Here is a 57,671-nt window from a genome sequence, read left to right on the forward strand (position 1 = left end):
CGGTCGCGGCCGTAGGTGGCCAGGATGGCCTGGGCCTCGATCGGGTCGCCGAGCGTGGTGCCGGTGCCGTGGGCCTCGACGGCGTCGACGTCGTCGAAGGTCAGCCGGGCGTTGGCCACGGCCTGGCGGATCACCTGCTGCTGGGCGGGGCCGTTGGGGGCGGTGAGGCCGTTGGAGGCGCCGTCCTGGTTGACCGCCGAGCCGCGGATCACCGCGAGGACCTCGTGGCCGTTGCGCTGGGCGTCGGCGAGCCGTTCGACCAGCACGACGCCGACGCCCTCGGCCATGCCCATGCCGTCGGCGTCGTCGGAGAAGGCCTTGCAGCGGCCGTCGGCGGCGAGCGCGCGCTGCCTGCTGAACGCGACGAACGACGCCGGGGTCGACATCAGCGCCACCCCGCCGGCCAGCGCCATCGTGCACTCGCCGTTGCGCAGCGACTGGCAGGCCAGGTGCAGCGCGACCAGCGACGACGAGCAGGCCGTGTCGACGGTGACCGCCGGGCCGGTGAGCCCGAAGGTGTAGGAGATCCGGCCGGAGACGACGCTGGCCGCGCCGCCGGTGAGCAGGTGTCCGGCCGAGCTGTCGGGCTGGGCGAGCCCGATGCCGTAGTCGGCGTAGTTGGTGCCGACGAACACGCCGGTCGCGCTCCCCCGCAGGCTCTCCGGGTCGACGCCGGCGCGTTCCATCGCCTCCCACGTCGTCTCCAGCAGGAGCCGCTGCTGGGGGTCCATGGTGAGCGCCTCGCGCGGCGAAATGCCGAAGAAGCCCGGGTCGAAGTCGCCCGCGTCGTGCAGGAACCCGCCGTGGCGGGTGGTGCTGGTGCCCTCGCGGTCGGGATCGGGGTCGAACAGCGCGTCGGTGTCCCAGCCGCGGTTGACCGGGAATCCGGTGATGGCGTCGCCGCCCGCGGTGATCAGCTCCCAGAGGTCCTCGGGGCTGGTGATGCCGCCGGGGTAGCGGCAGCTCATCGCGACGATCGCGATCGGCTGGTCGTCGGCCACCGCGACGACGGTCTCGGTGACCGCGGTCGTGGCGCCGAAGAGGCCGTCGAGCAGGAACGCCGTGATCCGCTCGGCGTTCGGGTGGTCGAAGGCGAGGGTCGCGGGGAGGCTCTGGCCGGTCTCGGCGGCCAAGCGGTTGCGCAGCTCGACCGCGGTGAGCGAGTCGAAGCCGAGTTCCCGCAGGGCCACGCCCGGGGCGACGGCGTCCGGGCCGTCGTGGCCGAGGACCGCCGCCGCGGTGGCGCGGACCAGCTCCAGGACGGTCCGGGTGCGGTCGGCCGGGGACAGGCCGGCCAGGCGTTCGCGCAGGCCACCGGTGGCGGCCGGGGCCTGGGTCTCGACGGCCAGTGCGCGGCTGACCTCGGGCAGCTCGTCCAGCAGGGGGCGGGGCCGCAGTGCGGTGAACACCGGCGCGAACCGCGCCCAGTCGACGTCGGCGAGCGCGAGGAACGTCTCGTCGTCGGCCAGCACCTGCCGGAGCCCGGCGAAGGCGAGGTCGGGGTCGAGGAACGGCAGGCCCTGGCGCAGCAGGCGGCTCGCGTCGAAGTCCTGGTTCTCCTTGGCGTTGTCCCAGGGGTTGACGGCGTTCCAGACGCCCCACGCCAGCGACGTGGCCCGGAGGCCGCGGGCACGACGGCGCTCGGCCAGGGCGTCGAGGTGGGCGTTGGCCGCCGCGTAGGCCGCGTGGTCGCCGCTGCCCCAGACGCCGGCGATCGAGGAGAACAGCACGAAGGCGTCGAGGTCGCGGTCGAAGACGGCGTCGAGGTTCTCGGCACCGAGGACCTTCGCGCGCGCGACGGCGGCGAACTCCGCGACGTCGGTGGCGTCGATCGAGGCCAGCTCGATCAGCGCGGCGGCGTGGATCACCGCGCTGAAGTCGTGGCGCTCGGCGAGGGCCTGGACCTCGGCGCGGTCGGCGATGTCGCAGGCCTCGAAGGTGACGGGGACGTCCAGCGCGGCGGCGAGTTCCGCGGCGCCGGGGGCCTGGTCGCCGCGGCGGCTGGCGAGGACGACGTGCTCGGCGCCGGTGTCCTGGAGCCAGCGGGCGATCCGCGGGCCGAGCGCGCCGGTGCCGCCGGTGACGAGCACGGTGCCGCGCAGCGACCACTTCCCGCTCTTCGACGCGGGCGCGCGGACCAGGCGGCGGACGAGGACTCCGGAGTCGCGGACGGCGAACTGGTCTTCGTCGCCGGCGGTGGCCAGGATCGCGGCGAGCCGTCCCGCGGCGCGGTCGTCGAGGTCGGCGGGCAGGTCGACCAGGCCGCCCCAGCGGTTCGGGTGCTCGAGGCCGATGACGCGGCCGAGTCCCCAGATCTGGGCCTGGGCGGGCGACGGCGAGTCCGTCGCGACGGCGCCGGACGTAAGCAGCCACAGCGGCGCGGTGATCTCCGCGTCGCCGAGGGCTTGGGCGAGCAGGAGCGTGCCCGCGACGCCGGACGGCAGCTCGGGGAACTCAGGGTGCGGCCGTTCGTCGAAGCCCAGCAAGGAAAGCACGCCTACCGGGTTCGGCTCGGCTTCGCGCAGGCGGGCGGCCAGGCTCTCGCGGTCCCCGGTCACCTCGACCGGCACGACCTCGACCCCGAGGGCGTCCAAGACGGCCGCATCCTGCCCCGGCGCGACCACGACGACCCAGCGCCCAGGCGGCACTTTCACGTGAAAGTGACGTGGAGATCCCCCCTCCGGATCACTTTCACGTGAAAGTGCGGGGCTTGGGCGCCAGCGGATGTCGTAGCGCCAGGAGTTCACCGTGGACTTGTCGTGGGCGGCGCGGCGCCAGTCGCTCAGCGCGGGCAGCAGCTCGCTCAGCGGGATCTCGGTGTCGACGCCGAGGGTGTCGGCGAGGGCCTGGAGGTCGTTGCTGTCGACGACCTCCCAGAAGCCGTTGTCCGCCGGAGCGGCCGCTACGGGCGTGCCGGGCTTCAGCCAGTAGTGGCGGTGCTGGAACGCGTAGGTGGGCAGGTCGACGCGGCTCGCGCCGGCGAAGTACGGCGTCCAGTCGACCTTGACGCCGCGTACGTGCGCTTCGGCGACTGAAAGCGCGAAGCGCGCGAAGCCGCCTTCGCCGCGACGCAGCGAGCCGAGCGCGACGACGTCTTCGCCGATCGCCATCGTGAGCACCGGGTGCGGCGAGGCCTCCACGAACGTGCCGAAGCCCTGGCTCTTCAGCTGCTCGACGGCGATGTCCAGCCGGACGGTGCTGCGCAGGTTCGTGTACCAGTACTCGGCGTCGAGCGCGCTGCCGTCGATCCACTCGCCGGTCACCGTCGAGAAGAACGCCGTCTCCCCCGCTCGCGGCTCGATCGGGCCGAGCACCTCCAGGAGTTCTTCGCGCAGCTGCTCCACCTGGACGGAGTGGGACGCGTAGTCCACCGGGATGCGCCGGGTCCGGACCTCTTCGCAGGCGGCCATGAACTCGTCGAGCGCTTCCGGCTCACCCGAGACGACGGTCGCGGCGGGACCGTTCACCGCGGCGATCGAGATCCGCTCGCCCCACGGCCGGGCGAGTTCTTCGGTCCGTTCGCGCGAAGCGGCCACGGACACCATCCCGCCCGCCCCTGCCAGCGCGAGGATCGCCTTGCTGCGCAGCGCGACCACCCGCGCACCGTCCTCAAGGGACAGCGCACCCGAGACGACGGCGGCGGCGATCTCCCCCTGCGAGTGCCCGATCACGGCGTCCGGGCGCACGCCGTGGGCAGCCCACAGCGCGGCCAGCGACACCATCATCGCGAACAACGCGGGCTGCACGACGTCGACGCGGTCCAGGTCGATGTCTTCGTCCAGCAGCGAAAAGCCGGTGTGCGGTTCGAGTGCCCGGGCGCATTCGGTGAAGCGCGCGGCGAAGACCTCGGACGTCGCCAGCAGCTCCGTCGCCATTCCGGCCCACTGGGCACCCTGGCCCGGGAAGACCATGGCGACCTTGCCGCTGCTCCCGGCGGTGCCGGTGACGACGTTCGGCGCGGGAACGCCGTCGGCCAGCGCGCGGACCCCGGCGAGCAGGCGCTCCCGGTCCTCGCCGACGACGACGGCGCGGTGCGCGAAGGTGGACCGGGTTGTCGCCAGCGAGAACGCGACTCCGGCCGGGTCGGCGTCGATTGTGGACAGCCGTGCGGCCTGCTCTCGAAGCGCCTCTGGCGACTTCGCCGAGAGCACCCACGGCAGCACCGCACCAGCGGCCGAGGCGACCGGCGATTCCTCTTCGGACTCTTCCAGGATGATGTGCGCGTTGGTGCCGGAGATCCCGAACGACGACACCGCGCCCCGGCGCGGCCGGTCGGCGGTCCAGTCCCGGCCTTCCTGCAGCAGCTCGACCGCGCCCTCGGCCCAATCGATCTTCGTCGACGGCGTCCCGGCGTGCAGGGTCGGCGGCATCCGGCGGTTCCGCAGCGCCATGACGAGCTTGATGATGCCGCTGACCCCGGCCGCCGCCTGGGTGTGGCCGATGTTCGACTTGACCGAACCGAGCCACAACGGCTCCGGCCGGTCCTGGCCGTAAGTCGCCAGCAGGGCCTGCGCTTCGATCGGGTCGCCCAGCGCGGTGCCCGTGCCGTGCGCCTCCACCAGGTCGACGTCCACAGTGGACAGCCGGGCGTCGGCGAGCGCGTCGCGGATCACGCGCTGCTGCGACGGGCCGTTCGGCGCGGACAGGCCGCTGCTCGCGCCGTCCTGGTTGACGGCCGAGCCGCGCACGACCGCCAGCACCGGGTGGCCGAGGCGCCGCGCGTCGGACAACCGCTCGACCAGCAGCATGCCGACGCCTTCGCCCCAGCCGGTGCCGTCGGCGCCCTCGGCGAACGCCTTGCACCGGCCGTTGCCGGACAGGCCGCCCTGGCGCTGCATCTCGGTGAACATGCCCGGGTTGACCATCACCGCGGCGCCGCCGGCGAGCGCGAGGTCGGATTCCCCGCGCCGCAGCGACTGCACGGCCAGGTGCAGCGCGACCAGCGACGACGAACACGCGGTGTCGACGGTGACGGACGGGCCTTCGAGGCCGAGGACGTAGGAGATGCGGCCGGACAGGACGCTGGTCGCGGTCCCGGTCATCAGGTGCCCGGCGACGGCTTCGGCGTCCTCCCCCGCCCCGGTGGCGTACCCCTGGTGCGCGGCGCCGACGAACACCGCGGCCCGGCTGCCGCGCACCGTCTCCGGGACGATTCCCGCGCGCTCCAACGCTTCCCACGAGGTCTCCAGGAGCAGCCGCTGCTGCGGGTCCATCGCGAGCGCTTCCCGCGGCGAGATGCCGAAGAACCCGGCGTCGAAGAGGCCCGCGTCGTGCACGAACCCGCCCTCGGCGGCGAACCCGGCGTCACGGGTGTCGGGCCAGCCGCGGTCGGCCGGGAACCCGGACATCGCGTCGCGGCCGCCGTCCACCAGCTGCCACAGGTCCTCGGGCGAACGGACGCCGCCCGGGAACCGGCAGGCCATCCCGACGATCGCGATCGGCTCGTACCCGGCGTCCTCCACCTCCTGGATGCGCTTGCGGGCGCGCCGGAGGTCCGCGGTCACCTTCTTCAGGTATTCCCGGAGCTTCGCGTCGTTGTCCATCAGGCCCCATCCCGTCGGTGCGTGGCGTCCATTCAGGACAGCCCGAGCTCGTTGTCGATCAGGTCGAAGATTTCGTCGTCGGTGGCGGCGTCGAGCCCGTCGCCGGACTCCTCCGCCGTCTGGGTGGCGCGCCGCCGAGCCAGCAGGGTCTCCAGGCGCGCGGTGATCCGCCTGCTGTCGCCGGCGCCTTCGAGCACGCGCTCGAGCCGGTCCAGCTCGGCCAGCACCGCCGCGTCCGCGTCCACCTCTTCGGGCGCGAGCCCGGCCAGCAGGTGCGCCGCCAGGTCGGCGGGCGACGGGTGGTCGAAGATCAGCGTGGCCGGCAGCCGCAGCCCGGTCTCGGCGGTGAGCCGGTTGCGCAGCTCCACCGCGGTCAGCGAGTCGAAGCCGAGGTCGAGGAAGCCGCGGCCGCCCTCGATGTCGGCCGCCGAACCGTGGCCCAGCACCGTGGCGACGTGCCCGCGCACGACGTCGAGCAGGAACTCGCCGCGGTCGGCTGCGGGCACCGCGCCGAGCCGCTGGGCGAACGGCGGGCCGGCGGGCTCTTCCGACGCGGTTTCGGCGGTCCGGCGGGCCGGGGCCCGCACCAACGATGCGAACAGCGGCGGCAAGCCGGCCTGTGCGCCCAGCGCGGCGGTGTCGAGCTGCAGCGGCAGCAGCACCGGTTCGGGCCGCGCGGCGGCGACGTCGAACAGGTCCAGACCGCTTTCGGCGGTGAACGGGACGAACGCGGACCGCTCCAGCTTGGCCCGTCCGGCGTCGCCGAACATGCCGTCGGTGGCCCACGGACCCCACGCCAGCGAACCGGCGGGCAGGCCGCGGGCCGCGCGGTACTGCGCGAGCGCGTCGAGGAACGCGTTGGCCGCGGCGTAGTTGCCCTGCCCGGGGCTGCCCAGCGTGGCCGCCGCCGAGGAGAACAGCACGAATGCCGAGAGACCGAGGTCCCGGGTGAACTCGTGCAGGTTCAGCGCGGCGTCCACCTTGGGCCGCAGGACCGCGTTGAGCCGCTCGGGCGTCAGCGACGCGACGACGCCGTCGTCGAGCACGCCTGCCGCGTGCACCACGCCGGTGAGCGGGCGGTCCGCGGGGATCGCGGCGAGCACCGCGGCCAGCTCCCGGCGGTCGGCGGCGTCGCCTGCGACGATCCGGACGTTCGCGCCGAGTTCCCGCAGGTCGGCGGCCAGTTCGGCGGCGCCCGGCGCGTCGGGACCACGTCGGCTCAGCAAGACTAGGTCGCGGACGCCGTGCCCGGTGACCAGCCGCCGGGCGAGCAGGCCGCCCAGCGCGCCGGTGCCGCCGGTGATCAGCACCGTGCCGGGGCCGAAGCACGACGGCATGGTGAGCACGACCTTGCCGACGTGCTTGGCCTGGCTGACGAACCGGAACGCCTCGGGCGCGCGCCGCACGTCCCAGGTCCGCACCGGCAACGGCGTCAGCGCCCCGGCTTCGAACAGCGCGATGACCTCGGTGAACAGCTCGCGGATCCGGTCCGGCCCGGCTTCGACGAGGTCGAACGCCTGGTAGGCCACGCCCGGGTGGGCGGCGGCGACCTCGCCCGCGTCGCGGACGTCCGCCTTGCCCATCTCCAGGAACCGCCCGCCGCGCGGCATCAGCGCGAAGGAGGCGTCGACGAATTCCTGCGTCAGCGCGTTGAGCACGACGTCGACGCCGCGGCCGCCGCTGGCCTCGCGGAACAGCTCCGCGAACCCGGTGGTGCGCGAGGACGCCAGGTGGGCGTCGTCGAGCCCGGACGCGCGCAGGACGTCCCACTTGCCGGGGCTCGCGGTGGCGTAGACCTCGGCGCCGAGGTGGCGGGCCAGCTGGATGGCGGCCATGCCGACGCCGCCCGCGCCGGCGTGGATCAGCACGGACTCCCCGGCCCGCAGCCCGGCGAGGTCGACGAGACCGTAGTACGCGGTGAGGAACACGATGGGCACCGAAGCCGCTTCGCTGAACGACCAGCCTTCGGGCATCTTCGCGAGCATCCGCTGGTCCGCGACCGAGCGCGGGCCGAACGAGCCGGGGAAGAAGCCCAGCACCTTGTCGCCGGGCTTGAGGCCGGTGACGCCTTCGCCGCATTCCAGCACGACGCCGGCGCCTTCGATGCCCATGATCGGCTCGCCCGGGTACATCCCGAGTCCGATGAGGACGTCGCGGAAGTTCATGCCCGCGGCGCGGATGGCCACCCGGACGTGGCCTGGTTCGAGCGTCTCGGGCAGCGGATTCGGGAGCAGCGCGAGGTTTTCCAGCGTGCCCGGTCCGGTCGTGTCGAGCCGCCAGTTGCCCTCGGCGGGCACCCGCAGCAGCTCACCGGAACCCGCGCGCACCAGCCGCGCGGCCAGTGCCCGGCCGTCCCGCAGCGCGAGCTGCGGCTCGCCGGAAGCGACCGCGCCCAGCAACGCCGCCGAGCGCGGATCGTCGTCGTCGAGGTCGACCAGCACGAGCCGGCCCGGGTTCTCGAACTGCGCCGACCGCAGCAGGCCCCACACCGGCGCCGCGGTGAGGTCGGGGACGCGGTCGCCGTCGACCGCGCCGACCGCGCCGCGGGTGACCAGCACCAGCCGCGCGGTGCTGAACCGCTCGTCGGCCAGCCAGGCGCGGACCAGGTCCAGCGCGAAGCCCGCGCGGTCCTTCGGCTGCGGCGAGTGCCGGATCGCGGAGAACACGAACTGCGGCTCTTCGCCGGTCTCTTCCGTGCTGCGGGCGAGGTCCGCGAGGTCCACATAGGACTCGACGGTGCCCGCCGAGCCGAGCCCGGCGACCAGGCCGAGCGGGTCGGGCCCGATGACGGCGTACCGGCCGCCGGTCGTTTCGGGCACCGGGATCGGCGTCCACTCGACGTGGAACAGCGAGTCGCCGCCGTCCGGGCCGCGCAGCTGCTCGGCCGAAACCGGGCGCAGCACCAGTCCGGCCACCGACGCGACCGGCGCCCCGGTGGCGTCCGCAACGTCGACCGCGACGGCGTCCCCGGTGCCGGGCCGCAGCCGGACCCGCAGCGCGGCGGCCCCGGTGGCGTGCAGGGTGACGCCGGTCCAGGCGAACGGCAGCCGCGGTCCCGTCTCGCCGTCTCGCAGGCCGAGCGCGTGGAGGGCGGCGTCGAGCAGCGCCGGGTGGAGGCCGAACGCGCCGGCCTGCTGCTGCTCCGGCAGCGCGACTTCGGCGTAGATCTCTTCCCCGGAACGCCAAGCCGCGCGCAGGCCGCGGAACGCCGGTCCGTAGCCGAAGCCCGACGCCGCGAGGGTGTCGTAGAAGCCCGTGACGTCAACGGGTTCCGCGGCCGGCGGCCACTCCTTCAGCGCGACGGGCTCCGCCGCGGTGGCCGGGGCGAGCACGCCCGCCGCGTGCGCGGTCCACTCGTCGCGGCCTTCCGGTCGCGAGTGGACGGTCAGTTCGCGACGGCCTTCGTCGTCCGGCCCGCCCACCGCGACCTGGATCGCGACGGCGTCCTGCTCGCGCAGCACGAGCGGGGCGGAGAGGGTCAGTTCTTCGAGCGCGGGACAGCCGGCCTGGTCGCCCGCGCGCACCGCCAGCTCGACGAACGCGGTGCCGGGGACCAGGACCGTGCCTAGTACGGCGTGGTCGGCCAGCCACGGTTGCGTCGCGAGCGACAGCCGTCCGGTGAGGACGACGCCGTCGCCACCGGCCAGCGGCAGGCTCGCGGCCAGCAACGGGTGCCCCGCGTCGGTCAGCCCGGCCGCGCCGACGTCCCCGGCCACCGCCGGGACCTCGGGCCAGAAGCGCCGGTGCTGGAAGGCGTACGTCGGCAGCGGGACGCGGCGGGCGCCGGTGACCGCGGCCGAGAGGTCGGCCGGGACCCCGCGGACCCACAGCCCGGCGAGCGCGGTGGCGAACGTGCGTTCCTCCGGCCGGTCGCGGCGCAGCAGCGGCACGGCCACGACGTCCTCGCCGAGGCAGTCCGCGGCCATGGCGCTGAGCACGGCGTCCGGGCCCGCTTCGAGGAACGTCCGGACACCCTGGCCGGCCAGGGTGGCGACGGCGTCGGCGAACCGCACCGACGCGCGCACCTGGTGCACCCAGTAGTCCGGAGTGGACAGTTCGGGACCGGCGAGCCCGCCGGTCACCGTGGACACGACGGTCCGCTGGGCCGGGTGGTAGGTCAGCCGGTTCGCGACCGCGGCGAAGTCGTCGAGCATCGCGTCCATCCGCGGGGAGTGGAACGCGTGGCTCACCTTGAGCCGCTTGGTCCGCACGCCCGCCGCCGCGAACCCGGCGGCCAGTTCCAGCACGACGTCCTCGTCGCCGGAGACGACGACCGACCCCGGCCCGTTGACGGCGGCGATGCCCGCGCGACCACCGGTCTTGGCCACCTCGGCGGCCACGGCGTCTTCGCCGGCCCGCAGGGAAACCATCGCCCCGCCGTCCGGCAGCGCGTCCATCAGGCGGCCGCGGGCGGCGACCAGTTCGGCAGCGTCGGCGAGCGACAGCACCCCGGCGACGTGCGCGGCGACCAGCTCGCCGATCGAGTGGCCGGCGAGGTAGTCCGCGTGCACGCCCCAGCTCTCGGCCAGCCGGTGCAGCGCCAGCTCCACCGCGAACAACGCGGTCTGGGTGTAGGCGGTCCGGTCGAGCAACGCGGCCTGTTCGGTGCCCGGCTCGGCGAAGACGAGGTCCCGGATCGAGTGCTCCAGGTGCGGGTCGAGGTGCGCGCAGGCCTCGTCGAACGCGTCGGCGTAGACACTGAACCGCGCGTAGAGTTCGCGGCCCATCCCGGCGCGTTGCGCGCCCTGCCCGGTGAACAGGACCGCGAGCGGACCGGTGGCCGCCTCACCCGAGATCACCTCGGGTGCGGGCGTGCCCTGGGCGAGCGCGGCGAGTCCGGCCCGGAAGTCCGCGGCCGTGGTGCCGAGCACGACGGCCCGGTGGTCCAGCGCGGCGCGTCCGGTGGCCAGGGAGAACCCGATGTCGGCAGGCGTCCCGTCCACTTCGGACAGCCTCGCGGCCTGCGCGCGCAGTGCGGCCACCGAGCGGCCGGAGACCGGCCACGGCACCAGCCGGTCGGTCACCTCTGGGGTTTCCGCCACTGGCGCGGGCTCGGCCTGCTCGATGATGGTGTGCGCGTTGGTCCCGGAGATGCCGAACGACGAGACCCCGGCCCGGCGCGGCCGGTCGGCGGGCCACTCGTGGGCTTCGGTGAGCAGCTCGACCGCACCGGCGGACCAGTCCACATGGGACGAAGGCGCGTCGACGTGCAACGACTTCGGGAGCACGCCGTGCCGCATCGCCATGACCACCTTGATGACCCCGGCGGCCCCCGCGGCGGCTTGCGTGTGGCCGATGTTCGACTTGATCGAGCCGAGCCACAGCGGTGTTTCCCGGTCCTGGCCGTAGGTCGCGAGGACCGCCTGCGCCTCGATCGGGTCGCCCAGCGTCGTACCGGTGCCGTGCGCCTCGACGACGTCCACCTCGGACGGCGCCAGGCCCGCGTTCGCCAGCGCCGCGCGGATCACGCGTTGCTGCGACGGCCCGTTCGGCGCGGTCAGGCCGTTCGACGCGCCGTCGGAGTTGACCGCCGATCCCCTTACGAGGGCGAGGACTTCGTGACCGTTGCGGCGGGCGTCGGAAAGCCGTTCCAGCAGCAGCAATCCCGCGCCTTCGGCCCAGCCGGTGCCGTCGGCGGCTTCGGCGAACGGCTTGCACCGGCCGTCCGGCGCGAGCCCGCGCTGCCGGCTGAACTCGACGAACGCGCCCGGCGTCGACATGACAGTGACCCCGCCCGCAACGGCCATTGTGGACTCACCCTGACGCAGCGACTGGCAGGCCAGGTGCAACGCGACCAGCGACGACGAGCACGCGGTGTCGACCGCGACCGAAGGTCCTTCCAGGCCGAAGGTGTAGGAGACTCGCCCGGCGATGACGCTCGTGGTGTTCCCGGTCAGCAGGTGGCCTTCGACGCCGGACGCCGAGCCGAGCATGGTGACGTAGTCCTGGCCGTTCGTGCCCGCGAACACGCCGGTCTTGGTGCCACGCAGCGAATGCGGGTCGATTCCCGCCCGCTCGAACAGCTCCCACGCCGTCTCGAGCAGCAGCCGCTGCTGCGGGTCCATGGCGAGCGCCTCGCGCGGCGAGATCCCGAAGAACGCGGCGTCGAACTGGCCCACGCCGTCGAGGAACCCGCCGTCGCGGGCGTAGCTGCGGCCGCTCTTGCCCGGGTCCGGGTCGTAGAGCGCGCCGAGGTCCCAGCCACGGTCGTCGGGGAAGCCGGAAATGCCGTCGCGACCTTCGCCGACCAGCCGCCAGAGGTCCTCGGGCGAGCGGACGCCGCCCGGGTAGCGGCAGCTCATCGCGACGATCGCGATCGGGTCGTCGGCGACCTCGGCCACGGTCGCGGGCGTGCCCGGTTCCGAGGTGTCGGCGCCGAAGATCTCGCCGAGCAGGCGGTCGGTCAGGTCGGCCGGGGTCGGGTGGTCGAACACCAGCGTCGAGGGCAGCGCGAGGCCGGTGTCGGCGGCCAGGCCGTTGCGCAGCTCGACCGCGGTGAGCGAGTCGAAACCCAGGTCCTTGAAGGGCCGGACCGGCTCGATCGCCTCGGCCCCGTCGTGCCCGAGGACCGCCGCGGCGCGGGCACGCACGACGTCCAGCAGCACGCGACGTCGTTCGGGCGCGGGCAGCGCGGCCAGCCGGGTGGCCAGCTCGGCCGTGCCGCGGGCCGCGGTTTCGCCTGCGGTGACGGCGAACTCGGGCAGCTCGGCCATCAGCGGCCGGGTACGGGCGGCCGCGTACGAGGGCGCGAAGCGGGCCCAGTCGACGTCGGCGACGACCACGGTGGTCTCGTTCAGCTCGACGGCCTGCAGGAGCGCGCGCAGCCCCAGCTCCGGGTCCAGCGGGAGGAGCCCGCGGCGGCGGAGCAGCTCGTCGCCTTCCTCGGACGCGCCCATACCCGCGCCCGCCCACGGACCCCAGGCGATCGACGTCCCGGCGAGCCCCGCGGCGCGACGGCGTTCGGCCAGCGCGTCGAGGTGGGCGTTGGCGGCCGCGTAGGCACCCTGGTGGCCACTGCCCCAGACACCCGCGATGGAGGAGAACAGGACGAAGGCGTCGAGGTCGTCGCCGAGCAGCTCGTCGAGGTGGACGGCGCCGTCGACCTTGGCGCTGACGACCTCGGCGAAGTCCTCAGTGGACGATTCGCCGATCGGCGTGAAGCGGCCGTAACCCGCGGCGTGGAAGACCGACGTTACCGATCGTCCTTCGAGGACTCCCGCCAGCGCGGCACGGTCGGCGACGTCGCACGCGATGATCTCGGCTTCCGCGCCGAGGTCACGCAGCTGCGTCACGAGTTCTTCCGCACCGGGGGCGTCCGGTCCGCGGCGGCTGAGCAGCAGGAGGTGGCGAGCGCCGTCCGCGGCGAGCTTGCGGGCGAGGGCGCTGCCGAGCGCGCCGGTGCCACCGGTGATCAGGACGGTGCCGCGCGGGGTCCAGCCGCCGGGTTCGGCGCCGGCCGGGGCGCGGACGAGCCGCGGCACGAACGCGCCGGAAGCGCGGAGTGCCACCTGGTCCTCTGCGGTGCCCGCGGCGAGGAGGCCCGCGAGCCGGGCGTGGCCGCGGTCGTCGAGGGTGGCCGGGAGGTCCAGGAGGCCGATGTCGCGACCGGTCAGTTCGAGCGCGGCGACCCGGCCGAGGCCCCAGACCTGCGCCAGCGCGGGGTCGGGTGCAGCGTCGGAGCGGGCGGTGCGCACGGCTTCGGTGGTGACGCACCAGAGCGGGCCGGGCACGCCGGCTTGCAGCACGGTGAGGGCTTCGCCGAGGTTCGCCGGGAACGCGAGGGCACCGGCGACGTCTTCCGCTTCGCCGAGACGGTCGAGCGGTAGGCAGCGGACGTCGGCGCCGTGCTCGGCCAGGCTTTCGGCGATCCCGGCGGGCGCGGTGCCGAGGACGAGCCAGGTGCCGGAAAGCCGTTCGGCGGCGATCGGGTGCGGCCGCCAGGTGACGCGGTAACGCCACGATTCGAGGGTGCTCGCCTCGCGGTGACGGGTGCGCCAGGCCTGGAGCGCCGGCTGGATGGCGTCGGCGAGGCTTTCGTCGACGGCGAGGTCCCGGGCCAGGTCGCCGTTCTCGACGGCCGCCCAGAACTCAGCATCGGCTTCGGTGGCGGCCGGGGGCTGGGCCGGTTCGAGCCAGTACCGCTGGTGCTCGAAGGGGTACGTCGGCAGCGCCACGGCCCGGCCCGCGGAGCCCGCGTAGAGGCTCTCCCAGTCCAGGTCGACGCCGTTGACGTGCAGCCGGGCCAGCGCGGCGAAGAACGTTCGCTCCTCGTCGCGGTCCCGCCGCAGCGCGGGGATCGCGGTGCCCGGGACCATCGCGCTGAGCACCCCATCCGGCCCCAGCTCGAGAAAGACCCCGACCCCCGCGGCCTCCAACGTCGAGACGCCATCCGCGAACCGGACCGCTTCCCGCACGTGCCGCACCCAGTAGTCCGCCGTGAACGGCTCTGCGAGAGCACCGCTCACATTCGAGATCACCGGAATCGTCGCGGAGCGGTGCTCCAGAGACTCCGCGACCGCGCGGAACTCCTCCAGCATCGGGTCCATCAACGGCGAATGGAAGGCGTGGCTGACAGTCAGGCGCTTGATCTTCGGGAACTGAGCCGCGATCGCGAGGACCTCGGCTTCGTCGCCGGAGATGACGACCGACTCGGGGCCGTTGACGGCGGCGATGGAGACACCCTCGGTCAGGGTGATCGCGGACTCCGGGGCCGCGATCGAGACCATGGCCCCGCCCGCGGGGAGAGCCTGCATCAGGGAAGCTCGGGCGGCCACCAGACGGCAGGCGTCCTCCAGGGACAGGACACCGGCAACGTGAGCTGCCGAGATCTCGCCGATTGAATGGCCCGCTACGAAATCCGGCCGGATGCCGAAGGACTCGATCAGGCGGTAGAGGGCGACCTCGAGCGCGAAGAGCGCGGGTTGGGTGAACTCGGTGCGATCCAGGAGATCCTGGGTGGCGAAGGCCTCGCGGAGTGCGGGATCGAAGTGGGCCAGGACCGCGTCGAAAGCCTCGGCGTAGACGGGGAAGCGGGCGTAGAGGGACATCCCCATATCGACCCGCTGCGCGCCCTGGCCGGTGAACAGCACCGCCAGCAGGGCGTCCCGATCGGCCGTGCCGGTCACCACGGCGGCGTCGGAACCACCGTCGGCAAGGACGCCGAGCGCGTCGTCGATCTCCTCGCCGGACGCGACGAGCACCGCGCGGTGGTCGTGCGTGGCACGCGTGAACGCCAACGAATACGCGAGGTCCTGCGGCGCCACGTCCGTACCGCGGAGCCGGGCGGCCTGGGTCCGCAACGCCGTCGCACTCCGGGCCGACAGCGGGACGAGCGGCGGTGTCGCGTCCGGGCCCGCCGGCGGCAGCACCACCGCGTCGGCCTGCTCCAGGACGACGTGCGCGTTGGTGCCGCTCACCCCGAACGCCGAGACCGCGGCCCGGCGCGGGCCGTCGGACTCCCACGGGCGTTCCTCGGTGAGCAGCTCGACCGAGCCGGCCGTCCAGTCCACTTGGGACGACGGGGTGTCGACGTGCAGCGTCCGGGGCAGGACGCCGTGCCGCATGGCGAGGACCATCTTGATCACGCCTGCCACGCCGGACGCCGACTGGGTGTGGCCGATGTTCGACTTCAGCGAGCCGAGCCACAGTGGACGGTCCCGGTCGCGGCCGTACGTCGCCAGCAGGGCCTGTGCCTCGATCGGGTCGCCCAGGCGGGTACCCGTGCCGTGCGCCTCGACCGCGTCGACGTCCGAAGTGGACAGACCGGCGCTGGCCAGCGCCGCGCGGATCACCCGCTGCTGCGACGGACCGTTCGGGGCGCTCAAGCCGTTCGAGGCGCCGTCCTGGTTGACGGCCGAACCGCGGACCACGGCCAGCACCGGGTGGCCGTTGCGCCGGGCGTCCGACAGCCGCTCCAGCAGGACCAGGCCGACGCCTTCACCCCAGCCGGTGCCGTCGGCCGCGTCCGCGAAGGACTTGCAGCGGCCGTCTTCGGCGAGGCCGCGCTGACGGCTGAACTCGACGAACGCCGCCGGGTGCGCCATCACCGTGACGCCGCCGGCCAGCGCCATCGAGCATTCGCCCTGCCGCAGCGACTGGCACGCCAGGTGCAGGGCCACCAGCGACGACGAACACGCCGTGTCGACGGTGACCGCCGGGCCCTCCAGGCCGAACGTGTACGACAGCCGGCCCGACACGACCGCCGGGGCGCTGCCGGTCAGCAGGTAGCCCTCGGAGCCGCCGGACTCGTCGCGCGCGCCGACGCCGTAGCCGGACGACGTCGCGCCGACGAACACGCCGGTTCCGCTGCCGCGCAACGCATCCGGGTCGATGCCCGCCCGCTCGAACACCTCCCACGACGTCTCCAGCAGGACGCGCTGCTGCGGGTCCATGGCGAGCGCCTCGCGCGGCGAGATGCCGAAGAAGCCGGCGTCGAACGCCGCCGCCGTGCTCATGAACCCGCCCTCGCGGGTGTAGCTGGTGCCGAGCTTCGCCGGGTCCGGGTCGTACAGCGCCGCCAGGTCCCAGCCGCGGTCGGCCGGGAACGGCCCGACGCCGTCGGCGCCCTCGGCGATCAGGCGCCACAGGTCCTCGGGCGACTGGACGTCCCCCGGGTAGCGGCAGCCCATGGCCACGATCGCGATCGGCTCGTCGGACGCGGCGGCCGTGGCCGGGCCCGCGGTGGCCGTCTCGGTCCCGGACACCTCGCCGAGGAGGTGCTCGGCCAGCGCGCGCGGGTGCGGGTGGTCGAAAACGACGGTGGCCGGGAGGCGGACACCGGTCACCGCCGTCAGCCGGTTGCGGAGCTCGACCGCCGTCAAGGAGTCGAAACCCAGCTCGCGGAACGCGCGGTCGGCGGCGACGGCGGCGCCCGAGTCGTGCCCGAGCACGGCGGCCGCCTGAGCCCGCACCAGCTCGAGGATGTGGTGCGCGGCTTCGCGCGGGCCGAGCCCCCGCACCGCTTCGGCGAGCCCGCCACCGACGTCGGTGACGACCTCCTCGGCGGCGAGGTGCTCGCGGACTTCCGGGAGGTCTTCGATCAGCGGACGGCGGCGGGCGGCGGTGAACCCGTCGGCGAACCGCGGCCAGTCCATGTCGGCGACGGCGACGAAGGTGTCGTCGTTGTCGAGGGCGTACTGGAGCGCGGCGATCGCCAGCTTCGGGTTCATCTCGCGCAAACCGCGGCGGCGCAGGTGTTCCTTCGCCTCGGCGCTGCCCGCCATGCCGTCGCCGGCCCAGGAACCCCAGGCCACCGAGGTGGCGGTCCGCCCTGCCGCGCGACGGCGGGCGGCGAGGGCGTCGAGGTGGGCGTTGGCGGCGGCGTAGGCGCCCTGGCCCGCGCTGCCCCAGACGCCCGCGTTGGACGAGAAGAGGACGAAGGCGTCGAGGTCGTCGCCGAGCAGTTCGTCCAGGTGATCGGCGCCGTCGGCCTTGGCCGCGAGCACCTCGGCGAACTCTTCGACGCTGGTGTCGGCGACGGTGCCCGCCTGCGGCAGGCCGGCGGTGTGCACGACGGCCCGCACCTCGAGCCCGCCGACCAGGGTGGCCACGGCGTCGCGGTCGGCGAGGTCGCAGGCCGCGAAGGTGACTTCGGCGCCGAGAGCGGTTAGCTCCACATCGAGCGCTTCGGCGCCCGGAGCGTCTTCGCCGCGACGGCTGACCAGCACCAGGTGGTCCGCGCCGGCGCCGGCCAGCCAGCGGGCGACGTGCCCGCCGAGCGCGCCGGTTCCGCCGGTGACGAGCACGGTGCCTTCGGGACGCCACTTCCGCGCCGGCTCGCCGCCCGGCGCGTGCGCGAGCCGGCGCGCGAAGACGCCGGAAGCACGTACGGCGACCTGGTCCTCGTGGTCGAGCCCGGCGAGGACGGCGGTCAGCCGGCGCGCGGCCCGGCGGTCGAGGGTGGCGGGCAGGTCGACGAGCCCGCCCCAGCGTTCGGGGTGTTCGAGCCCGATGACCCGGCCCAGCGCCCAGACCTGCGCGGGGTCCGCGGCGGGGGCGCCGTCGCCCGGGAGTGCGGCGACGGCGTCGCGGGTCAGCAGCCACAGTGGCGCGGTGCTCCCGGCCAGGGCCTGCGCGAGCAGAAGGGTGCTGGGCGCGTCCGGCAGCAGGGATACCACCCCGGCGACGTCGACGAGGTCGCCCGTCGACTCGACCACCTCCGGCTCGGCACCGGCGGCCGCGAGGGCGTTCGTCACCTCGGCGGTGTCCGTCCCGGGCGCGGCGACCACGAGCCAGCGGCCGCACAGGGTCGCGGCTTCCGGCTCCGGCAGCGGCTTCCACTCGACGCGGTAGCGCCAGGAATCCACTGTGGACTTTTCCTGCCGGAGCCGCCGCCACCGGGCGAGGGCGGGCAGCAGCTCGGCGAACGACGTCTCGGAACCGACGCCGATCAGGTCGGCCACCGCACCGAGGTCTTCCCCCTCGACGGCGGTCCAGAACCGGGCGTCCGCGGGATCACCCGCGATGGGCTTCACCGGCGCGTCGAGCCAATACCGCTTGCGCTGGAACGCGTACGTCGGGAGGTCCACGATCCGCGCGCCGGGGAACGCGGGCGTCCAGTCGACGGCGACCCCGTTGACGTGCGCTTCGGCCAGCGCGGTGTGGAACCGGGTGAGCCCGCCGTCGTCGCGCCGCAGCGAGCCCAGCGCGACGACGTCGTCGCCGATGGCCATGGTCAGGACCGGGTGCGGGGACGCCTCGATGAACGACGTGAACCCCTCGCGCTTCAGCCGCTCGACGGCCGAGTCCAGCCGCACCGCGCTGCGCAGGTTCGTGTACCAGTACTCGGCGTCGACCGTTTCGTTCCACTCGCCGGTGACCGTCGAGATGAAGGCGATCTCCCCGGCGCGAGGCGTGATCGGCGCGAGGACGTCCAGGAGTTCGTCGCGCAGCTGCTCGACCTGCGCCGAGTGCGACGCGTAATCCACCGGCACCCGCTTCGCGCGGACACCGTCGGCCTCGCAGGACGCGATCAGCGCGTCGAGGGCGTCCGGCTCCCCCGAGACCACCACGGCGGCGGGGCCGTTCACCGCGGCGATCGACAGCCCGTCCGTCAGCCGCGCCTCCACCTCGGCGAGGGGCGCCGCGACCGAGACCATCCCGCCCCGGCCGGCCAGCGCGAGGATCGCCTTGCTGCGCAACGTCACCACGCGCGCACCATCCTCAAGGGACAGTGCACCGGACACCACCGCGGCCGCGATCTCACCCTGCGAGTGCCCCACCACCGCGTCCGGGACCACGCCGTACGACCGCCACAGCTCCGCCAGCGACACCATGACGGCCCACAGTGCGGGCTGCACGACATCGACCCGTGCCAGCGCCGAAGCATCGGCCAGCACTTCGCGGAGCGACCAGTCCACAAAGGACGACAAAGCGACCGCGCACTCGTCCAAGCGCGTCGCGAACACCGGCGACGAAGAAGCCAGCTCCAGAGCCATCCCGGCCCACTGCGAACCCTGCCCCGGGAACACCAGGGCCACCTTGCCGCGGGCGGACGCCTCGCCGGTGACGAGGCCGGGGTCCGGCTCACCGGCCGCCAGCGCGGCGAGCCCGCCCTCCCCGGTGACCACCGCGCGGTGGCCGAGCAGCGCCCGCGCCTTCACCAGCGAATACCCGATGTCGGCCGGGTCGCCGGGGTGCTCCAGCAACCCGGACGCCTGAGCCCGCAACGCTTCCGCCGAACTCGCCGACAGCACCCACGGCACCGGGCCGGACGCGGCTCGCGACGGCAGCTCCGGTTCCTCCGGCGCCTGCTCCAGGATGACGTGCGCGTTGGTCCCGCTGACGCCGAACGACGACACGCCGATCCGGCGCGGCTGCCCGGTCTCCGGCCACGGCGTCGCCTCGGTGAGCAGCCGGACCTCGCCCGCGCTCCAGTCCACTTGGGACGACGGCGCGTCGATGTGCAGCGACTGCGGCAGGACGCCGTTGCGCATGGCCTGGACGGATTTGATGATCCCGGCGACGCCGGCGGCGGCCTGCGTGTGCCCGAGGTTGGACTTCACCGAGCCGAGCAGCAGCGGGCGGTCGGCGGCGCGGCCACGGCCGTAGGTGGCCAGCAGCGCCTGCGCTTCGATCGGGTCGCCCAGCGTGGTGCCGGTGCCGTGCGCCTCGACGGCGTCGACCTGCTCGGCCGACAGCTGGGCGCGGTCGAGCGCGGCCCGGATCACCCGCTGCTGCGACGGCCCGTTCGGCGCGGTCAGGCCGCTGCTGGCACCGTCCTGGTTGACCGCGGAGCCGCGGACGACGGCGAGCACCGGGTGCCCGTTGCGGCGCGCGTCGGAAAGCCGTTCGACCAGCAGCATGCCGACGCCCTCACCCCAGCCGGTGCCGTCGGCGGCGTCGGCGAAGGGCTTGCAGCGGCCGTCTGCGGCGAGGCCGCGCTGGCGGCTGAACGCGGTGAACGTGCCCGGCGTCGCCATCACCGTGACGCCGCCGGCCAGTGCCAGTGAGCAGTCACCGAGCCGGACCGCCTGGCAGGCCAGGTGCAGCGCGACGAGCGACGACGAACACGCCGTGTCGATGGTGACCGCGGGCCCTTCCAGGCCGAGGGTGTAGGCGATCCGGCCGGAGGCGACGCTGCCCGCGCTGCCGTTGCCGAGGTAGGCCTCGAACTCCGCGAAGACGTCGGGGGCGAGCAGCAGCCGGGCCGCGTAGTCCTGGTACATCACGCCCGCGTAGACGCCGACCTTCTCGCCGCGCACCGACGTCGGGTCGATGCCTGCCCGCTCCAGCACCTCCCACGACACTTCGAGGAGCAGCCGCTGCTGCGGGTCCATGGCGAGCGCTTCCCGCGGGGAAATGCCGAAGAAGCCCGCGTCGAAGTCGGCCGCGTCGGCGAGGAAGGCGCCTTCCCGGGTATAGCTGGTGCCCGCGCTGCCGGGGTCTTCGTCGTAGAGCGCTTCGAGGTCCCAGCCGCGGTCGGCCGGGAACGCGCCGACCGCGTCCTCACCCGCGGCCAGCAGGTCCCACAGCTGTTCGGGGGTGCGGACGCCGCCGGGGAAGCGGCAGCTCATGCCGACGATGGCGACCGGCTCCTGCGCGCGGTCCTCGTTCTCCTTCAGCCGCCGCCGCGCCTCGCGCAGATCGGCCGTGGCGCGCTTGAGGTAGTCCAGGAGCTTCTGTTCGTTCGACATCAGGACATCCCCAGTTCGTCGTCGAGGAGGTCGAAGATCTCCTCGGCGGTGGCGTCGGCCAGTTCCGTGCCGGGTTCGTCCCGGCGGTCGTCGGTCGCGGTCCAGCGGGCCAGCAGCCCGCGCAGGCGCTCGGTGATCAGGTCGCGCTCGCCCGCGCCGGGCTCGGTCGCGGCGAGCACCGCGGCCAGCCGGTCCAGTTCCGCGTGGACGGGCAACGCGGCCTTCGCGCCGTCCGCGGGCAGTTCGGCGCACAGGTGCTTGGTGAGCGCGTCCGGGTTCGGGTAGTCGAAGATCAGCGTGGCGGGCAGCCGCAGCCCGGTCACCGCGTTGAGCCGGTTGCGCAGTTCCAACGCGGTCAGCGAGTCGAACCCGAGGTCGAGGAAGCCGCGGCCGGCTTCGACGGCGTTGCCCGACGCGTAGCCGAGCACGGCCGCCACCTGCGCGCGCACCACGTCGTCGACGACGCGGAGCTGCTCGGCTTCCGGCAGGCCCGCCAGCCGTTCGGCCAGCCCCGGCCCGGCCGGGACGCCGTCGCGCACGGCCCGCCGTGAGGAGGTCCGGACCAGTCCGCGCAGCAGCGCCGGGACCTCGGCACGGGCCCGCCACGCGGCGAGGTCCAGCGCGACCGGCATCAGCAGCGGCTCGCCCGTGCTCACCGCGAGGTCGAACAGCCGCAGCGCGCGGTCGGTCGGCAAGGCGCGGACGCCGGACCGGCCCAGGCGCGACACGTCGTCGTCGCCGAGGTGCGCGGTCAGGCCGCTGCGGGCTTCCCACAGCCCCCACGCGAGCGACGTCGCGGGCAGCCCGTGGCCGCGGCGGTGCTGGGCGAGGGCGTCGAGGTAGGCGTTGGCCGCGGAGTAGCCGGCCTGGCCGGCGCCGCCCATCGTCGTGGCGAAGGAGGAGAACAGGACGAACGCGTCGAGGTCCAAGTGCGCGGTCAGTTCGTGCAAGTGCTTGGCTGCCAGGGCTTTGGGACGCAACACGGTGTCCAGCCGCTCGGGCGTCAGTCCTTCGAGGACACCGTCGTCGAGCGCGCCCGCGGCGTGGACCACGGCCGTCAGCGGGTGCTCGGCGGGGATGGCCGCCAGCGCGCTTTCGAGGGCCGCCTTGTCGGCGACGTCGCAGGAAAGCACGGTCACCGATGCGCCGGCCAGCTCCTCGGCGGGCGGTGCGCTGCGGCTGAGCAACAGCAGGTGCCGGACGCCGTGGACGCTCACCAGGTGCCGCGCGAGCAGGCCGCCGAGCACGCCGCTCGCGCCGGTGATCAGCACGGTCCCGTCCGGGTTCCAGGCGTGCTCCTGCTGCGGCGGGGTCGCGCGCGCCAGCCGTGGCACCTGGAATTCGCCGCCGCGCAAGGCCAGTTGCGGCTCCCCGGACGCGGCGGCCGCGCCCGCCCAGGTCGCCAGGTTTTCGGTGGTGTCGACGTCGAGGAGGACGAACCGGCCCGGGTGCTCCGACTGCGCGGACCGCACCAGACCCCAGACGGCGGCCGCTTCGGGGTCGGCGGGCGCCTCCCCCACGGCCGACTCGGTGACGAGCACCAGCTTCCCGTCGTGCTCCCCGGCCAGGAACTCCTGCACGATCCCGAGCGCCTCGACGGTCGCGTCGCCGCGGAATTCCGCGTACGCCACCGGGCCGGGTTCCCCGAGCGGGACCGCCGGGACGGCGGGCTCGGTGTCGATGTGCTGCCAGTTCAGGGTGAACAGGGAGTCGGTGCCGTGGTCCGCGGCGGCGGCCAGCTGCCCGGCCGAGATCGGGCGCATGACCAGGGAATCCGCCTCGGCGACCGGAGCGCCGCTCTCGTCGGCGACGGCGACCGAGACGCCGTCCGCGCCGAGTCCCCCGAGCCGGACGCGCAGGGTCGTCGCCCCGGTCGCGTACAGCCGGACGCCGGTCCACGCGAACGGCAGCCGGGCGCCGGCCTGGGCGCTGGTCAGGCCGATCGGGTGCAGGGCCGCGTCGAGCAGCGCCGGGTGCAGGCCGTAGCGCGCGGCGTCGGCGCGCTGGTCGTCGGGCAGGACGACCTCGGCGTAGAGGTCGTCGCCGTGCCGCCAGGCCGCGCGCAGGCCCTGGAACGCCGGGCCGTAGCGGTAGCCGTGACCGGCGAGGGTGTCGTAGTGCCCGTCGACCGGCAGGGGTTCCGCGCCGGACGGCGGCCACGCGGTCAGGCTCGTCCCCGGCTCGGCGCCGGTCGCCAGGATCCCTTCGGCGTGCTGGGTCCAGTCGACGTCGTCGTTCGGTCGCGAGTGGACGGTCACCGTGCGACGGCCGTCCTCGTCGGCGGCTTCGACGCGGGCCTGGACGGCGACGCCGCCGCGACGGGGCAGGACGAGCGGTGCCTGCAGGGTCAGCTCCTCGACGGTGGCGCAGCCGACCTGGTCGCCGGCCCGCACGGCCAGCTCGACGAACGCGGTGCCGGGCAGCAGCACGGTGTCGCCGACGGCGTGGTCGGCGAGCCACGGGTGGGTGCTCAGCGAGATACGTCCGGTGAGGAGGGTGGCGCCGGTGCCCGCGACGGTCACGGCGGCCCCGAGCAGCGGGTGCCCGGCGTCGGTGAGCCCGAGCCCGCCGGCGTCGCCCGCGGTCGTGGCCGTCCACTGTGGCCAGTACCGGTCCTGCTGGAAGGGGTAGGTGGGCAGGTCGGTGAGGCGGGCGCCGGGGAACGCCGGGGTCCAGTCGACCCGGACGCCGTTGACGTGCGCTTCGGCGAGCGCGGTGTAGAAGCGGGTCAATCCCCCGTCGTCGCGGCGCAAGCTTCCCAGCGCGAGGACGTCGTCGCCGAGTGCCATGGTGAGCACGGGGTGCGGCGAGGCTTCGATGAACGTGCCGAAGCCCTCGCTCTTGAGTCGCTCGACGGCCGTGTCCAGGCGGACGGTGCTGCGGAGGTTCGTGTACCAGTACTCCGCGTCGAGGGTTTCATTCCACTCACCCGTCACCGTGGAGATGAAGGCGATCTCGCCTTGACGTGGGGTGATCGGGGCCAGTACCTCGCGTAGCTCGTCACGGAGCTGCTCGACCTGCGCCGAGTGCGAGGCGTAGTCGACCGGGACCCGCTTGGCGCGGATGCCGTCGGCTTCGCAGGACGCGATCAGCTCGTCGAGCGCCTGCGGCGTACCGGAGACCACGACCGCGGCCGGGCCGTTGACCGCCGCGATGGAGATTCCGTCGGTCAGCCGTTCCTCGACGGCTTCGCGAGAGGCGGCCACCGAGACCATGCCACCTTGCCCGGCCAACGCCAGAATCGCCTTGCTACGCAGGGTGACCACACGAGCACCATCCTCAAGGGACAGCGCACCGGACACCACCGCGGCCGCGATCTCACCCTGCGAATGCCCGACGACCGCGTCCGGCACCACACCGAACGAACGCCACAGCTCCGCCAGGGAAACCATCACCGCCCACAACGCGGGCTGCACGACGTCGACCCGATCGAGAGCCACGGCGTCGTCGAGCACCGCTCGCAGGTCCCAGTCCACAAAGGAACCCAGCGCAGCCGCGCATTCGTCGAGCCGGGCGCCGAACACAGGCGCGGAGTCCGCCAGTTCGAGAGCCATCCCCGCCCACTGCGAACCCTGACCCGGGAAGACCAAGGCCACCTTGCCGGGCGTCCCGGCGATTCCGGTGACCGCGTTCGCCGACGGTGTCCCCTCGGCGACGGCGGTCAGCGCGTCGGCACCGAGCACGACCGCGCGGTACGGGAACCTCGAACGGGCGGTGGCCAGCGAGAACCCGATGTCCGCCGGATCGCCGTCGACCGCGGCGAGGGCGGCGGCCTGGTCGCGCAACGCGGCTTCGGTACGACCGGCCAGCACCCACGGCACCGGCCTGGAGACCGGCTCGCGCTCCTCGGCGACGACGTCCGGCGCCTGCTCCAGGATCGTGTGCGCGTTGGTGCCCGAGATGCCGAACGACGAGACGCCCGCGCGTCGCGGTCGGTCGGAAGTCCAGTCGCGGGCCTCGGTGAGCAGCTCGACCGCGCCCGACGTCCAGTCCACATGGGACGACGGCGCGTCGACGTGCAGGGTCTGCGGCAGGACGCCGTGGCGCATCGCCATGACCATCTTGATGATCCCGGCGGCCCCCGCCGCGGCCTGCGTGTGCCCGAGGTTCGACTTCACCGAGCCGAGCCACAGCGGCTCGTCGCGGTCCTGACCGTAGGTCGCCAGCAGGGCCTGTGCCTCGATCGGGTCGCCCAGGGTCGTGCCGGTGCCGTGCGCTTCCACGGCGTCCACTTCGGACGGCTTCAGCCCGGCGTCCGCGAGCGCGGCACGGATGACCCGCTGCTGCGACGGGCCGTTCGGGGCGGTCAGGCCGTTCGACGCGCCGTCGGAGTTCACCGCCGAACCCCGCACCACGGCGAGCACCCGGCGGCCTTCGCGCTGAGCGTCCGAAAGCCGTTGCACCAGCAGCATGCCCGCGCCCTCGGAGAACCCGGCGCCGTCGGCCGCTTCGGCGAACGCCTTGCTCCGGCCGTCGGCGGCGAGGCCGCGCTGGAGGCTGAAGTCGACGAACATGCCCGGGGTCGCCATCACCGTCGCACCACCGGCCAGCGCCATCGAGCACTCGCCGCGCCGCAGCGCCTGCACGGCCAGGTGCAACGCCACCAGCGACGACGAACACGCCGTGTCCACCGTCAGCGACGGGCCTTCCAGCCCGAACACGTACGACAGGCGCCCGGAGACGACGCTGGCCGCGTTCCCGACTCCGGCGTGGCCTTCCAGCTGCTCGGTCGAGCGTTCCAGCAGTGCCGGGTAGTCCTGGCCGTTGGTACCGGCGAACACGCCGATCCGTTCGCCCCGAACGGAAAGCGGGTCGAGCCCGGCGCGTTCGAAGGCTTCCCACGACGTCTGCAGCAGCAGGCGCTGCTGCGGGTCCATGGCGAGGGCTTCCCGCGGTGAGATGCCGAAGAAACCGGGGTCGAACTTCGTGGTGTCGGCGAGGAAACCGCCCTCGCGGGCGTAGCTCTTGCCGCTGGCGCCGGGTTCGGGGTCGTAGATCTCCTCGAGGTCCCAGCCTCGGTCGTCGGGGAACGGCGTGATGCCGTCGCCGCCCGCCGCGACCAGCCGCCAGAGGTCCTCGGGCGAGCGGACGCCGCCCGGGAACCGGCAGCCGATACCGACGATGGCGATCGGCTCGTCGGCGGCGACCCGGGCCGGCGCGTCGGTTTCGGCCGCGGCACCGCCGAGCAGTTCGCCGAGGTAGCCGGCGAGCACGGTGACGGTCGGGTGGTCGAACACGAGGGTCGCGGGCAGCCGCAGGCCGGTCGCGGTGGCGAGCCGGGTGCGCAGCTCGACCGCTGTCAGCGAGTCGAAGCCGAGTTCGGAGAAGGCGCGTTCGACGTCGACCCCGGCCGGGGAGGCGTGCCCGAGCACGGCCGCGGCCTGCGCGCGGACCAGGTCGGTCAGCACGCGGTGGGCGTCGGCCGCGCTCAGCCCGGCCAGCTGCGCGGCGAACCCCGTGGTCTGGACCGGGATTTCCTCGGCGGCTTCGGGGATCTCGGCGAGCAGCGGCCGCGGCCGGGCGGCGGCGAACGCCGGGGCGAACCGCGCCCAGTCGACGTCGGCGACCACCACGGTCGTGTCGTCGTGGTCGAGGGCCCGGCCGAGCGCGGTCAGCGCCAGCTCGGGGTCGAGCGGCGGCACGCCCTCGGCGACCAGCCGGTCGCGGTCGACGCCTTCGTCGGCATCCCAGACGCCCCAGGCGATCGAGGTCGCCGTCGCACCACGCGCCCGGCGCCGCTCGGCGAGCGCGTCGAGGTGCGCGTTGGCCGCCGCGTAGGCACCGTGGGCGCCGCTGCCGACGACCGCGGCGATGGACGAGAACAGCACGAACGCGTCGAGGTCGTCGGGCAGGAGCGCGTCGAGGTGGTCGGCCGCGCCGGCCTTCACGCGGCAGGCGCGCTCGAGGAGTTCCGGCCCGGTCTCGGCGAGCGGGGCCAGGTCGGTGACGGCGGCGGCGTGGAACACCGACCGGACCGGACCGTGTGCTTCGAGCACCGCGGCCAGCTGGTCACGGTCCGCGACATCGCAGTACGCCTCGACGATTTCGGCGTCGCGCAAGGTTTCCACGCCGGGCAGTGCGGCCGCGGCGAGCACGATCCGGGTGGCGCCCCGCGTGATCAGCCAGCGCGCGAGCCGGACGGCCGCGTGGCCGTCGGCGTCGGTGACGAGCACCGTGCCCTCGGGCCGCCAGCGCCTCGCGGGTTCGCCGGTCTCGGCGTGGACGAGCCGCCGGGCGAACACGCCGGAAGCACGCACGGCCACCTGGTCTTCGCCGGTGGTCCCGCTCAGAACGGCGGCCAGGCGGGCACCGGCGGTCTCGTCGAGGGACGGCGGCAGGTCGACCAGGCCACCCCAGCGGGTGGGGTGTTCGAGCCCGGCGATCCGGCCGAGACCCCACACCTGGGCCTGCGCGGGATCCGGGACGTCGTCGGGCCCGGCGGCCACCGCACCCTCGGTGAGGAGCCAGAGCGGGGCGTCGACGCGGGTCAGTTCGAGAGCGGTCGCGGCGTCCGGCCGGACGGCCACCACGCCGGTCAGGTTCTCGTCGTCCTCGACGATCTCGGCACCGTGCGCGGCGAGGACCTCGCGGACGTCGTCGCCGTCGCCGACGACTCGCCAGCGGCCGGTGAGCCGGGACGGCGACGTCGTGACGGGACGCCAGGCGACGCGGTAGCGCCAGGAGTCCGTTGTGGACTCGGCGTGGCGTCGGCTGCGCCACTTCGCGAGCGCGGGCAGAACGGCGTCGAGCGGGGCGTCCTCGGCGAGGTCGAGGACACCCGCGAAAGCCGGGACGTCCTGGTCGCCGACGACCTCCCAGAACCGCTGGTCCGCGGGGTCGGCGTGGGCCGGCGCGGCTTCGGGGACGTCGAGCCAGTACCGCTCGCGCTGGAAGGCGTAGGTGGGCAGGTCGGCGGGGACCACGTCGGGGAAGGCCGGGGTCCAGTCGACGGCGACGCCATTGACGTGCGCTTCGGCGAGCGCGGTGTGGAATCGGGTCAGCCCGCCGTCGTCCCTGCGGAGACTTCCCAGCGCGATGACGTCGTCTCCGAGCGCCATGGTCAGCACCGGGTGCGGGGATGCCTCGATGAACGTGCCGAAACCCTCGCTCTTGAGCCGCTCGATCGCAGTGTCGAGACGGACCGTGCTGCGGAGATTTGTGTACCAGTACTCGGCGTCGACCGTCTCGTTCCACTCGCCGGTCACGGTGGAGATGAAGGCGATTTCGCCGGTGCGCGGAGTGATCGGGGCCAGCACCTCGCCCAGCTCGTCACGGAGCTGCTCGACCTGCGGCGAATGCGACGCGTAGTCCACCGGGACCCGCTTCACGCGGATGTCGTCCGCACGGCAGGCCGCCATGAACTCGTCCAGGGCCTCGGGCACGCCCGAAACCACGACCGCCGTGGGACCGTTCACCGCCGCGACCGAAACCCCGTCGATCAGCCGTTCCTGCACGGTTTCGTGGGAAGCGGCGACTGAGACCATTCCCCCGCCACCGGCCAACGCGAGGATCGCCCTGCTGCGCAGCGCCACGACCCGAGCACCGTCCTCGAGGGACAGCGCGCCGGACACCACGGCGGCCGCGATCTCGCCCTGCGAGTGCCCCACCACCGCGTCCGGCACCACCCCGAACGACCGCCACAACTCGGCCAGGGACACCATGACGGCCCACAGCGCGGGCTGGACGACGTCCACGCGGCTCAGCGCGTCCGCGTCGGCCAGAACCTCGCGCAAGGACCAATCCACAAAGGACGCGAGTGCGGCACCGCAGTCGTCCAGCCGGGCCGCGAAGACCGGCGAGGACTCCGCGAGGTCCAGTGCCATCCCGGCCCACTGCGCGCCCTGCCCCGGGAAGACCAGCGCGACCTTGCCCGGCGCACCGGCTTCCCCGGTGACCACGTTCGCCGCCGGAGTGCCCTCCGCCAGCGCCGTGAGGCCGCCCGTGAGATCGCCGACCACGACCGCCCGGTGCCGGAACAGCGATCGCGCGGACACCAGCGCCGCCCCGACCGACGCGGCGGGCAGCTCGCCCCGGCCGAGCAGCGCGGCGGCCTGCGCCCGCAGCGCCTCCGGCGTCCGCCCCGAAAGCACCCACGGGACCGGCCCGGAGCGCCCCAATGTGGCCTTCGGTGCGTCAGACGCACCCAAGGCGGCCTTCGGTGCGTCAGACGCAACCACGGCCACATTGGGGCGCTCTGGCGACTCGAGAATCGCGTGCGCGTTGGTACCGCTCACCCCGAACGACGACACCGCCGCGCGCAGCGGCCGGTCGGACGTCCACTCGCGGGACTCCGTCAGCAGCTCCACCGACCCGGCCGTCCAGTCCACATGGGACGAAGGCGCGTCCACGTGCAACGTCTTCGGCAGTACTCCGTGCCGCATCGCCATCACCATCTTGATGACGCCGCCGACACCCGCCGCGGCTTGCGTGTGGCCGATGTTGGACTTCAGCGACCCCAGCCACAGCGGCGCCGAACGGTCCTGACCGTACGTCTCCAGCAGCGCCTGCGCCTCGATCGGGTCGCCGAGGGTGGTGCCGGTGCCGTGCGCCTCGACCGCGTCCACTTCGGACGTCGTCAGGCCCGCGTTCGCCAGTGCCTGGCGGATCACCCGCTGCTGGGCCGGGCCGTTGGGCGCGGTGAGGCCGTTGGAGGCGCCGTCCTGGTTGACGGCCGAGCCGCGGACGACCGCGAGCACCGGGTGGCCGTTGCGCTTCGCGTCGGACAGCCGTTCCACGAGCAGGAGGCCCGCGCCCTCGCCCCAGCCCGTGCCGTCGGCGGCGTCGGCGAACGACTTGCAGCGGCCGTCCGCCGCGAGGCCGCGCTGGCGGCTGAACTCGACGAACAGCGCGGGCGTCGACAGGACGGCGACGCCGCCGGCCAGCGCGAGGTCGCACTCGCCCTGCCGCAGCGACTGGCACGCCAGGTGCAGCGCGACCAGGGACGACGAACACGCCGTGTCCACGGTGATCGCCGGGCCTTCGAGGCCGAACGCGTACGCGATCCGGCCCGAGGCGACGCTGCCCGCGCTGCCGTTGCCGAGGTAGCCCTCGTAGTCTTCCAGTCCACTTCGGACGTTCTGCAGCCGCGTCGCGTAGTCCTGGTACATCACGCCGGCGAACACGCCGGTCCGGCTGCCGCGCACCGATTCCGGCACGATCCCGGCGCGCTCGAACGCCTCCCACGCGATCTCCAGCAGCAGCCGCTGCTGGGGGTCGGTGGCGGTCGCCTCGCGCGGGGACATGCCGAAGAACTCCGCGTCGAATTCGGCGGCGTCGTAGAGGAAACCGCCTTCGCGGGCGTACGACGTGCCGCCGTGTGCGGGGTCGTCGTCGAAGAGGTCGCTGGGCCAGCCGCGGTCCGCCGGGAACACCGAAACGGCGTCGCGGCCCTCGGCGACCAGCTGCCAGAGGTCGTCCGGGGAGGCGACCCCGCCCGGGTACCGGCAGCTCATCGCGACGATCGCGATCGGCTCGTCGGCCTCGGCCGGGCGCGCGACGGCGGTCCGGTCGGTCCGCCCGGCGAGGTGGGCGGCGAGCACCGCCGGGGTCGGGTAGTCGAACACGAGGGTCGCGGGCAGCCGCAGGCCGGTGGCCGCGGCGAGGCGGTTGCGGAGGTCGACCGCGGTCAGCGAGTCGAAGCCGAGGTCCTTGAACGCGCGGCCCGGGTCGACCGCCTGCGCCGACGCGTGCCCGAGCACCGCCGCCACCTGCGTGCGGACCAGCTCGACCAAGGCCTCTTCGGTCAGCTCCGCCAGCGCGTGGCCGCCGGCCGCGGCGGTCCGCCGCACCGGCGGGAACAGCCCGCGGAACAACGGGGAGACGGTGCCGTCGGCGGCCTGCCGGCGCAGCGCGGCGGCGTCGAGCGTGATCGGGACGAGCGCGGCCGGGCCCGCGACGACGGCGCGGTCGAACAGCGCGAGCCCGTGCGCGGTCTCGAGTGGACGGACGCCGGAGCGGCCGAGCCGGTCCCGCGCGCGATCGTCGAGGTGCCCGGTCATGCCGCTCGCCTCGGCCCACAGGCCCCACGCGAGCGAGACGGCGGGTTGCCCGGCCGCGCGGCGCCGCTGGGCGAGGGCGTCGAGATAGGCGTTGGCGGCGGCGTAGTTGCCCTGCCCGCTGCCGCCGGTGGTGCCCGCGGCGGCGGAGAACAGCACGAACGCCTTGAGGTCGCCGGTCAGCTCGTCGAGGTTGCGGGCGGCGACGGCCTTCGGGCGCAGCACCGCGTCCAGCCGCTCCGGCGTCAGGGCTTCGACGACGCCGTCGTCGAGGACACCGGCGGCGTGCACGACGGCGGAAACCCGGTGCGCGGCAAGCACTTCCGCCAGCCGGTCGCGGTCCGCCGCGTCGCAGGCGGCGAAGACGGCTTCGGTGCCCGCGGCGGCGAGGTCCGCGGCGAGTTCTTCCGCGCCGGGTGCGTCGGCGCCCCGGCGGCTGAGCAGCACCAGCCGCCGGACGCCGTGCTCCCGGGCCAGGTGCCGGGCAACGAGGCCGCCGAGCACGCCCGAGGCGCCGGTCACGAGCACGTCGCCGTCGCCCCAGTCCGGCGTCTCGCCGGTGGCGGTCGCGCGGGCGAGCCGGGGCACGAACACGCGGCCGTCGCGAACGGCCGACTGCGGCTCCGGCGGAACGACCGGGTGGTCCGGGTCGTCGGTGTCCAGCAGCGCGAAACGGCCCGGGTGCTCCGCCTGTGCCGAACGCACCAAGCCCCATGCGGCGGCGAGGTCCGGGTCGGGCGCTTCGCCGTCGTGGACCGCGACCGCGCCACTGGTGACGAAGACGAGGACCTCGGCGCGCTCGGTGGCGAGCCAATCCTGGACGAGGCCGAGCACGCGGTGGACCGGCGCGCCGGTGAGCGGCTCGAAGACGGCGTCGGTGCTGCCGGTTTCGGTGGTTTCGGTCCAGCCGACGACGTACAGGTCGTCTGCGGAGCGGTCCAGACCACCGGCGGGCAACGGGCGGAAGGCCAGCGACGCGGCGGACGCGACGGGGGCACCCGCCGGGTCGGCGACCTCGACCGCGATCTCGTCGGTCCCGAGCCGGGTCAGCCGGACGCGCAGCGCGGACGCGCCGGTGGCGTGCAGGGCGAACCGCGTCCAGGCGAACGGGAGCCGGGCCTGTCCGTCCTCTGTGGACGCGAGCGCGAGTGGGTGCAGGGCGGTGTCCAGCAGGGCCGGGTGGAGGCCGTAGCGGGCCGTGTCCGGTGTGTCGGGCAGGTCGACCTCGGCGAAGATCTCGTCGCCGCGGCGCCACGCCGATCGCAGGCCTTGGAAGGCGGGTCCGTAGCCGTAGCCGGCGGCCGCGCGGAGGCCGTCGTAGAACCCGTCGAGGTCGATCCTGGCCGCGCCCTCGGGCGGCCAGGAGTCCAGGGTGAAACCGGCCTCGGGCATACCGGGCGCGAGAACGCCCGCGGCGTGCCGGATCCAGGGGTCGTCCTCGTCGCGCCGGGAATGCACCTCAACGGCGCGGCGTCCGGTCTCGTCGGCCGCGCCGACCCAGACCTGCAGCGCGCGGGTGTCGCGCGCCTCCAGGGTGAGCGGGGTTTCGAGGGTGAGTTCTTCGACGGTACCGCAGCCGGCGCGGTCGCCGGCCTGGACGGCGAGTTCGACGAAAGCCGTGCCGGGCAAGAGGATCGTGCCGTGCACGGCGTGGTCGGCGAGCCACGGCTGCGCCTGCGGCGAGACGCGGCCGGTGAGGACGAGCCCGTCGCCGGCGGCCAGCGCCACGGCCGCGCCGAGCAGCGGGTGCCCGGTGGCGCTGAGGCCGAGGGCACCCGCGTCGCCCGGGTCCGCGACGACGTCGGGCCAGAAGCGTTCGCGCTGGAAGGCGTAGGTCGGGAGGTCGGTGGTGCGGGCGCCGGGGAAGGCCGGGGTCCAGTCGACGGCGACGCCGTGGACGTACGCTTCGCCGAGCGCGGTGTGGAAGCGGGTCAGCCCGCCGTCGTCCCTGCGGAGACTTCCGAGCGCGATGACGTCTTCCCCGAGTGCCATGGTGAGGACCGGGTGCGGGGACGCCTCGATGAACGTGCCGAAACCTTCGCTCTTGAGCCGCTCGATCGCCGTGTCGAGACGGACCGTGCTGCGGAGATTCGTGTACCAGTACTCGGCGTCGACCGTCTCGTTCCACTCGCCGGTCACGGTGGAGATGAAGGCGATTTCGCCGGTGCGCGGAGCGATCGGCGCCAGCACCTCAAGCAGCTCGTCACGGAGCTGCTCGACCTGCGGCGAATGCGAGGCGTAGTCCACCGGGACCCGCTTGACCCGGATGTCGTCGGCGCGGCAAGCGGCCATGAACTCGTCCAGGGCTTCCGGCGTCCCGGAGACCACCACGGCCGACGGACCGTTCACCGCCGCGACGGAAACCCCGTCGATCAGCCGCTCCTCGACGGTTTCGAGGGAGGCGGCGACGGACACCATCCCGCCACCTCCGGCCAGTGCGAGGATCGCCTTGCTGCGCAAAGTAACCACACGCGCACCGTCCTCAAGGGACAGCGAGCCCGACACCACCGCGGCCGCGATCTCACCCTGCGAATGCCCGACGACCGCGTCCGGGATCACACCGAACGAACGCCACAGTTCCGCGAGCGAGACCATCACGGCGAACAACGCCGGTTGCACGACGTCCACCCGGGTCAGCGCTTCCGCGTCGGCCAGCGCGTCGCGGAGCCGCCAGTCCACAAAGGACTCCAGCGCCGCGCCGCACTCGTCGAGCCGGGCCGCGAAGACCGGCGACGCCGCCGCCAGTTCGAGGGCCATCCCCGCCCACTGAGACCCTTGGCCCGGGAAGACCAGCGCGACCTTGCCCGGCGCGGCGGCTTCCCCGGTGACCACGTTCGCCGCGGGAGTGCCCTCGGCGAGCGCGGTCAGCCCGGCGTGGAGGTCGCCGACGACGACCGCACGGTGCGGGAACGCCGTGCGGGTCGTGACCAGCGAAAACCCGGTGTCGGCGGCGTTGGCATTGTGGTGCGCGGCCAGTGCGGCGGCTTGCGCCTGGAGCGCCTCGGCGGTCCGCGCGGACAGCACCCACGGCACCGGACCGGCCGCGACGGCTTCGGGTTCCTCGGTGGCCGGGGCGGCTTCGAGGATCGCGTGCGCATTGGTGCCGCTCATGCCGAAGGCGGACACGCCCGCGCGACGCGGCTCCCCGGTCTCCGGCCACGGCCGGGCCTCGGTGAGCAGCCGGACGCCGCCGGACGCCCAGTCGACGTGCGAGGTCGGGGCATCGACGTGCAGGGTCTGCGGGAGGACGCCGTTGCGCATCGCCATGACCATCTTGATCACGCCGGCGACACCCGCGGCGCCCTGCGTGTGGCCGACGTTCGACTTCAGCGAGCCGAGGAACAGCGGGTCGTCGCTGCCGCGGGCGCGGCCGTAGGTGGCCAGCAGGGCCTGCGCCTCGATCGGGTCGCCGAGGGTGGTGCCGGTGCCGTGCGCCTCGACCGCGTCGACCTGCTTCGCCGACAGCCGCGCGCTCGCCAGCGCGTCGGTGATCACGCGTTCCTGCGCGGGGCCGTTGGGCGCGGTCAAGCCGTTGGACGCGCCGTCCTGGTTGACCGCCGAGCCGCGGACGACGGCGAGCACGGGGTGGCCGTTGCGCTGCGCGTCGGACAGGCGTTCCAGCACCAGCATGCCGGCGCCCTCGCCCCAGCCGGTGCCGTCGGCGGCCTCGGCGAAGGACTTGCAGCGGCCGTCGGCGGCGAGTCCGCGCTGACGGCTGAACGCGACGAACGCCGCCGGCGTGGACAGCACGGTCACGCCGCCGGCGAGGGCGAGCGAGCACTCGCGGCGGCGCAGCGCGTGGCACGCCCAGTGCAGCGCGACGAGCGACGACGAGCACGCGGTGTCGACCGTGACGGCGGCGCCGGTGAGACCGAGGAAGTAGGCGAGCCGCCCGGAGACGACGGCGGTGGCGGTGCCGGTCAGCAGGTGCCCTTCGACGGCGTCGCCGGCGCCGCGCATGAGGTTCGCGTAGTCCTGGCCGGTGTTGCCGACGAAGACGCCGGTTTCCGTGCCGGCCAGCGAAGCGGGGTCGATGCGGGCGCGTTCGATGGCCTCCCAGGTCGTCTCCAGCAGTAGCCGCTGCTGGGCGTCCATGGCAAGGGCTTCGCGCGGGGAGATGCCGAAGAACCCGGCGTCGAAGTCGGCGACGTCGTGCAGGAACCCGCCGGACGCGGTGTGCGAGGTGCCGGGCCGGTCGGGGTCGGGGTCGCGGAGCGCGTCGAGGTCCCAGCCGCGGTTCTCCGGGAACCCGGTGACGGCGTCGGTACCCGCGGCGACCAGGTCCCACAGGTCCTGCGGCGACCGGACGCCCCCGGGCAGCCGGCACCCCATGCCGACGATCGCGATCGGCTCCTGCTCGGCGTCCTCGACGGCCTGCAGCCGCTGGCGCGTCTGGTGCAGGTTGGTCGTGACCCACCTGAGGTGCTCGCGCAGCGTCTCCTCGTCGGCCATGTAAGTGCCACCAGCCTTTTCTCCAGCGAACTGCGGAACCCCGGGGATCAATCTGCAGGCTATGGGACCTTTTTTGGCCCTACAACCCCTAATGATGCCCCTTAAAGGGGCCCCTACACAGGGAAAACCCGCCCCCTTGCCGGGGGCGGGTTTTATTCGAAGAATTGCTTCTACAATTTCCCGAGGTCATTGTTGATGAATTCGAGGAGCGCGTCGTCGTCGGCGAATTCCAGGCCGCTCGCGGGTGCCGGGACGGCCGGCGGCTCGGCGTACCGGCTCAGCAGGGCCTGCAGCCGGACGGTCAGCTCGCCGCGCGTCAGCCGGTCGGGTTCGCCGCCGGCAAGCGCCGTCTCCAGCCGCTCCAGCTCGGCCAGCACGCTCGGGGTGTCGTCGCCCAGCTCCGCGCGCAGGTGTTCGGCGAGCGCGGTCGCGTTGGGGTGGTTGAAGACGAGCGTGGCGGGCAGCTCGAGGCCGGTTTCCGCGGCGAGCCTGCCCCGCAGTTCGACGGCGGTGAGCGAGTCGAACCCGAGTTCGGTGAAGGCCCGCTGCGGATCCACGGCGGCGGTCGTGGCGTGGCCGAGGACGTGCGCGGCCTCGGTCCGGATCAGGCCGACCAGCTCGGCGAGCTGCTCGGCCGGCGCGAGCCCGGCGAGCTTCGCCCGGAACCCCTCCCCCTGGCCGGCGACCGCGTGCGGCTCGTCGACCCGCGCCTCGGGCAGCTCGGCGAGCAGGCGGCTCGGGCGCGTGGCGGTGAAGGCCGGGACAAACTTCGCCCAGTCGACGTCCGCGACGACGACGTTCTCGTCCCCGGCCCGCCGCAGCGCGGCGATCGCTTTGTCCGGCGGGAGGGTCACGAGGCCGCGCCGCCGGAGGTGCTCCTGCGCGGCGGGGTCGGCGGCCATCCCGCCCTCGGCCCAGGGGCCCCAGGCGATGGCGGTGGCCACCCGGTTCTTCGCCCGGCGCTGGTCCGCGAGGGCATCGAGTTCGGCGTTGGCGGCGGCGTAGGCGGTTTGGCCGCCGCTGCCCCAGACCCCGGCGATGGAGGAGAAGAGGACGAAGGCTTCGAGGTCGTCACCGAGGAGTTCGTCGAGGTGCCGGGCCCCGGCGACCTTGGCTTCCCGGATCCGGTGGAACTCGGCGTCGTCGAGGTCGGCGAAGGCGGTGGCCTGCCCGGCCCCGGCCGCGTGCACGACGGCGGTGATCTTCGGGAGCTGTTCGAGGGTCCGGGCGAGGTCGGCGCGGTTGCCGACGTCGCAGGCCAGGACGGTCGCGCCCAGTTCGTCGGCGATCGCTTCGGCACCGGGTGCGGCGAGGCCGCTGCGGCTGAGGAGGACCAGGTGTTCGGCCCCGGCCTGGGCGGCCCAACGCGCCACGGCGGTGCCCAGTGCGCCGGTGCCGCCGGTGATGAGGACGGTCCCGCTGGGCGTCCACGACGGGGTGGGCTGTGGGGCGCGGACCAGGCGGCGGGCGAAGACGCCTGAGGGGCGGAGGGCGAGCTGGTCCTCGCCGGTGGAGCCGGTCAGGATGGCTTGTAGGCGGGCGACTTGCTGTTCGTCGGGGTCGGTGGGGACGTCGACGAGGCCGCCCCAGCGGTCGGGGGTCTCCAGGGCCAGTGCGCGCCCGAAGCCCCAGAGGGCGGCCAGGGCGGGGGTCTCCAGCGCGCCGAGGGTTACGCACCACAACGGCGCAGTGAGGTCGGACCTGGCCAGGGTCATGGCGGTGGTGAGGGCGTTGTCGCCTGGGGCCGCGATCAGGATCACGTGGTCGGCCGCGTCGATTTCCCGCGGCTCGACGACGGGGAGGCCGAGCGCGTCGGCCCAGCGCCGGGCCGCACCGGAGGCCGCGACGGCTACGCGGCGGCCCGCCGTCGCACCGCCGACGGGACGATCCGCGGCCGCCGGGGTCGCACCGGAAGCGACCCCGAGGCGATCCGAAGCCGCAGCGGAGGTGGCCACATCGCGATCGGCGGCCGCACCGGAGATGGCCAGGTGGCGATCGGCGCCCGCACCGGAGGTTGCCAGCTGGCGAGCCGCGGCCGCCGGAGCCGCGCCCGAGGCGGTCCCGAGACGTTCCGGAGCCGGGTCCGCGATCGGGACCCAGGTCACCCGGTAGCGCCAGGAGTCCGTCACCGCGGTCTCGGCCCGCTCCCGGCGCCACGACGCCAGCGCCGGCAGCACCTTCGCCACATCCGGCTCCGGCACTCCGGTCCCGGCCGACAGACCGGCCGCGTCCGCGCGGTCGACCGCCGCCCAGAACTGGGCGTCGACCTCGCCGCCGACGGGGCGTGCGGCCGGGGCGGGCCAGAACCGTTCGCGCTGGAAAGCGTACGTGGGCAGGGGAATCCGGTGCCCGGGCAGCGACGTCCAGTCCACCGGGACACCGGCGGTGTGGATCCGGGCCAAGGCGGTGAAGAACGTCCGAGCTTCCTCGCGGTCCCGCCGCAGCACCGCCACGGCCGTACCCGGCACCATCGCGCTGAGCACGCCGTCGGGCCCCAGCTCCAGGAACACCCCCACACCGGCGGCTTCCAACGTCGCGACCCCGTCCGCGAACCGGACCGCCTCACGCACGTGCCGGACCCAGTAGTCCGCGGTGAACGGCTCAGCGAGAGCACCGCTCACATTCGAGATCACGGGTATCGTCGCAGAGCGATGCTCCAAGGACGCCGCCACCGCGCGGAACTCGTCGAGCATCGGGTCCATCAACGGTGAGTGGAACGCGTGGCTCACCGTGAGCCGCTTCGTCTTGGGGAACTGCGCCGCGATCGCGAGCACCTCGGCCTCGTCGCCGGAGACGACCACCGACTCGGGGCCGTTGACCGCGGCGATCGAGACGCCCTCGGTGAGCGTGATGGCCGACTCGGGAGCGGCGATCGAGACCATCGCGCCACCGGCCGGGAGAGCCTGCATCAGCGACGCGCGGGCGCTCACCAGCCGGCAAGCGTCCTCAAGGGACAGTACGCCGGCCACGTGCGCCGCCGAGATTTCGCCGATCGAGTGCCCCGCCACGAAATCCGGGCGAACGCCGAAGGACTCGACCAGGCGATAAAGAGCGACCTCGACCGCAAACAGCGCGGGCTGGGTGAACTCGGTGCGATCCAGCAGCTCGGGATCGGCGAAGGCCTCACGGAGGCCAGGGGGGAAGTGCGTGAGGATCTCGTCGAAAGCCTTGGCGTAGACGGGAAAGCGGTCGTACAAACCCTGCCCCATCCCGACCCGCTGCGCACCCTGACCGGTGAACAGCACAGCGAGCGGCCCCGGCACGGCGTCCCCGCGCACCACGGAAGGATCCGGCGCACCGTCCGCCAGCGCGGTCAGCCCGCGGACCAGCTCGGCATCATCCGCGGCGAGCACAGCCGCCCGCCGTGACAACGCCGCACGGCCCGTCGCCAAGGAAAAAGCCACGTCCGGCAGCGCACCGCGTTCGGCGGCCAGCAACCGGCGGGCCTGGGCGCGCACACCCTCCTCGGTCCGCGCCGAAACCACCACCGGCAGCACCCCGGCCGGAGCGGTGTCGTGGACGACCGCCTCCTCGGGTGCCTGCTCGAGGATCGTGTGCGCGTTCGTCCCCGAGATCCCGAACGACGAGACAGCCGCCCGCCGCGGCCGGTCCGACGGCCACTTCCGCGCCTCGGTCAGCAGTTCCACCGCTCCGGCCGTCCAGTCCACATGGGACGAGGGCGCGTCGACGTGCAACGTCTGCGGCAGCACACCGGCGCGCATCGCCATGACCATCTTGATGATCCCGGCAACTCCGGCGGCGGCCTGCGTGTGCCCCAGGTTGGACTTCACCGAACCCAGCCACAGCGGCTCGTCGCGCTCCGCGCCGTAAGTCGCGAGCAGCGCCTGCGCTTCGATCGGGTCGCCCAGCTTCGTCCCCGTCCCATGCGCTTCCACGGCGTCCACTTCGGACGCCGAAAGCCCGGCATCCGCAAGCGCGGCACGGATCACGCGTTGCTGCGAAGGACCGTTCGGCGCGGTCAAGCCGTTCGACGCGCCATCCGAGTTCACCGCCGAACCCCGCACCACGGCCAAGACCTCGTGACCGTTGCGGCGCGCGTCCGACAACCGCTCCACCAGCAGCAGGCCGACGCCTTCGCCCCAGCCGGTGCCGTCCGCGCCGTCGGCGAACGCCTTGATGCGGCCGTCCGGGGCGAGGCCGCCTTGCCGGTCGAACTCCACGAAAGCACCCGGCGTCGACATCACCGTGACGCCGCCCGCGATGGCCATCGAGCATTCGCCCGCCCGCAACGCCTGCCGCGCCCAGTGCACCGCCACCAGCGACGACGAGCACGCCGTGTCCACAGTGACCGCCGGGCCCTCCAGCCCGAACGCGTAGGCGATCCGGCCGGAGACGACCGCCGCCGCGTTGCCCGTGCCGACGTAGCCCGCGACCTCCTCGCCCGCGTCGGTGAGCAGCGCCGGGTAGTCCTGGCCGTTGGTGCCGGCGAAAACGCCGATCCGTTCGCCGCGCAGTGAACGCGGGTCGAGACCGGCGCGTTCGAACAGCTCCCACGACGTTTCCAGCAGCAGCCGCTGCTGCGGGTCCATGGCGAGGGCCTCGCGGGGCGAGATGCCGAAGAGTTCGGCGTCGAAATCCGTTGCCCCGCTGAGGAATCCGCCCGGCCGGACGGCGGCGAGGCCGGACGGCCAGCCGCGGTCGGCGGGCGGGGCGGACAGCGCGTCGGCGCCGCGCGCGACGAGGTCCCACAGGTCTTCCGGCGACCGGACCTCGCCCGGGAACCGGCACGCCATCGCCACGATCGCGATCGGCTCGTCGTCGCCCGCTCCGCCGGCCGCCGTCGTGTCCGGGCCGGCGGCCGAACCGGCGAGCAGGCCGTGCAGGTGCCGGGCGAGCGTGGCCGGGTCGGGGTGGTCGTAGGTCAGGGTGGCGGGCAGGTCGAGCCCGGTGGCGGCGCGCAGCCGGTTGCGGAGTTCGACCGCCGACAACGACGTGAAGCCGAGGTCGCTGAACGCGCGGTCGCGGTCGACCGCGGCGGCCGATGCGTGCCCGAGCACCGCGGCGACGTGCTCGCGGACGAGGTTCAGCACGCCGGCGGCGGTGAATTCGACGACGACGGGCGCCTCGGCGGGCGGCGCCAGCTCGGCGAGCAGCGGGCTCGGCCGGGCCGCGGTGAACGCCGGGCCGAACACCGCCCAGTCGACGTCGGCGATCGCCACCGTCGTGTCCCCGGCGGCCAGCGCGCCGCCGAGCGCGGTGAGCGCGAGGTCCGGGTCGAGCGGGCGGAGGCCCGCCGCGCCGAGGCGGGCGGTGACGCCGTCGTCCGCCATCCCGCCGCCGTCCCACGGTCCCCACGCCACGGCCAGCGCGGGCCGGCCGGCGGCGCGGCGCGTCTCGGCGAGCGCGTCGAGCCGGGCGTTGGCCGCGGCGTAGCCCGCCTGCCCGGCCGCGCCGAGGGTGCCGGCGAGCCCGGAGAACAGCACGAAGGCGTCGAGGTCGTGGGTCAGTTCGTCGAGGTGGCGCGCACCGTCGACCTTGGCCGCCGCGACCCGCGCGAGGCGCTCCGGGGTCAGCGTGTCGAGGACGCCGTCGTCGAGCACGCCGGCGGTGTGGACCACCGCGCGGAGGTCCGGGATCCGCTCGAGGAGCGCGGCCACGGCGTCACGATCGGCGACGTCGCAGGCTTCGACGGTCGTCGGGGTGCCGGCCGCGGTCAGCTCGGCGGCCAGTTCGGCCGCGCCCGGGGCGTCGGGGCCGCGGCGGGAGGTGACGACGAGCCGCTCGGCGCCGTTCGCCGCCGCCCACCGGGCGACGCGGGCGCCGAGCGCGCCGGTCCCGCCGGTGACGAGGACCGTGCCCCGCCACCGCCAGTCCGGCGCGCCTTCGGCCGGGGTGGCCACGAGCCGCCGCCCGAAGACTCCGGACGCGCGCACGGCCACCTGGTCTTCGCCGCCACCGAGCACGGCGAGGAGCCGGGCGGCGGCGCGTTCGTCCAGCTCGGCGGGGAGTTCGATGAGGCCGCCCCAGCGTTCGGGGACCTCCAGTGCGGCGCTGCGGCCGAGGCCCCAGATTCCGGATTGGTCCGGTGACGCGGTGGTCAGGCACCACAGCGGTGCGGTGATTTCCGCGTCGCCGAGGGCTTGGAGGAGGAGCGTTGTTGTCGCGACGTCCCCGCCGATGGACAGCACGCCGGTCCAGTCGTCACCGGCCTCGCGCAGCCGTTCGGCCAACTCGGCGCGGGACTCGCCCACGGTGGTCAGTGGCACGACGCCGGTGAGCAGAACTTCCAGCCGGGCCGCGGTTTCGTCGCCCGGCGGCGCGACCAGCAGCCACTGTCCCGGAGTCCCGGGCTCGGGGGTGATCGGCGTCCACTCGGCGCGGTACCGCCAGCCGGCCACGGCGCGGTCCCGGCGGCTGCGGTGCCGCCAGGCGGACAGCGCCGGCCGCACGGCCGCCGCGAGGTCCTGGTCGAGGCCGAGCGCGACGGCGAGGTCGCCCGTGTCCGCGCTCTCGACCGCCGCCCAGAACGCTTTGTCCTCTGTGGACACGTCGGCGGTGCCGGTGAGCCAGTAGTGCTGCCGCTGGAAGGCGTAGGTCGGCAGTTCGGCGCGGGCTTCGGTGGGCAGGAACGAGGTCCAGTCGACGTTCACGCCGTGGACGTGAACAGTGCTCAGCGCTGTGAGCAGTGCTCTCTCTTCGGAGCGGTCTCGTCGTAGAGCACTGCTCACGGTTCCGCCGTCGATCATCGCGCTCAGCACCGCGTCGGGGCCCAGCTCGAGGAACACGCCGACGCCCTCGGCTTGCAGCGTGGCGACGCCGTCGGCGAAGCGGACCGCCTCGCGAACGTGGCGGACCCAGTAGTCGGCCGTGAACGGTTCGGCGAGAGCACCGCTCACATTCGAGATCACCGGTATCGTCGCGGGGCGGTGCTCCAACGACTCGGCGACCACGCGGAAGTCCTCCAGCATCGGGTCCATCAGCGGCGAATGGAACGCGTGGCTCACGGCGAGGCGCTTGGTTTTCGGGAACTGGGCGGCGATGGCCAGCACGGCGGCTTCGTCGCCGGAGATGACTACTGACTCGGGGGTGTTGACGGCGGCGATGGAGACGCCGTCGGTCAGGGTGATCTCAGACTCGGGGGCGGCGATGGAGACCATTGCGCCACCCATGGGGAGGGACTGCATGAGGGAGGCGCGGGCGGCGACCAGGCGGCAGGCGTCTTCGAGCGAGAGGACGCCTGCTACGTGGGCTGCGGAGATTTCGCCGATTGAATGGCCTGCTACGAAGTCTGGGCGGATGCCGAACGACTCGACCAGGCGGTAGAGGGCGACCTCGAGGGCGAACAAGGCCGGTTGGGTGAATTCGGTGCGGTCCAGCAGGTCTTGGGTGGTGAAGGCCTCGCGGAGGTCCGGAGTGAAGTGAGAGAGGATCTCGTCGAACGCCTCCGCGTAGACCGGGAAGCGGGAGTAGAGGGACATACCCATGCCGGACCGCTGCGCACCTTGGCCGGTGAACAGCACCGCCAGCCCACCCGGCGCGACGGTGCCTTGCACCAGGTTCGGAGCGCTCCCGCCGGCCGCGAGGGCTTCGAGTCCGGTCCGCATCTCGGCGGCCGAATCACCGAACACGACAGCCCGGTCCTCGAAGGCCGTGCGGCCGTTCAACAGCGCCGCTCCCACGTCCGGCAGGGAGGCGTCCGCGAAGGGCATCAGCGCCGAAGCCTGTGCACGCAACGCATCCGCACCTCGGGCCGAGATCGGCCACGGGACCGGGGCGGTCACCTCGGTCACCGTCGGCTCGGCCGGTTCCACTCCTTCGAGGATCACGTGGGCGTTCGTACCCGAGATCCCGAACGACGACACCGCCGCCCGGCGGGGGCGGTCGGACGGCCACTCGCGGGCCGCGGTGAGGAGGCGTACCGCGCCCGCGGACCAGTCCACTTGGGACGATGGCGAGTCGGCGTGCAACGTGCGGGGCAGCACGCCGTGTCGCATGGCCTGGACCATCTTGATCACGCCCGCCACGCCGGACGCCGACTGCGTGTGGCCGATGTTGGACTTCACCGAACCCAGCCAGAGCGGCGCTTCCCGGTCCTGGCCGTAGGTTTCGAGCAGCGCCTGTGCCTCGATCGGGTCGCCGAGCGAGGTCCCCGTGCCGTGCGCTTCGACGACGTCGACGTCCGATGTGGACAGGCGCGCCGCCGCGAGGGCGGCCGTGATCACGCGGCGCTGGGAGGGGCCGTTGGGGGCGGTGAGGCCGTTCGACGCGCCGTCGGAGTTCACCGCCGAGCCGCGCAGGACCGCGAGCACCGGGTGGCCGTGGCGCCGGGCGTCCGACAGGCGCTCGACCAGCAGCATGCCGGCTCCCTCGGCCCAGCCGGTGCCGTCGGCCGCGTCGGAGAAGGCCTTGCAGCGCCCGTCGGCCGCGAGGCCGCCTTGGCGGTCGAACTCGGCGAACGTGCCCGGGGTGGCCATCACCGTCACGCCACCGGCGATCGCCAGCGTGCATTCCCCGCGCCGCAGCGCCTGCGCGGCCAGGTGCAAGGCGACCAGCGACGACGAGCACGCCGAGTCGATCGTGACCGACGGGCCCTCCAGCCCGAGGTGGTAGGACAGCCGTCCGGACAGCACGCTGCCCGCGGTGCCGGTGAGCAGGTAGCCCGCGACCTCCTCGTCCCCGCCCGCGTCGCCGCCGTAGCCGGACGCGGCCCCGCCGATGAACACCCCGGTGCTGCTGCGCTTCAACGACTTCGGCGCGATCCCCGCCCGCTCCAGCAGCTCCCACGACGTCTCCAGCAGCAGGCGCTGCTGCGGGTCCATGGCGAGGGCCTCGCGGGGCGAGATGCCGAAGAACCCGGCGTCGAATTCGCCCGCGCCGTAAAGGAATCCGCCCTGGAACGCACCCGGCGGCCAGCCGCGGTCGGACGGGAAGCCGCCGATCGCGTCGGTGCCGGTTTCGACCAGCTGCCACAGGTCCTCGGGCGAGCTGACGCCGCCGGGGTAGCGGCAGCTCATGGCCACGATCGCGATGGGCTCCCGGTCCCGGGCCTCGACGTCGGCGAGCCGGTCGCGGGTGTCCTTCAGATCGGCCGTGACGAACTTGAGGTAGTCACGGAGTTTCTGCTCGTTGGCCATGGCTCCCACTGTCTTTCACGAAGTCCGGAAGGTGGTGTCGATGAAGTCGAAGAGCTCGTCGTCGCTGGCGCCGCCGAGGTCGGTGCCACCGGTCTCGCCCGCCAGGTCGCTCCAGCGCGCGAGGAAACCCTTCAGCCGCGCGGTGACCTCGCCGCGCGCGGAGATCCCATCCAGATCTGCCTCGGTGACGGTCTCGAACGCGGCTTCCAGCCGGTCCAGCTCGTCGAGGAGCCGGACGCCGGTCGGTTCGCCGCCGCCGAGCCGCCGGTCCAGCTCCTCGGCCAGGTCGGCCGCGGTCGGGTGGTCGAAGGCCAGCGACGCCGGCAGGCTCAGCCCGGTGCCGGCCGCGAGCCGGTTGCGCAGCTCGACCGCCATCAGCGAGTCGAAGCCGAGCTCCTTGAAGGCGCGCTCGGGCCCGATCGCCTGCGCCGTGTGCCCGAGCACGCCCGCGACCTGCTCCAAGACCAGAGCGAGGAGCGCCTTCGGCCGGTCCACAGTGGACATCGAAGCGAACCCGGTCTCCTCGGGCTCGGCTTCGGTGAGCGCGGCCCGCACCGCCGGGAGGTCGGCCAGCACCGGCCGGGGCCGGGCGGCGGTGAACACCGGCGCGAACCGGGCCCAGTCGACGTCCGCGACCACGACGGCGGTGTCGTCGGCGGCGAGCGCCCGGCGGAAGGCCGTGACGCCGAGCGCGGGGTCCATCGGCGGCAGCCCGCGCCCGCGCAGCATCCGCACCGCGTCGTCGTCGGCGGCCATCCCGGACTCGGCCCACGGGCCCCAGGCGATCGCGGTCGCGGTGAGCCCGCGGCCACGGCGTTCTTCGGCGAGCGCGTCGAGGAACGCGTTCGCCGCACCGTAAACCGCCTGCTCACCGCTGCCCCAGACGCCGGAGATCGACGAGAACAGCACGAACGCGTCCAGGTCGCGGTCGCGGGTCAGCTCGTCGAGGTGCCGCGCGCCGGCCACCTTCCCGGCCAGCACCGCCGTGACTTCCCCGGGCGTGATCGCCGGGATCGGACCGTTCTGGCCGGTGCCGGCGGCGTGCACCACCGCGGTCAGCGGCAGGTCCGCCGGGATGGCCGCGATGACCTTCTCGAGGCCGTCCCGGTCGGCCGCGTCGCAGGCGGCGAGGGTGACGCGGACGCCGAGGGCGGACAGTTCCGAGGCCAGCTCGGCCGCACCGGGCGCCTTCGCGCCGCGACGGCCGGTGAGCACGAGGTGTTCGGCGCCGGTGGCGGCGAGTTCGCGGGCAACGGCCGCGCCGAGCGCGCCGGTGCCGCCGGTGACCAGCACCGTGCCGCGCGGCCGCCAGTCCCGCGTCGCCCCGGCGGGGGCGGGCGCGAGCCGCCGGGCGAAGACGCCGTCCGGGCGGATGGCGACCTCGTCCTCGGTGCCGTCGGCGAGCACGGCCGCGAGCCGGGCCCCGGCCGCGGCGTCGAGCGTCTCCGGCAGGTCGGCGAGGCCACCCCAGCCGGACGGCAGCTCCAGGGCCGCGATCCGGCCGAAGCCCCAGGTCGTCGCCTGGCCGGGCCGGGTCACGTCCTTGACCGCGCCCCGCGTGAGGCACCACAGGCGGGCCGGGACGCCGGAGTCGGCGAACGCCTGGGTCAGCACCAGGTTGGCGGCGAGCCCGGCTTCCGCGTCGGCGTCGACGGCCAGCAGCGACACGACTCCTTCGACGTCGGCGTGCTCACGCAGCAGCGTCGTCAGCGCGGCCCGGTCGCGGGGACCGGACTCGGTCACCGGCTCGGCGCCGTGCGCGGCCAGCGCTTGCGCCACTTCGCGGGCGGGGCCGTCCACGCCGAGGACGAGCCAGCGGCCGGTCAGCCGTCCGGTGGTCTCGGCCAGCGGGCGCCAGGTGACGCGGTAGCGCCAGGCGTCCACAGTGGACGACGAGCGCCAGCGGTCGAGCGCCGCCATGGCGTGGTCGTCGAGGGCGAGGTCGCCCGCGTCGACCGCGGCCCAGAACCGGCTGTCCCCTTCCGCCGGGGGCGCGGGCTCGAGCCAGAACCGCGACCGCTGGAAGGCGTAGGTCGGCAGCGCGGTCCGCCGGGCGCCGTCGAGCACCGCGGCGACGTCGAGCGGGAAGCCGGCGACGCGCAGCCGGGCGAACGCCGTGAGCACTGCTCTCGGCTCGTCCTCGCCGGCGCGGAGCGTGGGCACCGAAGGGAGATCAGTGCTCTCGGCCGCCATCGCGGACAGCACGCCGTCGGGGCCGAGTTCGAGGAAGGTGCTCGCGCCCTGCTCGGCCAGGGTCTTCACCGCGTCGCCGAACCGGACGGCTTCCCGCACGTGCCGCACCCAGTACTCCGCGGTGTACGGCTCGGCGAGAGCACCGCTCACATTCGAGATCACCGGTATCGTCGCGGGGCGGTGCTCCAACGACTCGGCGACGGCGCGGAACTCGTCGAGCATCGGGTCCATCAGCGGCGAGTGGAAGGCGTGGCTGACGCGCAGCCGCTTGGTCTTGACCCCGCGTCCCGCGAACTCCGCGGCGACGGCGAGCGCGGCGGTCTCGTCGCCCGAGATCACCGTGCTGCGAGGACCGTTGACCGCCGCGATGCCGACGCCTTCGGCGGGCAGCTCGGCCCGGACATCGGCCTCGGGTGCGCCGATCGCGACCATCGCGCCGCCCTCGGGCAGCGCCTGCATCAGGCTCGCCCGGGCGGAGACCAGCGCGCACGCGTCGGCCAGCGAGAGCACGCCGGCGACGTGCGCGGCGGCGAGTTCGCCGATCGAGTGCCCGGCCACGAAGTCCGGCCGGACGCCCCAGGACTCGACGAGCCGGAACAGCGCGACTTCGAGGGCGAAGAGCGCGGGCTGCGCGTAGCCGGTGCGGTCGAGCAGGTCCGATTCGATCACTTCGGACAGCGGCCGGTCGGTGTCCAGCAGCGCCGCGACCTCGTCGAACGCCGCGGCGAACACCGGGAAGCGCGCGTACAGCTCGCGGCCCATTCCCGCGCGCTGGGCACCCTGGCCGGTGAAGAGCACGGCCAGGCGGCCCGGGTTGCCGCTGCCGGTGAGCGCGCCCGGGTCGCCGTCGGCGATCGCGGCCAGCCCGGCGAGGAGTTCGGGGACGGTCTCGCCGACGACCGCGGCGCGGTGGCCGAGGTCGGCGCGGGTCGTGGCCAGGCTCAGCGCGATGTCCGCGGGCACGCCGTCACCGGCGAACTCGCGCAGCCGGGCGGCCTGCGCCCGCAGCGCAGCCGGGCTCTTCGCCGACAACACCCACGGCACCGGCCCGGACACCGGCTCGCGCTCCGCCACGACCACGTCCGGTGCCTGCTCGAGGATCGTGTGCGCGTTGGTGCCGGAGATCCCGAACGACGACACCCCGGCCCGCAAGGGCCGATCGGCGGCCCATTCGCGCGATTCGGTCAGCAGCTCGACCGCGCCCGCCGTCCAGTCCACATGGGACGAAGGCACGTCGACGTGCAGTGTCCGCGGCAGCACACCGTGGCGCATCGCCATCACCATCTTGATGATCCCGGCGACCCCCGCGGCGGCCTGCGTGTGCCCGAGGTTGGACTTCACCGAGCCCAGGTACAACGGCGTCGAGCGGTCCTGGCCGTAGGTCGCCAGCAGGGCCTGCGCTTCGATCGGGTCGCCCAGCTTCGTCCCCGTCCCATGCGCTTCCACCGCGTCCACTTCGGACGCCGAAAGCCCGGCATCCGCGAGCGCGGCACGGATCACCCGCTGCTGCGACGGGCCGTTCGGCGCGGTCAAGCCGTTCGACGCGCCGTCGGAGTTCACCGCCGAACCCCGTACCACGGCGAGGACTTCGTGGCCGTTGCGGCGCGCATCCGACAACCGCTCCACCAGCAGCAACCCGACGCCTTCGGCCATGCTGGTGCCGTCCGCGCCCTCGGCGAACGCCTTGACCCGGCCGTCCTCGGCCAAGCCGCGTTGCTGGCTGAACGCGAGCAGGACGCCGGGGGCCGGCATGACCGTCACACCGCCCGCGAGCGCCAGGTCGCACTCGCCGCGGCGCAGCGCCTGCACCGCCAGGTGCAACGCCACCAGCGACGACGAACACGCCGTGTCCACCGTCAGCGACGGGCCTTCCAGCCCGAACACGTACGACAACCGGCCCGACGCCACCGACGACGTCCCGCCGGTCATCAGGTGCCCTTCGAGGCCGTCGGTGGCCGCGCCCGCGCCGTAGCCGGACGTCGCCGCGCCGACGAACACGCCGGTCCGGCTGCCGCGCGCCGACGTCGGGTCGATGCCGGCGCGTTCGAACGCCTCCCAGGTCGCTTCGAGCAGGAGCCGCTGCTGCGGGTCCATGGTCAGCGCCTCGCGCGGCGCGATCTCGAACAGCTCCGGGTCGAAGCGGTCGGCGCCGGTCACGAAACCGCCGCTGCGCGTGTAGATGCGGCCCGGCGTACCGGGTTCCGGGTGGTAGAGCCCGTCGAGGTCCCAGCCGCGGTCGGTGGGGAACGGCGTGATCGCGTCGACGCCACCCTCCACAAGGGACCACAGGTCTTCGGGCGAGGCGACGGAACCCGGGTAGCGGCAGCTCATCGCGACGATGACGACCGGGTCGTTGTCCGTCGGCACGGTCACGACCTGAGTGGACGGTTCCGCGGCCCCGCCGAACAGCTCGGTCCGCAGCAGCGTCACGAGCGCCGCCGGGGCCGGGTGGTCGAACACCAGCGTCGCCGGGAGGCGCAGGCCGGTCGCGGCGCCGAGGCGGTTGCGCAGCTCGACGGCGGTCAGGGAGTCGAAGCCGAGTTCGGCGAACGAACGACCGGGTTCGATCTCGTCGGCGGTGTCGTGCCCGAGCACCGCGGCGACGTGGTCGCAGACCAGTTCGAGGAGCCGCCGGTCGCGCTCGGCCGCGGGGAGCGGCTGCAGCCGTGCGGCCAGTCCGCCGTCGCTCGTCGTGGCGGCGGTGGCGGCCCGGCGGGTGGCGCGGACGAGCCCGCGCAGCAACGGCGGCACCGGGCCGTTCGCCGCCGAAAGGTCGAGCCGGGCCGGGATCGCGAGGGTTTCGCCGCGGGCCACGGCCGCGTCGAACAGGGCCAGCCCTTCGGCGTCGGACAGCCCGGTCATGCCGCCCCGCGACATCCGGGCCAGGTCGGCGGCGCCGAGGTGACCGGTCATGCCGCTCGCCTCCGCCCACAGGCCCCAGGCCAGCGAGACGCCCGGCAGGCCGAGGGAACGGCGGTGCGCGGCCAGCGCGTCGAGGGCGGTGTTGGCGGCCGCGTAGTTGCTCTGCCCGGCCGTGCCGAACACGCCCGCGGCGGCCGAGAACAGCACGAACAGCGCCAAGTCCCTGTCCTGGGTCAGCTCGTGCAGGTTGACGGCGGCATCGACCTTGGGCCGCAACACCTCCGCGAGCTGCTCCGCGTCGAGACCGGTGAGCAGGCCGTCGGCCAGGACACCCGCGGTGTGCACGACGCCGGTCAGCGGGCGGTCGGCCAGCAGCTCGGCCAGCGCGTCGCGGTCGGCGGCGTCGCACGCGGCGATCGTCACCTCGGCGCCCAGCGCGGTCAGGTCGCTCGCCAGCTCCGCGGCTCCCGGGGCGTCCGGGCCGCGGCGGCTGATCAGCAGCAGCCGCCGGACGCCGTGCGCGGTCACCAGGTGCTGGGCGATCCGGGCGCCGAGCGTGCCGGTGCCGCCGGTGACGAGGACCGTGCCGTCCGGGTCGAGGCGCCGCGGCACGGTGACGACGTTCTTGCCGACGTGCCGCGCCTGGCTGATGAACCGGAACGCCTCCGGCACCTGCCGCAGGTCCCAGGTCCGGCGCGGCAGCGGGGTGAGCGCGCCGGCTTCGAACAGCCCGGCGAGTTCGCGCAGGATCTCCTGCAGGCGTTCGGGTCCGGCTTCGATCAGGTCGAAGGCCCGGTAGTGCACGCCGGCGTGGGCGCGGGCGACTTCGGCGGCGTCGCGGACGTCGGACTTGCCCATCTCGACGAACCGGCCGCCGCGCGGCAGCAGCCGCAGGGAGGCGTTGACGAACTCGCCCGCGAGGGCGTCGAGCACGACGTCGACCCCGCGCCCATCGGTCGCGGCGCGGAAGTGGTCCTCGAAGGACAGGCTGCGCGAGTCTCCGATGTGGACGTGGTCGAGACCCAGTTCCCGCAGTACGTCGTGCTTTCCGGCGCTCGCGGTCGCGAACACCTCGGCGCCGTGGTGCCGGGCGAGCTGGACCGCGGCCATGCCGACACCGCCGGCGGCCGCGTGCACGAGCACGGACTGGCCCGCCCGCAAGCCACCGAGGTCGAACAGTCCATAGTAGGCAGTCGCGAACGCAACGGGGACCGACGCGGCTTCGGCGAAGCTCCAGCCGTCCGGCATCGGGGTGACCAGGCGGTGGTCGGTGACCGCGACCGGGCCGAGCGCACCGGTGAAGAGCCCGGTCACGCGGTCGCCGACGGCCAGCCCGCGCACCCGCTCCCCCGTCTCGAGGACGACGCCGGCGGCCTCGCCGCCCATCAACGCCTGCCCCGGGTACATCCCGAGCGTGATCAGGACGTCGCGGAAGTTCAGCCCGGCCGCGCGGACCTCGACGCGGATGTCGTCGGGCCCGAGTTCGGCCGCGGCTTCCGGCGCCGGGAGGGTCGCGAGGCCGTCGAGGGTGCCGGTGCCGGTGGTGCCGACGCGCCAGGATCCGTTCGCGGGCAGGGTCAGTTCGGTGGCCGGGCGGGCCAGCCGCGGGGCGAGCAGCGTCCCGGCGCGAGCGGCGAGCTGCGGTTCGCCGGACGCCAGCGCGGTGCCGATGGCGGCGGCCGGATCGGACCGCTCGTCGACGTCCAGGAGCACGAAGCGGCCGGGGTTTTCCGACTGGGCCGAGCGGATCAGGCCCCAGGCCGGGGCTTGGGCCAGGCCGGGCACGGGGTCGCCGGGCAGTGCGGCGAGGGCGCCGGTGGTGAGCACGACCAGCCGGGCGGCGGCGAACCGCTCGTCCGCCAGCCAGTCCTGCGCGGTCGCGAGGACATGCGAGGCCACGGCGTGCGGATCGGCGCCGGTGACCGGCAGGACGACGGCGTCCGGCACCTCGGCGAGGTCCGCCAGAGCCCCGGACAGCCAAGCGAATCCGGGCACCTCGCCAGTCGCGGTGACCGGCGTCCACTCCGTACGGAAGAGGGCGTCCGGCACGTCGTCCACTGTGGACGCGACCTGGAACGCCAGCGATCCGATGCGCGCCACCGGCCGGCCGGCCGGGTCGGTGGCCACGACCGACATCGCGTTCGGACCGGCCTGGCTCAGCCGCACGCGCAGGGCGGTGGCCCCGGCGGCGAACACGCTGACGTCGGTGAAGGCGAACGGGAGCCGGGCCTGGCCGTCGTCGGGGAAGAACTCGCCGAGGCCCAGCGCGTGCAGGGCGGCGTCGAGCAGGGCGGGGTGCACGGCGAACGCGTCGGTGCCCGGCAGCTCCACCTCCGCGAAGACGTCGCCGTCGAGCCGCCAAGCCGCGCGCAGGCCGCGGAAAGCGGGCCCGTAGCGGTAACCGGCGTCGGCGAGCGCGGCGTAGTGGGCCTCGACGTCGAGCGCGTCCGCGCCGGTGGGCGGCCACTCCAGCGTTTCGGGTTCCGGTGCGCCGGGCGCGAGCACACCCTGGGCGTGCCGGGTCCAGCGGGCACCGGGCCGGTCCGGCCGGGAGCTGATGGTCAGGCCGCGGCGGCCGTCCTCACCCGGCGCCTCGACGGCGACCTGGAGCTGGACACCGCCGGTGGCGGGCACGGCGAGCGGCGCGCCGAGGGTGAGTTCTTCGACGGTGCCGCACCCGGTGTGGTCGCCGGCGTGGACCGCGAGTTCGGCGAACGCGGTGCCGGGCAGGAGGGCGGTGCCGAGGACTTCGTGGTCGGCGAGCCAGGGGTGGGTCTGGCGGGACAGCCGTCCGGTGAGGACGGTCCGGTCTTCGTCGGCGAGGGCGACCGCGGCGCCGAGCAGCGGGTGCTCGACGGCACCGAGGCCGAGCCCGGCGGCGTCGCCGGTGCGGGTCGCCGGGCGGGGCCAGTACTGCTTGCGCTGGAAGGCGTACGTCGGGAGGTCGACGATCTGGGCGTGTGGGAAAGCGGGGGTCCAGTCGACGGCGATGCCGTGGACGTGCGCTTCGGCGAGCGCGGTGTGGAAGCGGGTCAATCCCCCGTCGTCGCGGCGGAGACTTCCCAGCGCGACAACGTCTTCGCCGAGTGCCATGGTCAGCACGGGGTGCGGCGAGGCTTCGATGAAAGTGCCGAAACCTTCGCTCTTGAGCCGCTCGATCGCGGTGTCGAGACGGACCGTGCTGCGCAGGTTCGTGTACCAGTACTCGGCGTCGACTGTTTCGTTCCACTCGCCCGTCACCGTGGAGATGAAGGCGATCCCGCCTTCGCGGGGCGTGATCGGCGCGAGCACCTCGCGCAGCTCGTCACGGAGCAGCTCGACCTGCGCCGAATGAGAGGCGTAGTCGACCGGGACTCGCTTGGCGCGGATGCCGTCGGCTTCGCAGGACGCGATCAGCTCGTCGAGGGCCTCCGGCGTACCCGAGACCACGACCGCCGCCGGGCCGTTGACCGCCGCGATCGACAGCCCGTCCGTGAGCCGCTGCTCGACGGTGGCGAGCGGCGCGGCCACCGAGACCATCCCGCCTTGCCCGGCCAGCGCCAGAATCGCCTTGCTACGCAACGTGACCACGCGAGCACCATCCTCAAGGGACAGCGCGCCGGACACCACCGCGGCCGCGATCTCACCCTGCGAGTGCCCGACGACCGCGTCCGGCACCACGCCGAACGAACGCCACAGCTCGGCCAGGGAAACCATCACCGCCCACAACGCTGGCTGCACGACGTCGACCCGATCGAGAGCCACGGCGTCGTCGAGCACCGATCGCAGGTCCCAGTCCACAAAGGAACCCAGCGCGGCCGCGCATTCGTCGAGCCGGGCGGCGAACACAGGCGCGGAGTCCGCCAGTTCGAGAGCCATCCCAGCCCACTGCGAACCCTGACCCGGGAACACCAGCGCGACCTTGCCGGGGGCGTCGGCCACGCCGGTGACGACGTTCGCCGCCGGGACACCTTCGGCCAACGCGGTCAGTCCCTCGACGAGGTCACCGACCACGACCGCGCGGTGCGGCAGGGAAGCCCGGGTGGCGACCAGGGAGAACCCGATGTCCGCCGGAGCGCCCGCCACCCCGAGCAGCGCCTGCGCCTGGCCGCGCAGGGCGTCGGCCGAGCGGGCGGACAGCACCCACGGGACCGGTTCCGATGCGGCGCTCGGCGAGATTTCGGGCTGGGGAACGGCTTCCAGGACCGTGTGGGCGTTGGTGCCGCTCATGCCGAACGACGACACCGCGGCCCGCAACGGCCGGTCCGCGATCCACTCGCGCGACTCCGTCAGCAGCTCGACCGCACCCGCCGTCCAGTCCACGTGGGACGACGGCGCGTCGACGTGCAGGGTCCGCGGGAGGACGCCGTGGCGCATGGCCATGACCATCTTGATCACCCCGGCGACCCCGGCCGCCGCTTGGGTGTGACCGATGTTGGACTTCACCGAGCCCAGGTACAGCGGCGTCTCGCGGTCCTGGCCGTAAGTCGCCAGCAGGGCCTGGGCTTCGATCGGGTCACCGAGAGTTGTTCCGGTGCCGTGCGCTTCGACGGCGTCGACGTCCGATGTGGACAGTCCGGCGTCGGCCAGCGCCGCGCGGATGACGCGTTGCTGGGCCGGGCCGTTGGGGGCGGTGAGGCCGTTGGACGCGCCGTCTTGGTTGACCGCCGAACCGCGGACCACGGCCAGCACGCGGTGACCGTTGCGTTCGGCGTCCGACAGCCGTTCGAGCAGCACCAGGCCCGCGCCTTCGCCCCAGGCCGTGCCGTCCGCGGCTTCGGCGAAGGCCTTGCAGCGGCCGTCGGCGGCGAGGCCGCGCTGGCGGCTGAACTCGACGAACGTGCCCGGCGTGGCCATCACGGTGACCCCGCCCGCCAGTGCCATCGAGCACTCGCCCAGGCGCAGCGACTGGACGGCCAGGTGCAGCGCGACCAGCGAAGACGAGCACGCCGTGTCGACCGAGACCGCCGGGCCCTCCAGTCCGAAGGTGTACGCCAGCCGGCCCGAGGCGACGCTCGCCGCGTTGCCGGTCGCGATGTGCCCTTCGAGGGCGTCGGCCGAGCCGAGGAGCAGAGTTGTGTAGTCGTGGCTGTTGGTGCCCGCGAACACGCCGGTCCGGCTGCCCCGGACCGAAGCCGGGTCGATGCCCGCGCGCTCGAACGCCTCCCACGTCAGCTCCAGCAGGAGGCGCTGCTGCGGGTCCATGGCCAGTGCTTCACGCGGCGAGATGCCGAAGAACCCGGCGTCGAAACCGCCTGCCGCGTCGAGGAAAGCGCCCTCGGTGACGCTCACCGAACCGAGCCGCGAGGGGTCGGCGTCGTACAGGTTTTCCAGGTCCCAGCCACGGTCGGCCGGGAAGCCGGAGACCGCGTCCGCGCCATCGGACACCAAGCGCCACAAGTCTTCCGGGGACGCGATGCCGCCCGCGTACCGGCAGCTCATCGCGACGATCGCGATCGGCTCGTCGGCCACCGCCGACACGGTCGCGGTGGTTTCGGTGGCGGCGTCGCCGAGGACGCCGGCCCGCAGGTGACCGGCGAGCGCGGCCGGCGTCGGCCAGTCGTAGACGAGCGTCGCGGGCAGAGCGAGGCCGGTCTCCGCACGCAGGGCGTCCCGCAGCTCGACCGCGGTCAGCGAGTCGAACCCGATCTCCTGGAAGGCACGATCCGGCGCGACGGCGGTCGCGCTCGCGTGCCCGAGCACCGCGGCGGCCTGGTCCCGGACGAGCTGCAGCAGCACCTCGTCGGCGACGGCCGGGGACAGCCCGCGCAGCCGTCCGACGAGCCCGCCGGGCGCGGGGGCCTCGGGCGCGACGGCGGGGATCCCGGTCAGCAGCGGGCTCGGCCGTCGCGAGGTGAAGGCGGCCGTGAACCGCGGCCAGTCGACGTCGGCGAAGGTGACGGTCGTGTCGCCGCCCGCGGCCCGCAGCAGCGCCGTGACGGCCACCCCCGGGTCGAGGGCGCGGAGCCCGCGGCGGAGCAGGTAGTCCTCGGCGTCGTTGTCGGCCGCCATCCCGCCGTCGGCCCACGGCCCCCACGCCACGGCCGTCGCGGCGAGACCGCGGGCGCGGCGGCCTTCGGCGAGCGCGTCGAGGAAAGCGTTGGCGGCGCCGTAGAGCGCCTGCTGCCCGCTGCCCCACACCCCGGCGATCGAGGAGAACAGGACGAAGGCGTCGAGGTCGGCGTCGGCGAGGAGTTCGTCGAGGTGACGGGCGCCGATCGCCTTGGCCGCCCACTGCTCGGCCACGTCCGCGCCGTCCACTTCGGACAGCGGCGCGGACCGGACGACACCCGCCGTGTGCACGACGGCGGTGAGCCCGGGGCTGACCCGCTCGACCAGCTCGGCCAGGAACTCCCGGTCGGCGACGTCGCCGGCCGCGAACGTCACCCGGACGCCCAGCTCCTCGGCCAGCTCGGCCGCTCCCGGGGCATCGGCGCCCCGGCGGGAGACCAGCACCAGGTGGTCGGCGCCCGCCCGGGCGAGGCGGCGGGCGACGTGCGCGCCCAGCGCCCCGGTCCCGCCGGTGATGAGGACGGTGCCGCGCGGGGTCCACGCCGGGGCCGCGACCGGCTCGGCGGGCTCCAGCCGCCGTCCGAAGTCGCCCTCGGCGCGGAGCGCGACCTGGTCTTCGGCGCCGGTCAGCCGAGCGAAGAACCGTGCCGCGGTTGCGGAGTCCACTTCGGACGGCAGGTCGATCAGGCCGCCCCAGCGGCCGGGCAGTTCGAGCGCGGCCGCGCGGCCGAGTCCCCAGACGGCGGCCTGGTCGGGATCCGGCGCGAGGTCGGTTCCGGTGGCGCGCACGGCCCCGGACGTCACGCACCACAGCGGGGCGTCGATCCCGGCGGCGTCGAGTTCACGGACGAGGTCGACGGTCCGCCCGAGCCCGGCGCCGCTGAACACCACGACCGGCTCGGCGTCGCCGAGCGAGCCGTCGAACCGGATGACCCGGCCGTGCCAGTTCTCGAGGACGGCTTCCAGCTGCGGGGACGGCTCGACGACGAGGCAGTCGCCGTGGGGCGCGGCCGCTTCGGCGGGGTCCAGCGGGGTCCAGGTGACCCGGTACCGCCAGGCGTCCGCGGCCGTGGCCTCTTCACGGCGTTGGCGCACGGCATCGAGGGCGGGCCGCAGAGTGTCTTCGGGCAGGCCGAGTTCGGCGGCGAGCGCGGGGACGTCCACATCGGTTTGCGGCGCGGGCGTGGGCCAGAAGCGTTCCCGCTGGAACGGGTAGGTCGGCAGGTCGATCCGCGGGCCGGCGGGCAGGTACGCGGCCCAGTCGACGGCGCCGCCGTGGACCCACACCCCGGCGAGGGCGGTCAGCAGGGTCCGTTCTTCGTCGCGGTCGCGGCGCAGGGCCGGGAAGGAGCCCGGCACCATCGCGCTGAGGACGCCGTCCGGTCCCACCTCCAGGAAGGTCTGGACACCTTCGGCTTCGAGAGTGGCGATGCCGTCGGCGAAGCGGACCGCCTCGCGGACGTGGCGGACCCAGTAGTCGGCCGTGAACGGCTCAGCGAGAGCACCGCTCACATTCGAGATCACGGGTATCGTCGCGGAGCGGTGCTCCAGTGACTCCGCGACCGCGCGGAACTCGTCGAGCATCGGGTCCATCAGCGGCGAGTGGAACGCGTGGCTGACCGCGAGGCGCTTGGTCTTCGGAAACTGGGCGGCGATGGCCAGGACCTCGGACTCGTCGCCGGAGATGACCACGGATTCCGGGCCGTTGACCGCGGCGATCGAGACGCCCTCGGTGAGGGTGATCTCAGACTCGGGGGCGGCGATGGAGACCATCGCGCCGCCGGGCGGGAGGGCCTGCATGAGGGAGGCGCGGGCGGAAACCAGGCGGCAGGCGTCTTCCAGGGACAGGACACCGGCAACGTGGGCGGCCGAGATTTCGCCGATCGAGTGGCCCGCTACGAAATCTGGGCGGATGCCGAACGACTCGACTAGGCGGTAGAGGGCGACCTCGAGTGCGAACAAGGCCGGTTGGGTGAATTCGGTGCGGTCGAGGAGGTCTTGGGTGGTGAAGGCCTTGCGGAGGTCCGGAGTGAAGTGCGAGAGGATCTCGTCGAACGCCGCCGCGTAGACGGGGAAGCGGGAGTAGAGCTGCTCGCCCATGCCGGCTCGTTGGGCGCCCTGGCCGGTGAACAGCACCGCCAGCCGGGAATCCTCGCGGACCTCGCCGGTGACCGTGGTCGAGTCGAGGATGACACTGCGGTGCTCGAACGCCGTCCGGGCCGTCGCCAGCGTACGGGCGATGTCCGCGGGGTCGGCCGTCACTGCCGCGAGCTGCGAAGCCTGTGCCCGCAACGCTTCCGGTGTCTTGGCCGACAGCACGAACGGCGTCAGACTGCCGACCGACGCTTCCGCCGGCACCGGCGAGGCGGGCGGCACGGCTTCGAGGATCGTGTGCGCGTTCGTGCC

The 57,671-nt window shown here is 74.1% G+C and carries 5 protein-coding genes (2 of these 5 running past the window's edge); all 5 read right to left on the bottom strand.

Going from position 1 to position 57,671, the window contains the following annotated elements; translation table 11 throughout:
- Window positions 1-5,546: the 5' portion of a type I polyketide synthase gene (locus EIY87_RS38460; RefSeq protein ID WP_404800136.1), read on the bottom strand. 3,676 nt of this gene lie to the left of the window's left edge; 5,546 of the gene's 9,222 nt are visible here — the first part of the coding sequence; the start codon lies at window positions 5,544-5,546; its stop codon lies beyond the left edge, outside the window.
- Window positions 5,547-5,575: 29 nt separating this feature from the next.
- Window positions 5,576-20,680 (bottom strand): type I polyketide synthase, encoded by a 15,105-nt coding sequence (locus EIY87_RS48720; protein WP_404800137.1) that lies wholly within the window; start codon window positions 20,678-20,680, stop codon window positions 5,576-5,578.
- Window positions 20,677-35,124 (bottom strand): type I polyketide synthase, encoded by a 14,448-nt coding sequence (locus EIY87_RS38495; protein ID WP_125314848.1) that lies wholly within the window; start codon window positions 35,122-35,124, stop codon window positions 20,677-20,679. Before EIY87_RS38495 ends, EIY87_RS48720 begins: the two co-directional genes overlap by 4 nt.
- Window positions 35,125-35,294: 170 nt before the next feature.
- The gene (locus EIY87_RS38500; RefSeq protein WP_404800132.1) at window positions 35,295-44,228 is read right to left on the bottom strand and encodes a type I polyketide synthase; all 8,934 of its coding nucleotides are present in this window, start codon (window positions 44,226-44,228) and stop codon (window positions 35,295-35,297) included.
- 6 nt (window positions 44,229-44,234) lie between these two features.
- Window positions 44,235-57,671, bottom strand: the 3' portion of a protein-coding gene (locus EIY87_RS48725; RefSeq protein WP_449657973.1) for a type I polyketide synthase. The gene runs 1,317 nt beyond the window's last position; only the last 13,437 of its 14,754 coding nucleotides appear in the window; its start codon lies off the right edge, out of view — the gene reads right to left on this strand; it ends in the stop codon at window positions 44,235-44,237.

This window comes from Amycolatopsis eburnea, from assembly GCF_003937945.1.
GTDB classification, from domain to species: Bacteria; Actinomycetota; Actinomycetes; order Mycobacteriales; family Pseudonocardiaceae; genus Amycolatopsis; species Amycolatopsis eburnea.

What these genes read in the sequence shown, in the direction of transcription:
- EIY87_RS38495 (WP_125314848.1), bottom strand. Translation starts at nt 35,124, where the DNA reads ATGGCCGACGAGGAGACGCTGCGCGAGCACCTCAGGTGGGTCACGACC.